The sequence below is a fragment of the Buttiauxella cochleicola genome (assembly GCF_021282405.1).
Taxonomy (GTDB): Bacteria; Pseudomonadota; Gammaproteobacteria; order Enterobacterales; family Enterobacteriaceae; genus Buttiauxella; species Buttiauxella massiliensis.
Genome location: NZ_JAJSOU010000015.1, coordinates 57,672 through 115,342, shown reverse-complemented (window position 1 = coordinate 115,342; position 57,671 = coordinate 57,672). Strand labels below are relative to the sequence as shown.

The 57,671-nt window shown below is 50.8% G+C and carries 54 protein-coding genes (2 of these 54 cut by a window edge); 28 read left to right on the top strand and 26 right to left on the bottom strand.

Annotated features, from left to right (window positions below):
* The 3 genes in view from LVQ79_RS18560 to argC are tightly spaced (at most 30 nt apart) and all read right to left on the bottom strand, a layout consistent with a single transcriptional unit that may run on beyond the window.
* Window positions 1-193: the beginning of an argininosuccinate synthase gene (locus LVQ79_RS18560; protein ID WP_232866032.1), read on the bottom strand. 1,025 nt of this gene lie to the left of the window's left edge; only the first 193 of its 1,218 coding nucleotides appear in the window; the start codon lies at window positions 191-193; its stop codon lies off the left edge, out of view.
* 30 nt (window positions 194-223) lie between these two features.
* A complete protein-coding gene (gene argB, locus LVQ79_RS18555) occupies window positions 224-1,000 on the bottom strand; it encodes an acetylglutamate kinase (protein ID WP_120066756.1) in 777 nt (258 codons plus the stop codon).
* Window positions 1,001-1,015: 15 nt separating this feature from the next.
* Window positions 1,016-2,020 (bottom strand): N-acetyl-gamma-glutamyl-phosphate reductase, encoded by a 1,005-nt coding sequence (gene argC / locus LVQ79_RS18550; protein WP_232866031.1) that lies wholly within the window; start codon window positions 2,018-2,020, stop codon window positions 1,016-1,018.
* 184 nt (window positions 2,021-2,204) lie between these two features.
* On the opposite strand from argC, the gene argE reads away from it, so the two are divergent.
* From argE to LVQ79_RS18535, 3 genes are all read left to right on the top strand, one after another.
* Window positions 2,205-3,356 carry an acetylornithine deacetylase gene (gene argE, locus LVQ79_RS18545; RefSeq protein WP_151995349.1) on the top strand — a complete coding sequence of 384 codons (1,152 nt, stop codon included), beginning with the start codon at window positions 2,205-2,207 and terminating at the stop codon, window positions 3,354-3,356.
* A 241-nt stretch (window positions 3,357-3,597) separates the two neighbouring features.
* Window positions 3,598-6,249 carry a phosphoenolpyruvate carboxylase gene (ppc, locus tag LVQ79_RS18540; RefSeq protein WP_232866030.1) on the top strand — a complete coding sequence of 884 codons (2,652 nt, stop codon included), beginning with the start codon at window positions 3,598-3,600 and terminating at the stop codon, window positions 6,247-6,249.
* Window positions 6,250-6,364: 115 nt separating this feature from the next.
* Window positions 6,365-7,225: a helix-turn-helix transcriptional regulator gene (locus tag LVQ79_RS18535; RefSeq protein ID WP_232866029.1), complete on the top strand. Its 861-nt coding sequence runs from the start codon at window positions 6,365-6,367 to the stop codon at window positions 7,223-7,225.
* Here LVQ79_RS18535 and LVQ79_RS18530 read toward each other — a convergent pair.
* Genes LVQ79_RS18530 through LVQ79_RS18510 form a run of 5 tightly spaced genes read right to left on the bottom strand, consistent with a single transcriptional unit; the run spans window position 7,212 to window position 12,171 of the window.
* Entirely contained in the window at window positions 7,212-7,556 is a 345-nt protein-coding gene (locus LVQ79_RS18530; RefSeq protein WP_232866028.1) for a PTS fructose-like transporter subunit IIB, read from the bottom strand. The two genes, LVQ79_RS18535 and LVQ79_RS18530, sit on opposite strands and share 14 nt — an antisense overlap.
* Window positions 7,557-7,577: 21 nt before the next feature.
* On the bottom strand, window positions 7,578-8,453 hold the full coding sequence (locus LVQ79_RS18525; RefSeq protein ID WP_232866027.1) for a [formate-C-acetyltransferase]-activating enzyme: 876 nt from the start codon (window positions 8,451-8,453) through the stop codon (window positions 7,578-7,580).
* Window positions 8,419-10,716: a formate C-acetyltransferase gene (locus LVQ79_RS18520; RefSeq protein ID WP_232866026.1), complete on the bottom strand. Its 2,298-nt coding sequence runs from the start codon at window positions 10,714-10,716 to the stop codon at window positions 8,419-8,421. Before LVQ79_RS18520 ends, LVQ79_RS18525 begins: the two co-directional genes overlap by 35 nt.
* 29 nt (window positions 10,717-10,745) lie before the next feature.
* The gene (locus LVQ79_RS18515; protein ID WP_034461400.1) at window positions 10,746-11,066 is read right to left on the bottom strand and encodes a PTS fructose-like transporter subunit IIB; all 321 of its coding nucleotides are present in this window, start codon (window positions 11,064-11,066) and stop codon (window positions 10,746-10,748) included.
* 22 nt (window positions 11,067-11,088) lie between these two features.
* Window positions 11,089-12,171 carry a PTS fructose transporter subunit EIIC gene (locus LVQ79_RS18510; RefSeq protein ID WP_232866025.1) on the bottom strand — a complete coding sequence of 361 codons (1,083 nt, stop codon included), beginning with the start codon at window positions 12,169-12,171 and terminating at the stop codon, window positions 11,089-11,091.
* A 308-nt stretch (window positions 12,172-12,479) separates the two neighbouring features.
* On the opposite strand from LVQ79_RS18510, the gene ptsP reads away from it, so the two are divergent.
* Genes ptsP through gldA form a run of 3 tightly spaced genes read left to right on the top strand, consistent with a single transcriptional unit; the run spans window position 12,480 to window position 16,791 of the window.
* On the top strand, window positions 12,480-14,981 hold the full coding sequence (gene ptsP / locus LVQ79_RS18505; RefSeq protein ID WP_232866024.1) for a phosphoenolpyruvate--protein phosphotransferase: 2,502 nt from the start codon (window positions 12,480-12,482) through the stop codon (window positions 14,979-14,981).
* 21 nt (window positions 14,982-15,002) lie between these two features.
* A complete protein-coding gene (gene fsa, locus LVQ79_RS18500) occupies window positions 15,003-15,665 on the top strand; it encodes a fructose-6-phosphate aldolase (protein WP_232866023.1) in 663 nt (220 codons plus the stop codon).
* 22 nt (window positions 15,666-15,687) lie between these two features.
* Window positions 15,688-16,791 carry a bifunctional L-1,2-propanediol dehydrogenase/glycerol dehydrogenase gene (gene gldA, locus LVQ79_RS18495; RefSeq protein WP_232866022.1) on the top strand — a complete coding sequence of 368 codons (1,104 nt, stop codon included), beginning with the start codon at window positions 15,688-15,690 and terminating at the stop codon, window positions 16,789-16,791.
* Window positions 16,792-16,845: 54 nt separating this feature from the next.
* Here gldA and katG read toward each other — a convergent pair whose 3' ends face one another.
* The 4 genes from katG to metB form a co-directional block, all read right to left on the bottom strand.
* Window positions 16,846-19,026, bottom strand: a complete 2,181-nt coding sequence (gene katG, locus LVQ79_RS18490) for a catalase/peroxidase HPI (RefSeq protein WP_232866021.1) — start codon at window positions 19,024-19,026, stop codon at window positions 16,846-16,848.
* A gap of 244 nt (window positions 19,027-19,270) precedes the next feature.
* Window positions 19,271-20,161, bottom strand: a complete 891-nt coding sequence (gene metF / locus LVQ79_RS18485; protein WP_232866020.1) for a methylenetetrahydrofolate reductase — start codon at window positions 20,159-20,161, stop codon at window positions 19,271-19,273.
* A gap of 228 nt (window positions 20,162-20,389) precedes the next feature.
* Entirely contained in the window at window positions 20,390-22,822 is a 2,433-nt protein-coding gene (locus LVQ79_RS18480; protein WP_232866019.1) for a bifunctional aspartate kinase/homoserine dehydrogenase II, read from the bottom strand.
* Between the two features lie 2 nt (window positions 22,823-22,824).
* Window positions 22,825-23,985 (bottom strand): cystathionine gamma-synthase, encoded by a 1,161-nt coding sequence (gene metB, locus LVQ79_RS18475; RefSeq protein WP_134187637.1) that lies wholly within the window; start codon window positions 23,983-23,985, stop codon window positions 22,825-22,827.
* A gap of 263 nt (window positions 23,986-24,248) precedes the next feature.
* Between metB and metJ the strand changes: the two genes are divergently transcribed.
* Window positions 24,249-24,566, top strand: a complete 318-nt coding sequence (gene metJ / locus LVQ79_RS18470; RefSeq protein WP_034461414.1) for a met regulon transcriptional regulator MetJ — start codon at window positions 24,249-24,251, stop codon at window positions 24,564-24,566.
* Window positions 24,567-24,757: 191 nt separating this feature from the next.
* Here the strand turns inward: metJ and rpmE are convergent, their stop codons facing one another.
* Window positions 24,758-24,973: a 50S ribosomal protein L31 gene (gene rpmE / locus LVQ79_RS18465; RefSeq protein WP_124022232.1), complete on the bottom strand. Its 216-nt coding sequence runs from the start codon at window positions 24,971-24,973 to the stop codon at window positions 24,758-24,760.
* Window positions 24,974-25,181: 208 nt separating this feature from the next.
* Between rpmE and priA the strand changes: the two genes are divergently transcribed.
* The 7 genes from priA (at window position 25,182) to rraA (ending at window position 33,323) form a co-directional block, all read left to right on the top strand.
* Entirely contained in the window at window positions 25,182-27,377 is a 2,196-nt protein-coding gene (gene priA, locus LVQ79_RS18460) for a primosomal protein N' (RefSeq protein ID WP_232866018.1), read from the top strand.
* A 165-nt stretch (window positions 27,378-27,542) separates the two neighbouring features.
* Entirely contained in the window at window positions 27,543-28,577 is a 1,035-nt protein-coding gene (gene cytR, locus LVQ79_RS18455) for a DNA-binding transcriptional regulator CytR (RefSeq protein WP_151995363.1), read from the top strand.
* Window positions 28,578-28,666: 89 nt separating this feature from the next.
* A complete protein-coding gene (gene ftsN / locus LVQ79_RS18450; RefSeq protein ID WP_232866017.1) occupies window positions 28,667-29,650 on the top strand; it encodes a cell division protein FtsN in 984 nt (327 codons plus the stop codon).
* Window positions 29,651-29,864: 214 nt separating this feature from the next.
* The gene (gene hslV / locus LVQ79_RS18445) at window positions 29,865-30,395 is read left to right on the top strand and encodes an ATP-dependent protease subunit HslV (protein WP_232866016.1); all 531 of its coding nucleotides are present in this window, start codon (window positions 29,865-29,867) and stop codon (window positions 30,393-30,395) included.
* Window positions 30,396-30,404: 9 nt separating this feature from the next.
* Window positions 30,405-31,739: an ATP-dependent protease ATPase subunit HslU gene (gene hslU / locus LVQ79_RS18440; RefSeq protein WP_151995365.1), complete on the top strand. Its 1,335-nt coding sequence runs from the start codon at window positions 30,405-30,407 to the stop codon at window positions 31,737-31,739.
* 76 nt (window positions 31,740-31,815) lie between these two features.
* Window positions 31,816-32,745 carry a 1,4-dihydroxy-2-naphthoate polyprenyltransferase gene (menA, locus tag LVQ79_RS18435; RefSeq protein ID WP_151995366.1) on the top strand — a complete coding sequence of 310 codons (930 nt, stop codon included), beginning with the start codon at window positions 31,816-31,818 and terminating at the stop codon, window positions 32,743-32,745.
* Window positions 32,746-32,837: 92 nt separating this feature from the next.
* Window positions 32,838-33,323 carry a ribonuclease E activity regulator RraA gene (rraA, locus tag LVQ79_RS18430; RefSeq protein WP_034461422.1) on the top strand — a complete coding sequence of 162 codons (486 nt, stop codon included), beginning with the start codon at window positions 32,838-32,840 and terminating at the stop codon, window positions 33,321-33,323.
* 250 nt (window positions 33,324-33,573) lie between these two features.
* On the opposite strand, the gene zapB is transcribed toward rraA, so the two are convergent.
* On the bottom strand, window positions 33,574-33,813 hold the full coding sequence (zapB, locus tag LVQ79_RS18425) for a septal ring assembly protein ZapB (RefSeq protein WP_034461423.1): 240 nt from the start codon (window positions 33,811-33,813) through the stop codon (window positions 33,574-33,576).
* 444 nt (window positions 33,814-34,257) lie between these two features.
* Between zapB and LVQ79_RS18420 the strand changes: the two genes are divergently transcribed.
* The 4 genes from LVQ79_RS18420 to fpr all read left to right on the top strand — a co-directional run bounded on the left by LVQ79_RS18420 (window position 34,258) and on the right by fpr (window position 38,599).
* The gene (locus LVQ79_RS18420) at window positions 34,258-35,109 is read left to right on the top strand and encodes an MIP/aquaporin family protein (RefSeq protein ID WP_232866015.1); all 852 of its coding nucleotides are present in this window, start codon (window positions 34,258-34,260) and stop codon (window positions 35,107-35,109) included.
* Between the two features lie 21 nt (window positions 35,110-35,130).
* Window positions 35,131-36,645: a glycerol kinase GlpK gene (gene glpK / locus LVQ79_RS18415; RefSeq protein WP_232866014.1), complete on the top strand. Its 1,515-nt coding sequence runs from the start codon at window positions 35,131-35,133 to the stop codon at window positions 36,643-36,645.
* Between the two features lie 95 nt (window positions 36,646-36,740).
* Complete coding sequence (gene glpX / locus LVQ79_RS18410; RefSeq protein WP_064515066.1) at window positions 36,741-37,751, top strand: class II fructose-bisphosphatase; 1,011 nt, start codon at window positions 36,741-36,743, stop codon at window positions 37,749-37,751.
* A gap of 101 nt (window positions 37,752-37,852) precedes the next feature.
* A complete protein-coding gene (gene fpr, locus LVQ79_RS18405; protein WP_154154153.1) occupies window positions 37,853-38,599 on the top strand; it encodes a ferredoxin--NADP(+) reductase in 747 nt (248 codons plus the stop codon).
* A gap of 2 nt (window positions 38,600-38,601) precedes the next feature.
* Here fpr and LVQ79_RS18400 read toward each other — a convergent pair whose 3' ends face one another.
* Window positions 38,602-39,021 (bottom strand): DUF805 domain-containing protein, encoded by a 420-nt coding sequence (locus LVQ79_RS18400; RefSeq protein ID WP_034461428.1) that lies wholly within the window; start codon window positions 39,019-39,021, stop codon window positions 38,602-38,604.
* A 147-nt stretch (window positions 39,022-39,168) separates the two neighbouring features.
* Here LVQ79_RS18400 and LVQ79_RS18395 point away from each other — a divergent pair, with 147 nt between their 5' ends.
* Both LVQ79_RS18395 and tpiA read left to right on the top strand, forming a co-directional pair.
* Window positions 39,169-39,735 carry a DUF1454 family protein gene (locus LVQ79_RS18395; RefSeq protein WP_151995423.1) on the top strand — a complete coding sequence of 189 codons (567 nt, stop codon included), beginning with the start codon at window positions 39,169-39,171 and terminating at the stop codon, window positions 39,733-39,735.
* A 109-nt stretch (window positions 39,736-39,844) separates the two neighbouring features.
* Entirely contained in the window at window positions 39,845-40,612 is a 768-nt protein-coding gene (gene tpiA / locus LVQ79_RS18390; protein ID WP_064515060.1) for a triose-phosphate isomerase, read from the top strand.
* 44 nt (window positions 40,613-40,656) lie between these two features.
* Here tpiA and LVQ79_RS18385 read toward each other — a convergent pair whose 3' ends face one another.
* The 5 genes from LVQ79_RS18385 to cpxP all read right to left on the bottom strand — a co-directional run bounded on the left by LVQ79_RS18385 (window position 40,657) and on the right by cpxP (window position 45,338).
* Window positions 40,657-41,415 (bottom strand): CDP-diacylglycerol diphosphatase, encoded by a 759-nt coding sequence (locus LVQ79_RS18385; protein WP_370639868.1) that lies wholly within the window; start codon window positions 41,413-41,415, stop codon window positions 40,657-40,659.
* Between the two features lie 95 nt (window positions 41,416-41,510).
* The gene (sbp, locus tag LVQ79_RS18380; RefSeq protein ID WP_232866011.1) at window positions 41,511-42,500 is read right to left on the bottom strand and encodes a sulfate/thiosulfate ABC transporter substrate-binding protein Sbp; all 990 of its coding nucleotides are present in this window, start codon (window positions 42,498-42,500) and stop codon (window positions 41,511-41,513) included.
* Between the two features lie 152 nt (window positions 42,501-42,652).
* Window positions 42,653-43,615, bottom strand: coding sequence for a 6-phosphofructokinase (pfkA, locus tag LVQ79_RS18375; protein ID WP_064515054.1), 963 nt, complete (start codon window positions 43,613-43,615; stop codon window positions 42,653-42,655).
* Window positions 43,616-43,798: 183 nt separating this feature from the next.
* Window positions 43,799-44,701 (bottom strand): CDF family cation-efflux transporter FieF, encoded by a 903-nt coding sequence (gene fieF, locus LVQ79_RS18370; protein WP_151995373.1) that lies wholly within the window; start codon window positions 44,699-44,701, stop codon window positions 43,799-43,801.
* A gap of 124 nt (window positions 44,702-44,825) precedes the next feature.
* The gene (gene cpxP / locus LVQ79_RS18365) at window positions 44,826-45,338 is read right to left on the bottom strand and encodes a cell-envelope stress modulator CpxP (RefSeq protein ID WP_232866010.1); all 513 of its coding nucleotides are present in this window, start codon (window positions 45,336-45,338) and stop codon (window positions 44,826-44,828) included.
* Between the two features lie 150 nt (window positions 45,339-45,488).
* On the opposite strand from cpxP, the gene cpxR reads away from it, so the two are divergent.
* From cpxR to trmL, 3 genes are all read left to right on the top strand, one after another.
* Window positions 45,489-46,187 carry an envelope stress response regulator transcription factor CpxR gene (gene cpxR, locus LVQ79_RS18360; protein ID WP_034461436.1) on the top strand — a complete coding sequence of 233 codons (699 nt, stop codon included), beginning with the start codon at window positions 45,489-45,491 and terminating at the stop codon, window positions 46,185-46,187.
* Window positions 46,184-47,554: an envelope stress sensor histidine kinase CpxA gene (gene cpxA, locus LVQ79_RS18355; RefSeq protein WP_151995375.1), complete on the top strand. Its 1,371-nt coding sequence runs from the start codon at window positions 46,184-46,186 to the stop codon at window positions 47,552-47,554. Before cpxR ends, cpxA begins: the two co-directional genes overlap by 4 nt.
* 89 nt (window positions 47,555-47,643) lie before the next feature.
* Window positions 47,644-48,117, top strand: coding sequence for a tRNA (uridine(34)/cytosine(34)/5-carboxymethylaminomethyluridine(34)-2'-O)-methyltransferase TrmL (trmL, locus tag LVQ79_RS18350; protein WP_064515046.1), 474 nt, complete (start codon window positions 47,644-47,646; stop codon window positions 48,115-48,117).
* Here the strand turns inward: trmL and cysE are convergent.
* The 5 genes from cysE to LVQ79_RS18325 form a co-directional block, all read right to left on the bottom strand.
* A complete protein-coding gene (cysE, locus tag LVQ79_RS18345) occupies window positions 48,114-48,935 on the bottom strand; it encodes a serine O-acetyltransferase (RefSeq protein ID WP_151995376.1) in 822 nt (273 codons plus the stop codon). The two genes, trmL and cysE, sit on opposite strands and share 4 nt — an antisense overlap.
* A gap of 95 nt (window positions 48,936-49,030) precedes the next feature.
* The gene (gpsA, locus tag LVQ79_RS18340; RefSeq protein ID WP_232866009.1) at window positions 49,031-50,050 is read right to left on the bottom strand and encodes an NAD(P)H-dependent glycerol-3-phosphate dehydrogenase; all 1,020 of its coding nucleotides are present in this window, start codon (window positions 50,048-50,050) and stop codon (window positions 49,031-49,033) included.
* Complete coding sequence (secB, locus tag LVQ79_RS18335; protein ID WP_034461441.1) at window positions 50,050-50,523, bottom strand: protein-export chaperone SecB; 474 nt, start codon at window positions 50,521-50,523, stop codon at window positions 50,050-50,052. Before secB ends, gpsA begins: the two co-directional genes overlap by 1 nt.
* A 61-nt stretch (window positions 50,524-50,584) precedes the next feature.
* Window positions 50,585-50,836 (bottom strand): glutaredoxin 3, encoded by a 252-nt coding sequence (gene grxC, locus LVQ79_RS18330; RefSeq protein ID WP_064515041.1) that lies wholly within the window; start codon window positions 50,834-50,836, stop codon window positions 50,585-50,587.
* Window positions 50,837-50,860: 24 nt separating this feature from the next.
* Window positions 50,861-51,292, bottom strand: coding sequence for a rhodanese-like domain-containing protein (locus LVQ79_RS18325; RefSeq protein WP_134187649.1), 432 nt, complete (start codon window positions 51,290-51,292; stop codon window positions 50,861-50,863).
* A gap of 245 nt (window positions 51,293-51,537) precedes the next feature.
* Between LVQ79_RS18325 and gpmM the strand changes: the two genes are divergently transcribed.
* The 5 genes from gpmM to LVQ79_RS18300 all read left to right on the top strand — a co-directional run bounded on the left by gpmM (window position 51,538) and on the right by LVQ79_RS18300 (window position 57,560).
* A complete protein-coding gene (gpmM, locus tag LVQ79_RS18320; RefSeq protein ID WP_232866008.1) occupies window positions 51,538-53,085 on the top strand; it encodes a 2,3-bisphosphoglycerate-independent phosphoglycerate mutase in 1,548 nt (515 codons plus the stop codon).
* Between the two features lie 9 nt (window positions 53,086-53,094).
* Window positions 53,095-54,378 carry a murein hydrolase activator EnvC gene (envC, locus tag LVQ79_RS18315; protein WP_232866007.1) on the top strand — a complete coding sequence of 428 codons (1,284 nt, stop codon included), beginning with the start codon at window positions 53,095-53,097 and terminating at the stop codon, window positions 54,376-54,378.
* Window positions 54,379-54,381: 3 nt separating this feature from the next.
* On the top strand, window positions 54,382-55,353 hold the full coding sequence (locus tag LVQ79_RS18310) for a divergent polysaccharide deacetylase family protein (protein ID WP_370639867.1): 972 nt from the start codon (window positions 54,382-54,384) through the stop codon (window positions 55,351-55,353).
* 61 nt (window positions 55,354-55,414) lie between these two features.
* Window positions 55,415-56,647, top strand: coding sequence for a glycosyltransferase (locus LVQ79_RS18305; protein WP_232866006.1), 1,233 nt, complete (start codon window positions 55,415-55,417; stop codon window positions 56,645-56,647).
* On the top strand, window positions 56,640-57,560 hold the full coding sequence (locus LVQ79_RS18300) for a hypothetical protein (RefSeq protein WP_232866005.1): 921 nt from the start codon (window positions 56,640-56,642) through the stop codon (window positions 57,558-57,560). Before LVQ79_RS18305 ends, LVQ79_RS18300 begins: the two co-directional genes overlap by 8 nt.
* Before the next feature lie 51 nt (window positions 57,561-57,611).
* Here LVQ79_RS18300 and tdh read toward each other — a convergent pair whose 3' ends face one another.
* A protein-coding gene (gene tdh, locus LVQ79_RS18295; protein WP_232866004.1) for an L-threonine 3-dehydrogenase crosses the window boundary here: on the bottom strand, window positions 57,612-57,671 show its end. Its footprint extends 966 nt past the window's final position; the window shows 60 of its 1,026 coding nt (coding positions 967-1,026); its start codon lies off the right edge, out of view; it ends in the stop codon at window positions 57,612-57,614.

The window sequence follows — 57,671 nt, the reverse complement described above, 5'->3', positions numbered from 1 at the left end:
AGCACTCTGTTGCACCGGAGCGCAGTGCTTTTTGCTCAACGCCTTTCAGGTCTTCACGGTCCTGGCCGATATCCACCACACATGCGACCACTTCACAGCCGCCGTAGTTTTCCTTCAGCCATGGAATAATGGCTGAAGTATCAAGGCCGCCAGAGTATGCGAGAACGATTTTTTTGATGCCGTGATTTTGCATTGTCTTATCCTTCAAAAACTTATTTTTAAACTAGGCCAGAATACGGGTGCCAATGGCGACGCCGTTGAACAAAGAAGGTAACTGTTCCGCATGGCGCCAGGATGCGATATCCACCGGGCGACCCAGCGTGCGTGCTGCATCCAGCGCCGCGTTAACTTTAACTATCATGCCGTCGGTAATAATGCCCTGAGCGATTAACTGCTCAGCTTTCGCCGCCGTCATTTCTGCAATACGTTGACCTTTGCCATCCAGAATACCGCTAACGTCTGACAGCAGAATCAGGTCTGCACCGAGTGTTGCCGCCAGCGCTGTTGCGGCCTGGTCGGCATTCACGTTCATCAACTCACCTTCAGCAGTGACGCCAATAGAGCTGACAATCGGTAGAAAACCAGAATCTAAAAGCGTGGTAATCAGCTTAGCCGAACCCGGTTTTGCAAGCCCCACATGACCCAGTTCTTCATCCAGTTTGGTGACCGTCACACTGTCGCCATCACCGAGGCAAAGACCCACACCATTGATGCCATGCTTTTTCGCCCACGCCAACAACGTTTTGTTCGCCGTACCCGCCAGCGCACCGGTAATAATGTCAATCTGGTCAGCAGGCGTCACACGCAGACCATTTTTCTTAGTCACCGGCAATGAGAGCTTTTTCATCAACTCATCTACCAGGCAACCGCCACCGTGCACAATCACCAGCGGGCGTTGATGGGATTCGCGGTAATTTACAAGCGCGGTAAACAGACGCTCCAGCGCTTCTTCGCTATCAAGCAGTACGCCGCCTAATTTGATAATTAATGGATTCATCATGTCACCCGGCATCAATTAAATAAGAGACTGCGTTTCGGCAAAGCCAAAACGAATATTCAGGCATTGCACAGCCTGAGCTGATGCGCCTTTCAGAAGATTGTCTTCCGTGGCGACGACAATCAGATGCTCACCCTGTACTGCAAAACCGATATCGCAGAATGGTAACCCAACCACATTTTTCAGTGCCGGCACGCCTTTGTCATACAGGCGCACTAACGGTTTATTCTGGTACGCCTGATTAAAAACATCGGCGATTTGTTGCTGCGTCACACCCGCGTTCAGGCGGCAGGTGATGGTTTCCAGAATCCCACGCGGGAAATTGCCCAGGTGAGGTGTGAAAATCACCGGAGTACCAAGATGCGTCGAAATTTCTGGATGATGGCGATGATTAAAAATGCCATACGGTTGCAAGCTGACTTCGCAGAAACTGTTGGAAATCGCGGCCTTACGCCCTGCTCCACTGACCCCACTGGTTGCGTTAATCACTGGCCACTGCGTCAAATCCAGCAACCCGGCATCAATCAGCGGTTTTAACGCCAGTTGCGCCGCAGTCGGATAGCAGCCAGGGACTGAGATCAAACTGGTTTCTTTCAGTTTGTCGCTCTGCCATTCAGCAAGGCCATACACCGCCTGCTCCAGCAGTTCCGGATGTTGATGGGTAAAACCGTAATAGCGCTGATAGAACTCAGCATCGTTAACGCGGAATGCACCAGAAAGGTCGATAACGACACAGCCTTTCGCCAGGAATTGTGGCGCCAGATCGTGGCTCACTTCATGGGCAGTTGCGAGGAACACCACATCGACACCGTCAGTAAATTCGCTGATATCCGACATCGCCTGTAACGGCATGTCGACAATACCTTTTAATTGCGGATGCAATTCAGATATCAATTTTCCTGCGTCATTACTTTGCGCTGAAACCGTCAATGCGGTTATGTTCATATGAGGATGGCGATTCAAATAGTTCACAAGCTCTGCGCCTGCATAACCGCTGGCACCAACAATCAGCGTATTCAACATCTCGGCTGTACACCTTCTTAGGTTGTGTCTGCTAAAGGTGCCAGCTGGTAAGCCATCACCCAACGTATAATTACGTGGTTAAATCCACCGGAACCTGGGGTTCCCTTACGGCAGTTAATATTGTATTTTTATTCAATATAATTGCATGATTATGTATACCAACCCGAGCTAAGGCCTGTCAACAGTGAAGATGAAATTACCTCCTTTTATCGAGATTTACCGCGCGTTGATCGCGACTCCTTCCATCAGCGCCACCGACAGCGCGTTGGATCAGAGCAATGAGTCTTTAATCAATTTATTGGCTGGATGGTTCCGCGACCTGGGCTTCAATGTAGAAGTACAACCGGTTCCTGGTACGCGCAATAAATTCAATATGCTGGCGAGTACCGGAAACGGTGCTGGTGGCTTACTGCTGGCAGGGCATACCGATACGGTGCCGTTTGATGATGGCCGCTGGACACGCGACCCGTTCACGCTGACTGAGCACGAAAACAAGTTGTACGGTCTCGGCACAGCCGATATGAAAGGGTTCTTTGCCTTTATTCTTGATTCATTGCGTGATGTCGATGTGACGAAGCTTAAAAAGCCACTCTATATTCTGGCGACGGCTGATGAAGAAACGACGATGACGGGCGCTCGCTATTTCTCTGAGACCACCCATATTCGCCCGGACTGCGCCATCATTGGTGAACCAACCTCTTTGCAGCCAGTCCGCGCACATAAAGGCCATATCTCTAATGCGATTCGTATTCTTGGCCAGTCCGGCCACTCCAGCGATCCTGCCCGCGGCGTAAATGCTATCGAGCTGATGCACGATGCAATTGGCCATATCATGTCGCTGAAGAACACCCTGAAAGAGCGTTACCATCACGATGCTTTCACCGTGCCGTATCCAACGCTAAACCTCGGTCATATCAGCGGTGGCGATGCAGCCAACCGTATTTGTGCCTGCTGCGAATTGCATATGGATATTCGCCCGCTGCCAGGACTGACGTTAAATGATTTGAATGGTTTGCTGAACGAAGCGCTGGAACCGGTGAGCCAGAAATGGCCGGGTCGCCTGACGATTTCTGAACTGCACCCGCCAATTCCTGGCTATGAATGCGCCAAAGATCATCAGTTGGTGCAAGTGGTTGAGAAATTACTCGGCGCGCAAACGGAAGTGGTGAACTACTGCACCGAAGCGCCATTTATTCAGACTCTTTGCCCGACATTGGTACTTGGCCCTGGTTCCATCAACCAGGCGCACCAGCCGGATGAATACATCGAAACACGTTTTATCGAGCCAACTCGCAAACTGATTACGCAGGTAGTGCATCATTTTTGCTGGCATTGAAAAATAGCGTGTATGGGGGTTTTGCCCCCTTTTTAAGCTACTTTTTAGCGGATCCTCATAAGAAACGCTTATCTACGAAGTTAGTAATTAAATTTCATGAATTAGCGCAATTTATTCGTTTGCTGAAACGATTTCGTAGCAATTGACGAAATCAGACTTACGTGGCTTTATAAAGACGGTGTTGAACCTTCACGGGTGAAATTAAATTACATATTAGATTGGATAGGGTGTCTGGGGTCATATGAACGAACAGTATTCCGCTTTGCGAAGTAATGTCAGTATGCTCGGCAAGTTGCTCGGGGATACCATCAAGGATGCGTTAGGTGAAAACATTCTTGACCGCGTAGAAACAATCCGCAAATTGTCGAAGTCCTCCCGGGCTGGCAATGAAGCTAATCGTCAGGAGCTGCTAACCACATTGCAGAACCTGTCTAACGATGAACTACTCCCTGTAGCCCGTGCATTCAGCCAATTCTTGAATCTGGCCAACACCGCCGAGCAATATCACAGCATTTCAGCCAATGGCGAAGCCGCCAGCAATCCCGAAGTTATCGCTAAGACTCTCCAAAAATTAAAAAACCAGCCGGACCTTAGTGAATCCGCCATTCGTGATGCTGTTGAGTCTTTGTCACTGGAATTAGTGCTGACCGCACACCCAACCGAAATCACCCGTCGCACCCTGATTCACAAACTGGTTGAAGTAAACAGCTGCCTCAAGCAACTCGACCACAGCGACATCGCCGATTACGAGCGTAACCAGATTATGCGCCGTCTGCGCCAACTGGTCGCTCAGGCGTGGCACACCGATGAAATCCGTAAGCACCGTCCTTCCCCTGTAGATGAAGCAAAATGGGGCTTTGCGGTAGTAGAAAACAGCCTGTGGGAAGGGGTTCCAAACTACCTGCGTGAGCTGAACGAGCAACTTGAAGACAATCTGAATTACAAACTGCCGGTCGATTTTGTTCCGGTACGTTTCACTTCATGGATGGGCGGCGACCGCGACGGCAACCCGAACGTAACTGCTGATATTACCCGTCACGTTCTGCTGCTAAGCCGCTGGAAAGCAACCGACCTGTTCCTGCGCGATATTCAGGTACTGATTTCCGAACTGTCGATGGTGGAATGTACGCCAGAGCTGAGTGAACTGGCAGGCCCAGACGCTGCACAAGAACCGTATCGCTGCATTATGAAAGGCATTCGTCAGCAATTGCTGGCGACACAAGCCTGGCTGGAAGCTCGTCTGAAAGGCCAGCGCCTGCCAAAACCAGAAGGTTTACTGACTCAAAACGAACAGCTTTGGGACCCGCTTTATGCGTGTTACCAGTCGCTGCAAGCGTGCGGAATGGGCATTATCGCCAACGGTCAGTTGCTTGATACCCTGCGCCGTGTGAAAAGCTTCGGCGTACCATTAGTGCGCATTGATGTGCGCCAGGAAAGTACTCGTCATACCGAAGCACTCGGCGAAATGACGCGTTACCTGGGCATTGGCGATTACGAAAGCTGGTCTGAAGCCGACAAACAAGCGTTCCTTATCCGCGAACTGAATTCAAAACGCCCTCTGCTGCCACGCCAGTGGGAGCCGAGCGATGACACCCGCGAAGTGCTGGAAACCTGCAAAGTGGTTGCCGAAGCACCTCGTGGTTCTATCGCCGCGTATGTTATCTCCATGGCGAAAACGCCTTCTGACGTGCTGGCCGTTCATCTGCTACTCAAAGAAGCTGGCTGTACTTTCGCTCTGCCGGTTGCACCACTATTTGAAACCCTCGACGACCTCAACAACGCCGATGACGTCATGACTCAGTTGCTGAACATCGACTGGTATCGCGGCTTTATTCAGGGCAAACAGATGGTCATGATTGGCTATTCTGATTCCGCAAAAGATGCAGGCGTGATGGCAGCTTCCTGGGCGCAATACCAGGCTCAGGACGCACTGATCAAAACCTGCGAGAAAGCCGGAATTACCCTGACGCTGTTCCACGGACGTGGTGGTTCTATCGGCCGTGGCGGTGCACCTGCGCACGCAGCTCTGCTTTCTCAACCGCCGGGCAGCCTGAAAGGTGGCCTGCGTGTGACTGAGCAAGGCGAGATGATTCGCTTTAAATACGGTCTGCCGGAAATCACCATCAGCAGCCTGTCGCTCTACACCAGCGCGATTCTGGAAGCCAACCTGTTGCCGCCGCCAGAGCCGAAAAAAGAGTGGAAACATATCATGGAGGATCTGTCAGTGACCTCCTGTGATATGTACCGTGGATATATCCGCGAAAATGAAGACTTCGTGCCCTACTTCCGTTCGGCAACACCAGAGTTGGAACTGGGTAAACTGCCGCTGGGCTCACGCCCTGCGAAGCGTAAACCTAACGGTGGCGTTGAATCCCTGCGTGCCATTCCGTGGATCTTCGCCTGGACGCAGAACCGCCTGATGTTGCCAGCCTGGCTCGGTGCCGGTGCTGCGCTACAAAAAGTGGTCGAAGATGGCAAACAAGATGTGCTGGAAACGATGTGCCGCGACTGGCCATTCTTCTCCACACGCCTCGGCATGCTGGAAATGGTGTTTGCAAAAGCTGACCTGTGGCTTGCGGAATACTACGATCAGCGCCTGGTGAAACCTGAACTGTGGGGCCTGGGCACACAGTTGCGTGACCAACTGGAAGCCGATATCAAAGTGGTACTGGATATCGCCAACGATTCACACCTGATGGCTGACCTGCCATGGATTGCCGAGTCCATCCAGTTGCGTAACATCTATACCGACCCACTGAACGTCTTGCAGGCCGAATTGCTGCATCGTTCACGTCAGTTGGAAGATAAAGGTGAAGAGCCCAATGCGCAGGTAGAACAAGCATTGATGGTGACGATTGCAGGTGTTGCAGCAGGTATGCGTAACACAGGCTAACGACTTCATTCCTCATTCAAACCTCGCTGCGGCGAGGTTTTTTGTTTTTACGCATACGCACTTATCCGGCGTTATGGCACGATGAACATCCCTGTTTAGCCTGGTGTGAACTGTTATGAACTACGATATTAATCAAATCATTTCCCGGCTACTAAACAACACGCCGGGCATTCAACAGGTTTGGCTGGCCGATAACCAGACCCCGCCGCCATCGCTGGCGTATCAGGTTGATTTTCCACGTATAGAGATAATCCTCGATGGCATAGTGGTAGATACTTGCCATGCAGGGCAAACGGTCTGCATGAAAGAACATGATGTGCTCTATATCCCCGCGAAATGCTGGAACAGCCCGCAGTGGAAAACACCGGTCACCACGTTGAATATTTTATTCGGCAAACAGCAATTGGGTTTCAGCGTGATGCACTGGGATGGCGAGAAATTTCACATGCTCGGCAAGCAAAATGTTGCACGCCGCGGCCCGCGGATTGGCTCATTTTTGCTACAGGCACTTAATGAATTGATGATGCAAGCGTACGACCAACAAACCACACGCTTTATTATCAGCAGCATCCTCAGCCACTGCACAGACCTGCTCGGCAGCCAAATCCAGACATCATCACGCAGCCAGGCCTTATTTGAAGCGATACGTGAATACATAGATACCAAATACCCGGAACCCCTAACCCGTGAATCCGTAGCACAGGCATTCTATATTTCACCGAATTATCTCTCGCACCTTTTCCAGAAAACCGGGGCCGTTGGTTTTAACGAATACCTAAATTACACCCGCCTGGAACATGCCAAAACGCTGCTTAAACGTTACGATCTGAAAGTTAAGGAAGTGGCTCACGCCTGCGGATTCATCGACAGTAACTATTTTTGCCGCCTGTTTAGAAAGAATACGGACAGGTCACCGTCTGAATATCGACGCCAATATCATAGCCAGTTGACCGAAAAATCCATCAACTCAGAATGATGTGCGTGTGTTGCGGAGTACCAAAGATTCGTCGCACTGCGGACATCGTTTTTTGCGGCTCCCGAAGGAATGCATTAATACCGGTTTGTACGCAACGGCAATGATTGAAGCGTGTTGCTCCCGCCAGTTCAATATCAGTAATTAGCAATACAACATCGGCTTGCTCAATATCCATTTGGGTCAGTTCGTTTTCAATTCCCAGCGCTCCCTGAGTCTCTATTTTTACTGACCATTTTTCTTGCTGGCAGAGTTTTTCGAGCCGTTCGGCAGCCATATAGGTGTGAGCGACACCGCTAACACATGCCGTTACTGCAACCAGATGTCGAGTCATCCTCACGCTCCTCCACTAAGGCTAGCCACCCATTGTCACACGGAAACCGGCATTTTCTGCCATCTGTTGCAACGGGGCGATATCTGATACGCCAGGTGGCGCAATACCCTCCATATTCCATGACCGACCCAGTAACTGATATTTCGGCTCACCGTACTGATGGAATGGAAGTAAATGAAGATCGGTAAGTTTTAATGGAGCCAGGAACTGCAGGATCTCCACCATATTACCTCTTTCAAGAGTGTAGCCGGGTATCAGCGGGACCCGTGGAATTACATGAATTCCAGACTCCACCAGCATCTTTAGGTTCTTCAGAACCCTGGGCTGGTTGATGTTCAGCACTGATTTTGCCTTTTCACTGTCCATAATCTTCACATCGAACAACACTTCATCACACTGCTTTGCCAGAGCGAGAAGTTTCTCAGGAGCGGCATCACCGGCCGTCTCAATCGCGGTATGAATACCTAACAATTTTAGACGTTTTAAAAATCGCGTAGCAAAAGCCGCCTGCATCAAAACTTCCCCGCCAGAAAGCGTTACTCCACCACCTGAAGAACGGAAGAAAACGTCGTCTTTAAGCACCTCTTTTTCCAACTGAGCCAGAGAGTAATCGCGACCGATTCTTTCCATGGCGCCAGAAGGGCATTTATCTGCATCATTCAGACAGGCTGAGCAATGCAGACACTTTGACAATCGTCTTACGGTTTCAATTTTCCCGGAAATAGACTCCGGGTTAGCGCACCATGGACAGTAATGTGGGCAACCTTTAAAGAAAACTACTGTACGGATTCCATGACCATCATTTAGAGAGTAGCGCTGAATATTGAAGATCCGTGCTTTTATTGCATCGTCTTCAATAACCTCACAGTTGATGCGCTGTTCGGCGGATAATGTCATCCTGAATCTCCTTCGACAGCTCAACAAAGAAGGCGCTGTATCCCGCAACCCGAACTACCAATCCAGCGAAATCCTGCGGGCGTAGTTGAGCCTCACGAAGGGTTTCGGCATTCACGACGTTGAATTGAATATGCTGCAATTTAAGCTTCGTGAACGCGCCAATGAAATCTGCCAGTTTATGAAGCCCAGCATCACCTTCCAGCGTGCTGGGAGTGAATTTGACGTTCAACAACGTACCGTTGGAGAGTAAATAATTATCCAATTTACTGACCGATTTCAGCACCGCCGTTGGCCCCTGACAGTCCTGGCCCAGCATTGGAGATAAACCACCATCAGCCAATTGCTCACCCGCATAACGCCCGTCAGGAGTGGCACCGACGACTGCCCCCAATGGCACATGGGCTGAAACGGTGTAAGAGCCTGGAGTAAAATATCCACCGCGTGGATTACGATACTTCTCGACCTCTTTACAGTAGAAACGCAGCAGATCAGCACTAATGTTGTCTACTTCATCAATATCGTTGCCGTACTTCTCGAAGCGGTTCATCAACCGTGCGCGTATTTTTTCCCCTTCTGGAGTAGCAAAGTTCTCTTTCAATACCGCCAGAAGCTCATCAAAACTTAAGCGTTTCTGTTCAAATACCATGCCATTTAGGGCATGTAGCGAATCACTCAGATTAGCGATACCTATCCCTTGAACACCAGAGAAGTTATAACGGGCACCACCCTCAGTAATGTCTTTACCATGGGAAAGACAATCATCGATAAACGATGAAAGCAGCGGAACAGGCGCCCAATCGCGGTGGCCGATATCACAAATGTTACTGCCCTCAACCATCAGCTTGATGTAGTGGCGGATTTTGTCACGGATTTGCTGCAACAAATTCTGATAATCCAGTTCGCTGTTCCCTTCGTTCTCCAGCAGCACAATTTCCATGACCTTCAAAAGATTGAACATGGCAATATCATGCAAACCGTAGGTTCTCCCAGGAATTGATAGCTCCACACATCCAACAACGGCGTAATCACGAGCATCCTCAAGCGACACTCCCCGATTAAGGAAAGCAGGCACCACAACTTCGTCATTAAAAATTTGTGGAATCCCAGTTCCCAGCCGCACAGTTTCAGCTGTTTTTAGCAAGAAGGGGCGGTCAATCAGTTCATTCACGCGCACCCCAAGATTCGGCTGCGGCAGTTGAATGCTCTGGTAGGCATCCAGACACAAGAAGGAGAGTACATTTACCGCGCTGCGCCCATTTTCTGTCAGACCACCAAGCAAAATGGTGTATCCCGTTGGGAAGCCGGCGAAATAACGGGCGCTACTGGTGGAACGCAGCAGGACGATGTCATTACATTTCACCCACAGCGATTCCAACAGTTCGCGCAGGAATGCTGGACTTTCGCCGCGATTAAGCGACGCCTGATAAAATGGCAGCATGTACTGATCAAATCGGCCAAGCGATAGCGAACTGGCGTTGGATTCGTACTGCAAAATGATATTCATGTACCAAAACAGCTGACATGCCTGCCAGAAATCTTCTGGTCTGGAAGCTGCGTTATGGCGGGAAATCTCGGCGATTTTCTGTAACTCATCGCGACGACAGGTGTCTGTGCATTCTGCAGCCAACGTCTCAGCCAGCTCGGCATAGCGCAAGATATGTCGCTGTGAAGCTTCCAGTAAAATCAATGCCGCTTGATAGAAGTGATTTCTTGGTGCTTGCTGGCAATGCTCTCGCAATTCCACCACCAACTTACCCAACCCATTTTGCAGCAGCCGCGGGTAATCAATAATGATATGCCCCTGCCCTTTATCGGTCTGGTTGACGCTAAAAATTTGCGTTTTTACTGCCGCTTTGACTTCATCCGTCATCTGACTATTGATGAAATCTTTCATTGAGCGTTTTTCCCAGTAAGGATACAGCTGTTCGCGGTAAAGCTCTTTATCCTGCTCACTGATCTCAAAACGGTCTTGTGGGCGAGTCGAAAACTGCTCCAACTCTTTAAGCAGCCAGTAAGGGTCCATCTCCGGTGACATAATTCCGGCACGCGGTTTCACGGTTCGATTACCCGCGATCAACTCATCATCACGAATCGCTATCTGCACATTATCCAGAATGTACGCTGTTGCCTTAGCGCGACGTAACAACACATGTTCACCTTCTGTTGTACGGTGGCTAGCGGTATACAACATGGCGCGTTCCAGCGAAATTTCTCGCGGCTGGGCAAACAGTGCTAATTTCAGGCGTTCGATACGATGAGTCATGATGTGTTCCTTACTGGTCATTCAAAGGCTCAGGCTGTTTGCGCCAGATGGGCTTCAATTTTGCTCATGATGGCATCAGCACGTTTCACCGCATCGCTAATGTTGACACGCACAATGGTTTTACCGGCAAAGCGCTCTTCCATTTTGATGCCAATATCTTTGGTCAAAATCACCATATCAGCACTGGCAACATCTGCGGCACTCAGTTCATTTTCAAGACCAATAGAACCCTGAGTTTCAACTTTCACTTCCCAGCCTTTTGCTTTGGCTGCACTTTCCAGTGCTTCGGCAGCCATATAAGTATGTGCAACACCTGACGGGCAAGCGGTAACAGCAATAATCTTAGTCATGGTTAATTCCTTTTCGGCTCAATCAGTTAATTTCAAAATCCAGATCCAAATCATCTTCCGCTTTCGCTGGCATATCAGTCTGTTTTTTACGGGCAAAGGTTTTCAACAGGTTCACGCTAACTGCCGTGACGACCGCTCCTACCAATAACGCCACGATAAAACCAAGCTTGCCGTCAACAACCGGTAGCACGATTAATCCACCCCAACCTGCGTAGCATTGTGCTCCCATCAACGCAGCGGTAACCGTTCCGCATACAGAACCCAGCATGATGGAAGGAATAACGCGTAATGGGTCAGCAGCAGCGAATGGAATAGCCCCTTCAGTCACACCAACACAGCCCATAACCACCGCCGCTTTACCCGCTTCACGCTCTTCTCCGGTGAAGTTTTTACGATTCATTAGCGTTGCCAGGCCAAGACCCAGAGGTGGAACAGCAATACCGACAGCAGCAATGGCCACTACGCTATACACACCCTGCGCTACGCAAATCAGCATAAAAGCATAAGCAACTTTGTTAACCGGGCCGCCCATATCAAACGCCAACATCAGCCCCATAATCACCGCCAGAACAACGATGCTGCCTTGCTGCATCCCTTGTAACCAATGGGTTAGATTGCTGGTTAATGTACCGACAGGCTCGCCCAGACCCCACATCATGATGCCCGCAGTAATAAAAGTGCCGATAATAGGAATGACAAAGATAGGCATCACCGAGCGCAGTATTTTTGGTACGGGGATTCTCTTGAGATAGAAGACAACAATGCCACCGATGATCCCCGCAATAATCGCCCCGAAGAAACCAGCGCCGAAACTGTTACCGACCCAGGCACCAATCGCACAAGGCGCCAGCGCCGCGCGTTCTGCAATGGAATAACCGATGTAAGCCGCAAGGAAAGGCACCATCAGCGTTAAACCAGCCACGCCAATATCGAATAGTTTTTTCAGGTTGGGATCGTTGAGCGCATCTGGTACCGCGCCTTTGCCATACAGCATGACGGAAACAGCCAGCAAAATACCGCCTGCAACCACGAATGGAATCATATGCGACACGCCTGTCATTAGATGCTGCCGCGTATTTTTGAGGATCTGGACCAACTCTTTCATAAAGCACTCCTGGCCTAAGCGGCTCATGTCCTAAATATTGGGGACACAATAGGCAATCCCGTCGTTGGCAGACAGTGGACAAAAATGCCATTTACTGGATTTTTGTAATGCTTAAGGAAAAATGAGATCCGTCTCAAAAGTTAGAGTTAATGGCCTCACTATTAACTAAGGCTGGTTTTGTGAGATATCTCGCAAATAAAACCAGACAATACATTTGTCCAGCTTTTGACAGTTTTGTCCCGTGGCGACTCCCGATGCAGGGCTCTTATCCTGTAGCCATTGTTTAGAGTTAGCTCAGGAGAACGTCTATGGCACTGGTTATCAATTTTCGTTGTGACTTACCCAACGGGGTACATGCCCGCCCAGCCAGTCATGTTGAAACACTGTGCAATCAGTTTTCTTCGACTGTTGAATGGATTAACTTGCGCACAGAGCGCCGTGGAAATGCCAAGAGTGCATTGGCACTTATTGGTACGGGGACGTTAAAAGGAGACGACTGCCAGTTACTGATCGCAGGCAGTGATGAAGAAGGAGCCTTCAACAGGCTTTCCGTTTTCATGCAGGACGAATTCCCTCACTGTGATGCTCCTCTACCAGAAACGCACAATAGTGAAGCTGCCCCGATTCCTGAATCCCTTGCACGCCTGAATCCCACGCTGTTTCATGCAAATCCGGTTTGTGGCGGAAGTGCCAGTGGCACACTGATACAACTCGCTTCCCTCGATTTAAACAAACTGGGGGAATTACCTGCGGCAGGAAATATAGATGAAGAGCAGGAGAAACTTGAGAGCGGGCTCGAAAAATTACTGAAAACCATCAACCTCCAGTTACTAGGAAATGACGGCACAGCGAGCGCCATTCTTGAGGCTCACCGTTCTTTGGCAAGCGATGCTTCATTGCGCACACTGCTTCTGGAACATGTCCATAATGGTGCCAGCAGTGCCACTGCTGTGGTAAAAACAGCAGAACACTTTTGTAATCAATTTTCCCAGTCAGGCAGTGCTTATCTGGAAGAGCGTGTGCTTGATGTTCGGGATGTCTGTTTTCAACTACTACAACATATCTATGGGGAACAGCGCTTCCCAGCACCTGGCAAGCTTCAGCAAGCCGCTATCTGTTTAGCTGATGAAATTACGCCAAGCCAGTTTCTTGAGCTGGATAAAACCCTACTCAAAGGTCTCCTGTTACGTAGTGGCGGAACCACCTCTCACACTGTCATTCTTGCTCGATCATTTAATATTCCAACTTTGGTGGGCGTTGATATCGACGCACTCACGCCGTGGTTGCAACAAACAGTGCAGATTGACGGTGATCTTGGTTTGGTCGTGGTAAATCTTAGCGAAGCGGTAAAACGCTATTACCAGCAAGAGGCTTATGTGCAGCAAGTCCTGCGCGATCAGCAAAAAGTCTGGCTCAACCAACCAGGACGTACTGCTGATGGTCTTCGTCTGGAAGTGGCAGCAAACATTGCTCATTGCGTTGAATCAGCTCCGGCATTTAATAACGGAGCAGAGGCTGTGGGCCTGTTTCGGACTGAAATGCTCTACATGGACCGCGCTCATGCCCCTTCCGAAGATGAGCTTTACAACATTTATTGTCAGGCGTTGGAAGGTGCAAACGGGCGCAGCATTATTGTGCGCACAATAGATATCGGCGGCGACAAGCCGGTGGATTACCTGAATATTCCTGCAGAAAACAATCCATTCCTCGGCTATCGCGCCGTACGTATTTATCAGGAATACCTGTCACTTTTCCACATTCAGTTACGCTCAATTTTGCGGGCATCTGCACATGGATCGTTAAAAATCATGATCCCGATGATCTCCTCAATGGAAGAGATCTTGTGGATTAAAGATCAACTCGCGGAAGTGAAGCAGTCACTACGTAGCGAACATATCCCATTTGATGAAAAAATCCCCTTAGGCATCATGCTTGAAGTGCCATCGGTAATGTTCATTATCGACCAATGCTGCGAAGAAATTGATTTCTTTAGTATTGGCAGCAACGACCTGACGCAATATCTACTGGCCGTTGACCGGGACAATGCGAAGGTCACCCGTCATTACAACAGCCTGAACCCTGCTTTCTTACGAGCTCTGGATTACGCCGTGCAGGCAGTGCATCGCCAGGGGAAATGGATTGGGCTATGTGGCGAGCTGGGAGCAAAAGGCTCAGTTCTCCCGCTGCTTGTAGGTCTGGGGCTTGATGAAATCAGCATGAGCGCCCCTTCTATACCGGCAACAAAAGCACGTCTGGCTCAACTCGACAGCCGCGCCTGCCGCCAGCTGCTCAATCAGGCTATGGCTTGCCGTACTTCTCTGGAGGTCGAACACCTGTTGGCGCAATTCCGTATGACTCAGCAGGATGCACCGTTGATCACAACTCAGTGCATCTCCCTTGATAACAACTGGGGCAGCAAAGAAGAGGTCATTAAGGGAATGACCGATAACCTACTTATCGCTGGGCGCTGTCGTTACCCACGCAAACTTGAGGCCGATTTATGGGCGCGGGAAGCCGTTTTTTCGACAGGTTTGGGCTTTAGCTTCGCTATTCCGCACAGTAAATCAGAACATATCGAGCAATCGACGATTAGCGTCGCCCGGCTCCCTGCCCCCGTTCAGTGGGGAGACGATGAGGCACAATTTATCATTATGTTGACGCTAAATAAGCATGCGGCAGGCGACCAGCATATGCGAATTTTCTCCCGCCTTGCGCGCCGAATCATGCATGCAGAATTCCGTGACTCCTTGGTAAATGCCACAAATGGCGAAGCCATCGCGGTTCTGCTAGCCCGTGAACTGGAACTGTAACTCACCCAAGAGGAAAAATTGATGGAGCTTTATCTCGATACAGCAAACGTTGCGGAAGTAGAACGTCTGGCGCGAATCTTCCCATTACAGGGAGTGACAACCAATCCGAGTATTATTGCCGCCAATGGCGAATCTATATGGGACATACTGCCGCGCCTGCAAAATGCAGTGGGTAAAGAAGGCCGTCTGTTTGCACAGGTGATGAGCCGCAGCGCGGATGGAATGGTTGCAGAGGCGCAGAAACTCAGAGAGTGCGTTCCAGGTCTGGTGGTAAAAATTCCCGTTACTTTTGAGGGTCTGGCGGCGATTAAGCAGCTAACTGCTTTGGGCATTCCTACGCTGGGAACAGCTGTTTATAGCGCTGCTCAGGGATTGTTAGCTGCTCTCGCCGGAGCTGAGTACGTTGCTCCATATGTTAACCGCGTTGATGCGCAAGGCGGGGATGGCATTCGCATGGTTCAGGAGCTGCAAGCTTTGCTTGAGCTTCACGCTCCTGACAGCAAAGTTCTGGCAGCCAGTTTTAAAACTCCGCGTCAGGCACTGGATTGTTTACTGGCAGGATGCGAATCCATCACGCTTCCCCTTGATGTCGCCCAGCAATTTTTGGCTGCGCCAGCAGTAGAATCGGCTGTGGTGAAGTTTGAAGAAGACTGGCAGAAAGCGTTTGGTCGCCTGAGCCTGTAACGGACACAAAAGGAGGCAGTGAATGGATCGCATAATACAGTCACCGGGTAAGTATATTCAGGGCGCTGAGGTTATTTCCCGCCTCGGCAACTATCTCAAACCACTGGCTGAGCGCTGGTTAGTAGTCGGAGACAAATTTGTCTTAGGGTTTGCCGAGTCCACACTAGAAAAAAGCTTCAAAGATGCCGGACTGGGATTCGAAATCGCACCTTTTGGCGGCGAATGCTCGCAAAATGAGATCGACCGTCTACGTAGCGTAGCTGAGAAAGCACGATGCAGCGCCGTGCTCGGTATCGGCGGCGGTAAAACGCTGGATACCGCCAAAGCACTGGCCCACTTTATGGGCGTGCCGGTTGCCGTAGCGCCTACGATTGCTTCTACTGATGCACCTTGCAGCGCATTGTCCGTGATTTATACCGATGAAGGTGAGTTTGACCGCTACCTGATGCTACCGAACAACCCGAATATGGTGATTGTAGATACTCAAATCGTGGCGAATGCACCGGCACGCCTGTTAGCCGCAGGCATCGGCGATGCGCTGGCCACCTGGTTTGAGGCTCGCGCCTGCTCTCGCAGCGGTGCCACCACCATGGCGGGTGGTAAGTGTACTCAGGCAGCACTTGCGCTGGCTGAGCTTTGCTACAACACGCTGATTGAAGAAGGTGAAAAAGCGATGTTGGCCGCCGAACTGCATGTCGTGACCCCTGCCCTTGAACGCGTGATTGAAGCCAACACATATCTGAGTGGCGTCGGCTTTGAAAGTGGTGGCCTGGCCGCAGCCCATGCGGTGCATAACGGTCTGACGGCAATCCCAGATGCACACCATTACTATCACGGTGAAAAAGTCGCATTTGGTACACTGACACAACTGATGCTGGAAAACGCGCCGGTAGAAGAGATTGAAACGGTCGCAGCACTTTGCCACTCCGTTGGCTTACCGATAACGCTGGCGCAACTGGATATCAAACAGGATGTTCAGGAAAAAATGCGCATCGTGGCAAAGGTGTCTTGTGCGGAAGGTGAAACTATTCACAACATGCCAGGCGGTGTCACTTCCGATCAGATTTACGCAGCACTGCTGGTCGCCGACCAGTACGGGCAACGTTTCTTGCAAGAGTGGGAATAATACCGATAAAAAAATCCCCGCTTTTTTGCGGGGATTTTCACGATTAAAGCAAGCTTACTTCAGATCGAAGCGATCCAGATTCATCACTTTCACCCATGCCGCCACGAAGTCTTTCACAAACTTCTCTTTAGCATCACCGCAGGCATAAACTTCCGCCAGTGCACGCAGCACAGAGTTGGAACCGAAGACCAGATCCGCGCGTGTCGCTGTCTGCTTCACTTCGCCAGTTTGACGGCAGCGGCCTTCAAACAGTTCTGAAGAGTCATCAGTCGCCTTCCATTCCGTGCCCATATCCAGCAGATTGACAAAGAAATCGTTACTGAGCACACCTAAACGCTCGGTGAATACACCATGCTTGCCGCCATCAAAATTCGCACCCAGTACACGCATACCACCAACCAACACGGTGAGTTCCGGTGCGGTCAGCGTTAGTTGCTGTGCTTTATCAATCAGCAGGGATTCTGTTGTCGCCGCATCCACACGAGCACGGTAGTTACGGAACCCATCGGCTGCAGGCTCCATCAGGTTGAACATCTCGATATCGGTCTGATCCTGGCTGGCATCAACACGCCCAGGAATAAACGGCACGCGAACGCTGATACCAGCCGCTTCCGCCGCCTGTTCAACACCCACAACACCCGCCAGCACGATGATATCGGCCAGCGACGCTTTACTAGACGCTTTCTGAATGGCTTCCAGCGCAGGCAATGCACGAACCGCTAAAGCATTCACATCCCAGTTGCGCTGAGGTGCCAGTGCCAGGCGCGCACCATTGGCTCCGCCACGTTTATCGCCGCCACGGAAAGTCGACGCCGACGCCCAGGCTACAGAAATCAATTCACTGACAGAAAGGCCAGAATGGGCAATTTCTGCTTTCAGGTGATCAATATCAGCAGGCGTTGGGCTGAATGTCGCTTTCGGCAACGGGTCCTGCCAAATCAGTTCTTCTTTTGGCACTTCCGGGCCGATGTAACGCGCAATTGGCCCCATATCGCGGTGGGTCAATTTGAACCATGCGCGAGCAAAAGCTTCATTGAAAGCTTGTGGATCATTGAGGAAGCGACGGGAAATTTTCTCGAATTCCGGATCGAAACGCAGCGTCAGGTCGGTGACCAACATTGTCGGTTTACGTTTTTTCGATGGATCAAACGGATCGGGAATAATTTCAGGTGCATCGACCGCTTCAAACTGAATTGCACCAGCAGGGCTGCGTGTCTGTACCCATTCAAATTTGAACAAGTTCTCGAAGAAGTAATTACTCCACTGGGTTGGCGTTTGTGACCAGACAACTTCCAGGCCAGATGTAATTGCATCAGCACCTGCACCACTGCCGTAGCTGCTCGTCCAGCCTAAGCCTTGGGCTTCAATCGGTGCAGCTTCTGGATCAACACCCACATGGGTTGCCTCCGCCGCACCATGGGTTTTGCCCAACGTATGACCGCCAGCGATAAGCGCTACAGTCTCTTCGTCGTTCATCCCCATATTGCCGAAAGTAGCACGAATGGCAGCAGCGGCAGAGAGTGGTTCACCGCTGGCGTTTGGCCCTTCAGGGTTAACATAAATCAGCCCCATCTCGGTCGCGGCCAATGGACGTTTAGCAAGTGCCTCCGGGTCGCGATGTTCCAACCAGGCTTTTTCATTACCCCAGTTCACATCCAGATCTGGCTCCCAAACATCTTCACGTCCGGCACCAAAACCAAAGGTGCGGAAGCCGGAGTTTTCCAGCGCTACGTTCCCCGCCAGTATAAACAGGTCAGCCCAGGATATTTTCTGGCCGTATTTCTGTTTGATAGGCCATAGCAGGCGGCGAGCTTTATCAAGGCTTACGTTATCTGGCCAGGAGTTAAGTGGAGCAAAGCGTTGCTGACCACGACCTGCGCCACCACGTCCGTCCAGGGAACGGTAAGTGCCGGCACCATGCCAGGCCATACGAATAAATAGCCCGGCGTAGCTGCCCCAATCGGCAGGCCACCATGGCTGGGAATCAGTTAGTAATGCTTTTAGGTCGCCTTTCAGCGCGGAATAATCGAGTTTGCTGAATTCTTTGCGGTAATCAAAATCTTCGCCGAGGGGGTTAGAGCGGTTTGAATGCTGATTGAGGAGATCAACACGGAGTTGTTTCGGCCACCAGTCCCGCGTGCTTGTTCCGGCTCCTGCACTCACATCATGACTGCCCTGATGAAACGGGCACTTCCCTGCGGACAACGTATTATGATCGTTTTCGTTTGTGCTCATCTTCCTGCTCCCTTCACTATTTTAATACCAGGATATACAGCTCTGCAGATAAGTTATAGATGAAAAAAACTACAGATTTGATAGTTATTTCCTGCTGGCTAATGAGCAACATAGCAAAAGTCTTCCGAAGAAACGTCGACAGCAACATAAACTTTCAAAACTTAACATTAGAAATGAAAGGGGTATTTGGAGGAGGAGTGGAACCAGGAAGGGATGTAACGGCCCTTGCGGGCCATTGATTGCATTAAACTAACGGGCGAACACCCAGCGTGTGGCAAATTGCGTAGCTCATTTCAGCACGATTAAGCGTATAGAAATGGAAGTCTTTCACGCCTTCGCGGCTGAGGATTTTCACCATATCCATCGCAATATTGGCACCGACCATTTTGCGAGTTTCTGCGTCGTTATCCAGCCCTTCAAACATTTGTGCCATCCAGTGCGGAACACGCACGTTGGTCATGGTCGCGAACTTATGCGCCTGTTTGTAGTTACTCACTGGCAAAATGCCTGGCACGATTTCGACATCGATACCCGCAGCGGCGCAACGGTCACGGAAGCGCAGGTAACTTTCCACATCGAAGAAGAACTGTGTGATTGCGCGGTTTGCACCAGCATCAATCTTGCGCTTCAGGTTAATCAAATCAGCCTGTGCACTTTTCGCTTCCGGGTGAACTTCCGGGTAAGCAGCAACGGAAATATCAAAGTCACCGACATCTTTAAGCAGTGTGACCAGATCAGAAGCATACATATCTGGCTTGCCACCACCTGGAGGTAAGTCACCGCGCAGAGCGACGATATGACGGATACCGCTATTCCAGTAATCCTGCGCAATAGTACGTAACTCATCGGGAGTGGCATCAATACAAGTCAGATGCGGCGCAGCTTCCAGACCTGTACGGTCTTTAATACCTTTGATGATGCTATGGGTACGGTCACGCTCACCGGAGTTTGCGCCGTAAGTTACGGAGACAAATTTAGGTTTCAGGCTACTCAGTCGATCAATTGAGCTCCACAGGGTCTGTTCCATTTCACTGGTGCGCGGCGGGAAAAACTCAAAGGAAACGTTAATTTGCCCGGCGACTTCGGCCAGACTCTGATTTAGTGCTTCCCGCTGGTTGGCGTGAAAAAAGCTCATACCCTTACCTCATTAATCGCATTTTATTATGTGATGTTGTGTTTTGTTGCTATCCAGACGTTTAGACGTCCAGATAGCAAGATGAAGGAAAAGCATGATTCCGTCAACTGAAAATTCAACACAATAAATGAGGAATTCTCACCAAAATTGAATTTTCCTCATGTTCGATTAAAAAGAATAAAAAAAGGCCAGCAATAGCTGGCCTCGATATTTTTGTGTTTCAGCGAGTTATAGCAATTGCGCCAGGCGATTGAGATCCGACTGGATAGCGCCAGCTGTTACGTCACGACCAGCACCTGGCCCACGGATAACCAGCGGGTTATCGCGATACCAACGGCTTTCGATAGCGAACACGTTGTCGCACGGTAGCAGCGAAGCCAGTGGATGCTCGGTGCGCACAGCTTCCACACCGACACGCGCTTTACCATTCGCATCGAAACGCGCGACATAACGCAGAACCAGACCCATTTCCTGAGCCGCTTCAAAACGCTGAAGCATTTGGTCATTCAACTCATCACCATTTTCAAAGAAATGATCAATTGAGCCCGTTTCACTACCGTTAGTAACCAGCGACTCAACACGAACCTGGTCCGGCTCGATGTCGTAACCCGCTTCGCGAGCAAGGATCACCAGTTTGCGCATCACGTCTTTCCCGGAGAGATCGACGCGTGGATCGGGTTCCGTTAGCCCTTGCTGCCAGGCCTGGTCCACCAGCTCGGTAAATGGCACGGTGCCATCGAATTGCAGGAACAGCCATGAAAGCGTACCGGAGAAAATACCGCTGATAGCCAGAATGGAGTCGCCGCTCTCGCGTAGATCACGAACGGTATGGTTTACCGGCAAGCCAGCGCCCACGGTGGCGTTATACAGCCAGTGGCGACCTGTTTTGGTAAAAGCATTACGAATTTCACGGTACTTCTGGCCATTACTGGCGCCCGCAAGTTTATTGGCGCTGATAACGTGGAAACCGTGGCTGGCAAAATCGAGGTATTGATCGGCCAGTTGTTCACTCGCAGTCACATCCAGAACCACCAAATCATCATAAGGATGCGCGCGCATCCATTGGAATAGTGATTCTTCATCTTGCTCGACGGCTTCGTCGTTAAAGAAAGCGAGAGCACGGCTGGCATCCAGACCTTCATAATTCAACAAGCTGCGGCTGCTATCTACAACACCTGAAAGCACGAATTCAAAACCGGTTCGTGCAGAGATAGTTTCTTGCTCGCGGGCAAACAGCTCCAGCCAGCGTGAACCAATGTTCCCTTTGCCGAACAGAACCAGACCAATACGTTTTTCAGCACGGAACAGTGACTTATGCAGACCCTTAATCAGGTTTTCTGTCGGACCAACACGCAGTACCGCAACCAGGCTGATACCATCTTCGGACTGCCAGATAAACTCAACAGGCTGATCTTTCAGTTGCTGCCAGAAACGATGGCTGTGTAGTGGGTTTCGGCAAACGCCCGCACCAACCATTGCCACCAGCGCTAAGCCTTCACGCAGACGTAATTCGCCCGGAAGAGCGGCTTCCTGAAGAGTTTGTAGTGCGCTGCCAGCAACTTCTGAGGTGTAGCAAAGCTGAAGCAGGTTACGGTCAGGATGAACGCCAATCGACAACGGGCGGATCTGGGCGCGGTTTAACAGGGTATCCAGCTCTTTGTGAGCCAGCTTGAAATCTTGCTGTGGAGCAACCTGAAGTTCGATCAGGCAAACATCATCGTGGCTGGTAACGATTCGTGCACCAGTACCAGAAGCCAACACACGTTCGATACGAGTTGACCCTTGTTCTGGTGAATAGCTACAACGCAGTTGCAGATCGATATCGCTACCGGAAACAGGCTGCAAAGTACGAGCGTGCAGCACTGGGGCGGCAAGACGGGCCAGTTCGCTGGCTTCATCCAGACGCAGCAGCGGCAGCAAGCAAGCATCTTTCACTTTACGTGGGTCAGCGCTGTAAACCCCGGCAACGTCACTCCAGATCGTCACGCGGGAAACCCCAGCCAGTGCACCAATTTGTGTTGCGGAATAGTCAGAACCGTTGCGGCCCAGCAGAACCGTTTCGCCCGCGTCGTTACGGCAGATAAAACCGGTAACAACGAGGCGTTTGTTCGGGTGCTGCGCCATCAGCTCTTGCAGCAGCGGCCAGGATAAACCTTCATTAACTTGTGGCTGGGCTGCACGTTCTGCACGCATAAATTCGCGTGCATCCAACCATGCAGCCGGGTGACCTAACTGATTCAGCACCGCAGACATCAGGCGCGCAGACCAAATTTCACCATGGCCTACAACTTCGGAATATACTGCGTCGGTCATTTTGCCATCCAGCAAACCCGCCAGACGCTCAAGATCGTGAATAAATTGACCGATTAAAGCATCAGCAACATCAGGCGTAACCAGGCCACTAATCAACTCGCTCTGATAACGGCGCAGTGCTTGCTGAACCTGATGGGCAGAAAGGCGATCGCTTTGGCTTAATTTTAACCAGTTAATCAACTGGTTAGTTGTGCTACCCGCAGCGGAAACAACCATCATGTCGCCAGGTTTTGAATACTCGGCCATGATCCCCGCAACGCGCAGATAGCACTTCACATCTGCCAGACTACTGCCACCAAATTTATGCAGCTGACGACCCGACGCCCCTGCTGGTGCTGAAACACTCATGCTTACCCCTCGGCTGCAACCCGGAACGCATTTTCCAGGTCAGCAATTAAATCTTCGCTATCTTCAATGCCAGTCGAAATACGCAACAAGGTTTCAGAGATCCCCGCTGCAGCACGCGCTTCTGGCGCCATGCCCGCGTGGGTCATCGTCGCCGCGTGTGAAATCAAACTTTCTACTCCACCCAGCGATTCTGCCAGTGTGAAGAGAGTCAGGCTACTCAGGAAACGACGCAGCGTTTGCTCGTCGCCATTAAATTCAAAACTTAGCATCGCGCCAAAACCTTTTTGCTGACGAGCAGCAATTTCATGGCCCTGGTTTTCAGGCAGCGAAGGATGATACAGCTTTTTCACCAGCGGCTGAGTTTGCAGGAAATCAACAATCGCCTGTGCATTGCGTTGTGCCACTTCCATACGTGGTGAAAGCGTGCGCAAACCGCGCAATAGCAAATAACTATCAAAAGCACCGCCAGTCACGCCAATGTTATTTGCCCACCAGGCAAGCTCAGTGACAGTTTCGGCATCTTTCGCAATCACGACACCCGCAACAACATCTGAGTGACCATTCAGGTATTTAGTACATGAGTGCAGAACTAAATCCGCACCCAATGCCAGCGGGTTTTGCAAAGCCGGGCTCAAGAAGGTGTTATCCACCACACTAATTGCCCCTACTTCACGCGCGGCGGCGCAGATTTTCGCAATATCTACCACTCGTAACAAGGGATTACTTGGGCTTTCGACCAGCACGAGTTTTGGTTTTTCGTTAAGTGCCGCAGTTAAAGCCGCTTCATCTCCTTGATCGACAAACAAAACGCGATATGCGCCGCGCTTTGCCAGGCTATCAAACAAACGGTAGCTACCGCCGTAACAGTCATGCGGAGCCACTAACAGGTCTCCAGGCTTAAGGTAAACGGTGGTTACCAGATGGATTGCCGACATACCGGTATTCGTCAGCACTGCGCCCGCTCCGCCTTCCAGCTCTGCCAGTGCGCGCTGAACAACATCACGCGTAGGATTGCCACGACGCGAATAGTCATGCGCGCGCGGTTCGTTAAACCCGGTGAAATTATAAGTACTGGAGAGATGGATTGGCGGTACAACGCAGCCGTATTGCTCGTCATCGTTCAAACCGCTACGTACTGCGATAGTTGCCTGTTTGCGCGTCATGGCTCTCGAATCCTTGCTGGTCGAATAAAGGTCAGGTACCAGAGTAAACACTGCCGAGTTAGACGTCAATACATCTGGACATCTAAACTTCTTTGCGTATAGATTGAGCAAACACGCAATAGCCGTTAAAATTATACGCTTTAGGGTGATAGCGTCGCAGACCGCGAATCAATAAACGCTTACACTACGACCAGATAATCGCTTCTGCCGCGCATATTACCGGTGGAGGCCTAAATACATTGATTAAGAGGATTAAGTATCTCATGGCTGAATGGAGCGGCGAATATATCAGCCCTTACGCTGAGCACGGGAAGAAGAGTGAGCAAGTAAAAAAAATTACGGTGTCCATTCCTCTGAAGGTGTTAAAAATCCTCACCGATGAGCGTACCCGTCGCCAGGTGAATAACCTGCGTCACGCAACAAACAGTGAGCTCCTGTGTGAAGCATTCCTACATGCGTTTACCGGCCAGCCACTGCCAAATGATGCAGATCTGCGCAAAGAGCGTAGTGATGAAATTCCTGAAGCGGCGAAAGTGATTATGCGCGAGCTGGGGATCGATCCAGAGACGTGGGAATACTAATTACAGGAATTATCCTTATTCCCTATAGCATTCGAGTCGTAGGTAGGCGGCAAGGGAGCAAATCCCCGGGAGCTTACTGAAATAAGTGACTGGGGTGAGTGAGTGCAGCCAACACCCCTACGGCTTGAATGATGACGGGAATAACAAAAAAGGCGCCGTTAGGCGCCTTTCTCTTACTACCGTGCAGCGAATTACTTCTTCGCGCCTGGAACGCTGAAACGCTTGTTGAAGCGGTCAACGCGGCCACCGGTAGCAACATCACGCTGCTTGCCAGTGTAGAACGGGTGGCATTCGCCACAAACGTCCAGGTTCAGATCATGACCCACGGTAGAGCGAATCTTGATAGAATTACCGCAAGAGCAGTTTGCAGTAACTTCTGCGTAGTTCGGGTGAATATTCTTTTTCATGGAAAACCTCAGTATAAGGCCGCGTCGCTCTTCCAGCCCTAACGCCAGACACCACGCGAAGTTGATAGATTAGGTTTTTTGATACCAAAAACTGCGCATCAAAGGCGGCGAATCATACAGAACCCCGCCAGCGTATGCAAACTGATCCGCATTTTCTGGAACACACAGTGTACACTATCTCGTCATTTTTATCAGTTCGGAAATATTAATGCCTGTCGCCCACGTTGCTTTACCGGTTCCCCTTGCCCGTACTTTTGACTATCTCATTCCCGCTGGAATGCAGGTGGCATTAGGCTGTCGCGTCACGGTGCCGTTTGGTAAACGCCAGGCTGTCGGGATCGTTGTCTCGGTTAGCGAGCACAGCGAATTGCCGCTAAAAGATCTAAAACCGGTGGCAGACGTTCTGGATGGCGCTTCGTTGTTTCCAGATTCGCTATGGCGCGTTCTGCTGTGGGCGGCCGAGTATTATCATCATCCCATCGGCGATGTGCTTTTCCATGCGCTGCCTGGTTTGCTGCGCGAAGGAAAACCCGCGCACCACGCGCCGTTGTGGTACTGGTTTGCCACCGAAGAAGGCAAAGCGGTTGATCTCAACAGCCTGAAACGCGCCCCTAAACAACAACAAGCGCTGGCAGCGGTACGGCAAAATATCATCTGGCGTCACCAGGTGAGCGAAATGGAAATCAGCGAGCCTGGGTTACAAGCGCTGCGGGCCAAAGGTTTATGTGACCTGAAAAGTGCCGCCCCTGCGACGACGGACTGGCGCGATAGCTATTCCGTTGAAGGCGAGCGTTTACGCCTGAACACCGAGCAGGCCACCGCCATTGGGGCCATTCATAGTTCTGTCGACAATTTCGCCGTCTGGCTGCTGGCGGGGATTACCGGCTCGGGCAAAACGGAAGTTTATCTTAGCGTGTTGGAAAACGTGCTGGCACAAGGCAAACAAGCGCTGGTTCTGGTACCTGAAATTGGCCTGACGCCGCAAACCATCGCCCGTTTCCGTGAGCGTTTTAACGCGCCGGTCGAAGTGCTGCACTCCGGACTTAATGACAGTGAACGTCTTGCTGTGTGGTTAAAAGCCCGCAGCGGCGAAGCCGCGATTGTGATTGGCACCCGCTCGTCTCTGTTCACACCGTTTTGCCGACTTGGCGTCATTGTTATAGATGAAGAGCACGACAGCTCTTACAAGCAGCATGAAGGCTGGCGTTATCACGCTCGTGATTTAGCCGTGTACCGCGCACATGCGGAAGATATTCCCATCATCCTCGGCTCAGCAACCCCCGCCCTTGAAACATTGCACAATGTTCAACTGGGGAAATATCGCCAGCTACGCCTGACAAAACGCGCCGGTAATGCGCGCCCGGCAACACAGCAAGTGGTGGACTTAAAAGGCCAGCCACTGAAATCCGGCCTGGCGCCTGCGCTTATCAAAAAAATTGGCCAGCATCTTAAAGCTGACAACCAGGTGATCCTGTTTCTTAACCGCCGCGGGTTTGCTCCCGCTCTGCTGTGCCATGAATGCGGCTGGATAGCGGAGTGCCCGCGCTGCGACCACTACTACACCTATCATCAGGGCCAGCGTCATTTACGTTGCCACCATTGCGACAGCCAAAGAGCGATTCCCCAGCAATGTCCGCATTGTGGTTCCACCAACCTGGTTCCGGTTGGTATGGGAACAGAGCAGCTTGAGCACAGCCTTGAGCCTGAATTTCCGGGTGTGCCGATTTCGCGTATTGACCGCGACACCACCAGCCGTAAAGGCGCGCTTGAGCAGCAACTGGCGGAAGTCCATCGCGGCGGTGCTCGGATTCTGATTGGTACGCAGATGCTCGCAAAAGGGCATCACTTCCCGGATGTGACTCTGGTGGCTTTGCTGGATGTTGATGGCGCACTATTTTCTGCCGATTTCCGTGCAGCGGAGCGTTTTGCACAGCTTTATGTCCAGGTGTCTGGCCGCGCAGGGCGCGCCGGTAAACAAGGCGAAGTTATGCTGCAAACTCACCATCCTGACCATCCTTTATTACAAACGCTGCTCACCAAAGGTTATGACGACTTCGCAAGCCAGGCACTGAAAGAGCGCCAGACGGTGTTCTTACCACCGTTTACCAGCCACATCATGTTCCGTGCAGAAGACCAAAATAACCATCAGGCGCCGCTCTTCTTGCAGCAGTTACGAAACCTGCTTGAGTCCAGCCCGTTACGAGATGATCAGCTCTGGGTTATGGGTCCGGTGCCATGCTTACAGCCTAAACGCGGTGGGCGTTTCCGTTGGCAAATTCTGCTGCAACACCCTTCGCGCGCACGCCTGCAACGACTGGTCAGTCATTCGTTGAAGCTGGTCAATACTTTACCGGAATCACGCAAAGTGAAGTGGACGCTGGATGTTGATCCAATTGACGGCTAGCACAAAGTCCTGTGGTTATGCGAAGCGGATCGAAAATTTCAACAACCATCACACTTTTAATGAAATAACTGTAACCAACGAACATCAATTTCTGCTAAGAATGTGGACATGGTCAGACACCACGGACGTTGTCAGCACCTGTACAGTGCACGCGAGGAGAAGAAGTTGAAGCCGAAGAATCAGGTTGCCAATGCAACCATGAAAGATGTTGCCGTTCAAGCGAAAGTCTCAACTGCAACGGTGTCCAGGGCATTAATGAACCCGGACAAAGTATCGCAAAGTACTCGTAATCGTGTGGAACAAGCGGCAATAGCCGTAGGTTATTTACCCCACTCCCTGGGGCGAAATTTAAAGCGTAATGAATCACGCACCATTCTGGTTATTGTCCCGGATATCTGCGACCCCTTCTTTAGCGAAATCATCCGCGGTATCGAAGTGACGGCTGCGGACCAGGGCTACCTGGTGCTGATTGGCGATTGCGCCCACCAAAATCAGCAGGAAAAAACCTTCATTAATCTGATTATCACCAAGCAGATTGATGGCATGTTGTTGCTAGGCTCACGCCTTCCCTTTGATGCCAGTATTGAAGAACAACGCAATTTGCCGCCGATGGTAATGGCAAACGAATTTGCTCCTGAGCTGGAATTGCCTACGGTTCATATCGATAACCTGACTGCAGCGTTTAACGCCGTTTATTATTTACAGCAGCTCGGCCATCAAAAAATTGCCTGTATTGCTGGCCCGGAAGAGATGCCGCTTTGTCACTATCGCTTGCAGGGGTATGTCCAGGCATTACGTCGTACGGGGGCAGTAATCGATCCGCACTACATTGCGCGTGGTAACTTCACTTATGAAGCCGGTGCCGCTGCATTGTCGCAGCTGATGGCACTACCCAATCCGCCGACTGCGGTGTTCTGCCATAGCGATGTGATGGCGCTGGGCGCACTGTCTCAGGCCAAGCGAAATGGCTTACGAGTGCCGGAAGACTTATCGATTATGGGCTTTGATGACATCGCACTTTCACAGTTCTGTGACCCACCGCTCACCACCGTAGCGCAACCCCGTTTTGATATCGGGAGGGAAGCTATGCTGTTGTTATTGGATCAACTTAACGGGCACACCGTGAGTAGTGGTTCGCGTTTGCTGGACTGTGAACTCATTGAACGAGGCTCCACCAGCGCACCTGGCAGTAGAAAATGACCCGCTTTAGGACACTGGATTCTGGTCAAAGGGATATCCATTAAGTAACATGGCGGGCTGATAAACGAATAAAATATAGCGAATCAATAGTGGCACAACGAGATTATGTACGCCGCGGGCAATCGGCAGGTACGCGGCGTAAGAAAAGTAACACCCGCAGCAAGCAACGCAGCCTACCATCTGTCTCGCCGACAATGGTCGCAATTGCGGCCGCCGTTCTGGTGACCTTTATTGGTGCTCTCTACTTCATTACTCATCATAAAAAAGATGAAAGCGAAACCCTGCCTGGCCACAAAGTCACAGGAAATGGTCTGCCACCTAAACCGGAAGAGCGCTGGCGTTATATCAAAGAACTGGAAAATCGCCAGACGGGTGTGCGTGCCCCAACCGAACCTTCTGCCGGTGGTGAAGTGCAGAATAAAGATCAGCTCACCAGCGAACAGCGCCAGTTACTGGAACAGATGCAGGCCGATATGCGCCAGCAACCTACTCAGTTGAACGAAGTACCGTGGAATGAGCAAACGCCAGAACAGCGTCAGAGCACCTTACAGCGCCAAAAAATTATTCAGCAGCAAACGCAACAGCAGCAGTTCACCGCTCAACAAGTTGCCCCACAACCGCGTGCCGTTCAGCAGCAGTCGCAGCCTGTAACACAGCCACGTACCGTGCAGCAGCAACCGCGTACAACGACATCAAACGCGCAGCCTTATCAGGATTTGTTGCAAACGCCGCCGCATAATACTCAGCAGCGTGCAGCACAGCCTGAGACGCAGCCGAAAGCAGCGCCGATTACCCGTGAAGAAGTAGTCAAACAGGCTCCGGCACCTCAGGATAAGCCAAAGGATGAGAAACGCTGGATGGTACAGTGTGGCTCCTTCAAGGGTGCCGAACAGGCAGAAACTGTCCGTGCACAGCTTGCTTTCGAAGGTTTTGATTCACGCATCACGACCAACAATGGCTGGAACCGAGTCGTCATTGGCCCAATCAAGGGCAAAGAGAAAGCTGACGGTACGATCAATCAGCTGAAGATGGCAGGCCACTCTAACTGTATCCGTCTTGGCGCTGGGGGTTGAAACCCCCAAAATCCCCCCCATCTATAATTGCATTCAGCCCCAAATAGGTTTGGGGCACATATTTGTACCCGAAATAATTCAGATTGCAGGTAGGCGGCAAGGGAGCAAATTCCCAGGAGCTTACTTGAGTAAGTGACTGGGGTTTGTGAGTACAGCCAACACCCCTGCAATTTGAAGAATGAAGGGTATAGCTGATGCAATAAGGGGTCTGCTCGTGACAACAATAGTAAGTGTGCGCCGTAACGGCCATGTCGTAATCGGTGGTGATGGTCAGGCCACGCTCGGCAACACCGTAATGAAAGGCAACGTCAAAAAAGTACGTCGTTTGTATAACGATAAAGTGATTGCTGGTTTTGCTGGCGGTACTGCGGATGCCTTTACCCTTTTCGAACTGTTTGAGCGCAAGCTAGAAATGCACCAGGGCCACCTGGTGAAAGCTGCGGTTGAACTGGCAAAAGACTGGCGTACCGATCGTATGCTGCGCAAACTCGAAGCGCTGCTTGCCGTCGCCGATGAAAATTCATCTCTTATCATCACCGGTAATGGTGACGTTATTCAGCCAGAAGATGACCTGATTGCAATTGGTTCCGGTGGCCCGTATGCCCAGGCAGCGGCACGTGCCCTTCTTGAAAATACCGAACTGGGTGCTCGTGACATCGTAGAGAAATCGCTGGGGATTGCCGGTGATATCTGCATCTACACCAACCATTTCCACACTATTGAAGAATTAGCGTCTAAGGCGTAAGGAATCCCCATGTCTGAAATGACTCCACGCGAAATTGTCAGCGAACTGAACAAACACATCATTGGCCAGGACAATGCCAAGCGTTCCGTGGCGATTGCGCTGCGTAACCGCTGGCGCCGTATGCAGCTTGATGAAGAGCTGCGTCATGAAGTTACGCCAAAAAACATTCTGATGATCGGCCCAACTGGCGTGGGTAAAACCGAAATCGCCCGTCGTCTGGCAAAACTGGCCAACGCACCGTTCATCAAAGTCGAAGCCACCAAATTCACCGAAGTGGGTTATGTTGGTAAAGAAGTTGATTCTATCATCCGCGATTTGACCGATTCTGCGATGAAAATGGTTCGCCTGCAATCCATCGAGAAAAACCGCTACCGTGCCGAAGAAATGGCCGAAGAGCGCATTCTTGATGTGCTGATCCCTCCTGCTAAGAACAACTGGGGTCAAAACGAAACGGCACCTGAGCCATCTACAGCGCGTCAGTCTTTCCGTAAAAAATTGCGTGAAGGCCAGTTAGACGATAAAGAAATTGAAATCGATCTGGCTGCGGCACCGATGGGCGTTGAGATCATGGCTCCTCCTGGCATGGAAGAAATGACCAGCCAGTTGCAGTCTATGTTCCAGAACCTGGGCGGCCAGAAGCAAAAACCACGCAAGCTGAAAATCAAAGAGGCGATGAAACTTCTGATTGAAGAAGAAGCCGCGAAGCTTGTGAACCCGGAAGAGCTGAAGCAAGACGCCATTGATGCTGTCGAGCAACACGGCATCGTGTTTATTGATGAGATCGACAAAATCTGTAAGCGTGGTGGCAACAGTTCCGGCCCGGACGTTTCCCGTGAAGGCGTTCAGCGTGACTTACTGCCGCTGGTTGAAGGCTGCACCGTTTCGACTAAACACGGTATGGTCAAAACTGACCACATCCTGTTTATCGCATCTGGCGCATTCCAGGTCGCAAGTCCGTCAGACCTGATCCCAGAATTGCAGGGTCGTCTGCCAATTCGTGTGGAACTTCAGGCACTGACTGTTGAAGATTTCGAGCGCATTCTGACTGAGCCAAACGCGTCTATCACCGTGCAGTACAAAGCGCTGCTAGGCACCGAAGGCGTGAATATCGACTTTACCGAAGACGGTATTCGCCGCATTGCTCAGGCCGCATGGCAAGTGAACGAGTCCACCGAAAACATCGGGGCGCGTCGTCTGCACACTGTGTTAGAACGCCTGGTTGAAGATATCTCTTACGATGCCAGCGAAATGAACGGCCAATCCATCCTGATTGACGGCGAATATGTCAGCAAACATCTGGATGAGTTGGTAGCAGATGAAGACTTGAGCCGTTTTATCCTATAATCCCGCTCAACGTATTTTCTTCATTTGAAATGGAGGGCTTATGCCCTCCATTTTTTTATATCTAACAGAGAGAACTATGAGCGAATCGCACTCTGTAAGCACGACTCAAGCCTGGCTTGAAAGCTTGCGCCCACGCACATTACCACTGGCATTTGCCTCTATCGTCTGTGGATCCGCGCTGGCTTTCTGGCAAGGCGTGTTCAACCCCGCTATTGCATTGCTGGCACTGCTGACTGCCGGGTTACTACAAATCCTCTCAAACCTGGCGAATGACTACGGTGATGCGGTAAAAGGCAGCGACAAAGAAGACAGAATCGGGCCATTGCGCGGCATGCAAAAAGGCGTGATTACCCAGGCGCAGATGAAAAAGGCGCTGATTATCACAGTGGTATTAATCTGCGTTTCTGGCCTGGCGCTGGTCGCGGTTGCTTGCCGTACGCTGGCAGATTTTCTCGGTTTCCTGGTGCTCGGTTTGCTGGCTATCATCGCGGCTATTACTTACACCGTCGGAACTCGTCCGTATGGTTACATGGGGCTTGGGGACATTTCAGTACTGGTCTTCTTTGGTTGGTTAAGTGTGGCTGGTACCTGGTATCTGCAGGCTCACGCTCTAGCACCGTTAGTGTTTTTACCCGCGACAGCTTGCGGATTACTGGCAACAGCTGTGCTGAACATCAATAACTTGCGCGATATCGACAGCGACCGTGAGAACGGTAAAAACACGCTGGCTGTGCGCCTGGGCCCAGTGCTTGCCCGTCGCTATCATGCTTGCCTGTTAATGGGGGCGCTGGCGTGCCTGGCGGTATTTAACCTGGTGTGGCTGCAAAGCCTCTGGGGATGGCTGTTTGTGCTTGCAGCACCACTACTGATTAAGCAGGCTCGTTTCGTACTGCGTGAGATGGAACCGGTCGCCATGCGCCCAATGCTCGAACGAACTGTTAAAGCTGCATTGCTGACTAACTTGTTGTTTGCGGTAGGAGTTGTGCTCAGTACGGTGTCGTTTTAGCTGACAAATATCAATTAACAATTGATGATTTTGCCAACAGTTGGGATTAAGCGATATACTGACAACTCATGCAGCAACAGAACCTTAATCCTATGAAATATGATACTTCCGAGCTTTGCGACATCTATCAGGAAGATGTCAACGTCGTTGAACCGCTGTTTTCCAACTTCGGTGGGCGGTCGTCCTTTGGCGGGCAAATCATCACGGTGAAATGTTTCGAGGACAACGGATTGTTGTATGATCTGCTCGAACAAAATGGCCGTGGCCGAGTGCTGGTAATCGATGGTGGCGGCTCTGTTCGCCGTGCTTTGATTGATGCAGAACTTGCCCGTCTGGCGACTCAAAATGAGTGGGAAGGCATCGTCGTATACGGTGCTGTACGCCAGGTCGATGACCTGGAAGAACTGGATATTGGTATTCAGGCAATTGCCGCCATTCCGGTAGGTTCAGCAGGAGTTGGCATTGGCGAAAGTGATGTGCGCGTTAACTTTGGTGGCGTGACCTTCTTCTCCGGTGACCATCTTTATGCAGATAACACCGGCATCATCCTTTCCGAAGATCCCCTCGATATTGAATAACCCAATCGAATAACAAAACGGGCGCCCTAAGGCGCCCGTTCTTTTTCTGGTCGAATAAATCGATACCCTAAATAATTCAAGTTGCAGGACAAAAGGCTTCAGCCTTTTGAACAGCGCTTGCGCTGGCCCCACCGGGGCGAGGCTCTGCCGAGTAACGCGGCAATTGAGTGAATTCCCAGGAGCTTACTAAAGTAAGTAACTGGGGTGAACGAAAGCAGCCAACGCCCCTGCAGCTTGAGTAGGACGGGTATTACACTTCTTCCATCTTACCCAGCAGGGCATGCAGACGATCCTGCCAAACGTGCTGCTGTTCTTTCAGAGAATTGTTTTCGCGCACTAGTTCTTCATGGTTGCTCTGAGACTGCTGAACTTGCTGAGACAAATTATTGTTGGTCTCTTTCAGCTCTTCAATTTCCATTTGCAGCAGGGTAATGGTATCAATCGCCTGCTGTACTTTTGCTTCCAGTTTCTCAAACACTTCAAATGACATTTCTGAACCTCTTCTGAATTGCAAGGCGTTGATGGATTTCTAAATCCCCGTCCCGGATGTTCCCCGATGACACCTTATGAATATATGCGCTCCACGCAGCGTGTCTCGATTGTAAGTAGCGTGAGTAGCCGTGTCCAGCGAGTTCAAGCGCTCTTTGCATAACATAACGTTTTTCAGCATATGCCGAATGACCATGAGCGCTAAAATCACTATTTGTTAACCCATTGATTACTTCCATGAGCGTTTGCGTTGTCTTTTCTGGGTGATAATGCGCACACTTCAGCGCGAAATCGCTCATTTTTATGACGAACAACACAAATTTAAAGTTCGATATTTCTCGTTTATGTTCGTTAACGATAAATTAACACTATGCCTACATGGCACCTGCGCGGCAGGGAAGCCCGAACAAACAATAATCATTAATTTTGCCTTCAGGACCCTACTATGAGTCAGACAGCTCCATCAACCTTGAAAGGTCAGTGCATCGCCGAGTTCATGGGTACCGCGTTGTTGATTTTCTTTGGTGTCGGATGTGTCGCCGCCTTAAAAGTCGCGGGCGCAAGCTTCGGGCAGTGGGAAATCAGTATCATCTGGGGTTTGGGAGTAGCGATGGCTATCTACCTGACTGCAGGAGTTTCCGGTGCACATCTTAACCCGGCGGTGACTATCGCACTTTGCCTGTTCGCCTGCTTCGATAAACGTAAAGTGGTGCCGTTTATTCTTTCGCAAGTTGCAGGTGCGTTCTGTGCCGCAGCTTTGGTCTATGGCCTGTATTACAATTTATTCCTGGATTACGAGCAGACGCACCACATGGTACGCGGCAGTGTGGAAAGCCTGGATTTGGCAGGTATCTTCTCAACCTACCCTAACCCACACATCAATCTGGTGCAGGCGTTTGCCGTAGAGATGGTGATCACAGCCATTCTGATGGGCGTTATTCTGGCGCTGACTGACGATGGCAATGGCATCCCGCGTGGCCCATTAGCACCATTGCTGATTGGCTTACTGATTGCGGTAATCGGTGCTTCAATGGGGCCGTTGACCGGATTTGCGATGAATCCAGCACGTGACTTTGGCCCGAAACTTTTCGCCTGGTTAGCTGGCTGGGGCGACGTCGCCTTCACCGGTGGCCGCGATATTCCTTACTTCCTGGTGCCAGTATTTGGCCCGATTGTAGGCGCGGCGTTAGGTGCCTTTGGTTACCGTAAACTGATTGGCCACCATTTACCTTGTGATGTTTGTGTTGAAGATGAAGAAAAATCTAGCGCATCCACACAACAAAATGCTTCTTTGTAAGACTGACTTCAGGACAAAATTATGACCCACGAAAAAAAATATATTGTCGCACTCGATCAGGGTACAACCAGCTCCCGCGCCGTCGTCCTGGATCATGATGCCAACGTTGTTAGCGTTGCACAGCGCGAGTTTCAGCAAATCTATCCAAAAGCAGGATGGGTTGAACATGACCCAATGGAGATCTGGGCAACACAAAGCTCCACACTTGTAGAAGTGCTGGCTAAAGCCGATATTAACTCAGACCAAATCGCCGCAATTGGTATCACTAACCAGCGTGAAACCGCGATTGTCTGGGAAAAAGAGACCGGCAAACCAATTTATAACGCCATCGTGTGGCAGTGCCGTCGTACCGCTGAAATCTGCGAGAAACTTAAACGTGACGGCCTGGAAGAGTACATCAAATCCAACACAGGCCTGGTTGTTGACCCGTACTTCTCCGGCACCAAAGTGAAGTGGATTCTTGACCATGTTGAAGGTTCACGTGAGCGTGCTCGCCGTGGTGAACTGCTGTTCGGTACTGTCGATACCTGGCTTATCTGGAAAATGACACAAGGGCGCGTGCACGTTACTGACTACACCAACGCCTCCCGTACCATGTTGTTTAACATCCACGATCTCACCTGGGATGACCGCATGCTCGAAGCGCTGGATATCCCACGTGAGATGCTGCCAGAAGTGCGTAAATCCTCCGAAGTTTACGGTCAGACTAACATCGGTGGTAAAGGCGGTACGCGTATTCCTATCGCTGGGATCGCCGGTGACCAGCAGGCGGCACTCTTCGGCCAGCTGTGTGTAAAAGAAGGGATGGCGAAAAACACCTACGGCACCGGCTGCTTTATGTTGATGAACACCGGTACTCAGGCGGTTAAATCTACTCATGGCTTGCTGACCACTATTGCTTGCGGCCCACGCGGTGAAGTGAACTATGCGCTGGAAGGTGCGGTATTCATGGGCGGCGCCTCTATCCAGTGGCTACGCGATGAGATGAAACTGATTAGCGACGCGACTGATTCCGAGTACTTCGCAACGAAAGTGAAAGACACCAACGGAGTATATGTCGTCCCTGCGTTTACCGGTCTGGGCGCTCCTTACTGGGACCCGTATGCCCGTGGCGCAATCTTCGGTCTGACTCGTGGCGTCAATGCAAACCATATTATCCGCGCAACACTTGAATCCATCGCTTACCAAACGCGTGATGTGCTGGAAGCGATGCAGGCTGACGCTGATATTCGCCTGCACGCTCTGCGCGTAGACGGCGGAGCTGTCGCAAATAACTTCCTGATGCAATTCCAGGCGGATATTTTAGGCACCCGCGTTGAGCGCCCGGAAGTGCGTGAAGTCACAGCGTTAGGTGCTGCTTATCTTGCAGGCCTGGCCGTTGGTTTCTGGCAGAATCTGGATGAAGTAAGCGAGAAAGCAGTTATCGAGAAAGAGTTCCGTCCGGGTATCGAAACAACCGAACGTAACGTCCGTTACGCTGGCTGGAAAAAAGCCGTTAAGCGTGCACTTGCGTGGGAAGACCACGACGAAAGTTAATTGCCTCCCCCTTCCCCTCTCCATGCCGAGAGGGGATCCCCCCTCCCCGCCTGTGCTAAACTCGGTCGCAATTCTGCTTCTTAAATGAGTGTGTGATGAGACGAGAACTTGCGATTGAATTTTCCCGCGTAACCGAAGCTGCAGCACTGGCTGGTTATAAATGGTTGGGCCGTGGCGATAAAAATACGGCGGATGGCGCAGCCGTTCACGCCATGCGTATCATGCTTAATCAGGTCAATATTGACGGCCAGATTGTGATTGGTGAAGGGGAAATCGACGAAGCACCGATGCTCTACATTGGCGAAAAAGTCGGGACCGGACAGGGCGACGCTGTAGATATCGCCGTTGACCCGATTGAAGGCACTCGCATGACGGCAATGGGCCAGGCCAACGCGCTGGCCGTTTTAGCAGTTGGCGATAAAGGCAGTTTCCTGAACGCACCTGACATGTACATGGAAAAACTGATTGTTGGCCCTGGTGCTAAAGGCATTATCGACCTCAATCTGCCGTTGGCTGAAAACCTCTATAACATTGCTGTTGCACTCAACAAACCACTGAGTGAACTCACTGTGACCATTCTCGCCAAACCGCGCCACGACGCCACCATTGCTGAACTGCAAAAACTTGGCGTGCGTGTTTTCGCCATCCCTGATGGTGATGTTGCGGCATCCATTCTGACCTGCATGCCAGATAGCGAAGTCGATGTGATGTACGGTATCGGCGGCGCACCTGAGGGCGTGATTTCCGCAGCAGTTATTCGCGCGTTGGATGGCGACATGCAAGGCCGCCTGTTGGCCCGTCACCACGTCAAAGGCGATAGCGAAGAAAACCGTGTAATGGGTGAGAAAGAGCTTGAGCGCTGCAAAGCGATGGGCATTGAAGCGGGTGTGGTATTGAAACTCGACGATATGGCGCGTAACGACAACGTGATTTTCTCCGCGACCGGTATCACCAAAGGTGATTTGCTGGACGGCATTACCCGTAAAGGGAATATGGCGACCACTGAAACACTGCTGATTCGTGGTAAATCGCGCACCATTCGCCGCATCAAATCTATTCACTATCTCGACCGCAAAGATCCAGACGTACAAACACATATTCTGTAAGACTGCCGTTTGTCTGAATGAGCTTTCCAGCTTTAACCGGCTGGAAATCTCACAGTTTTCTGGTGAAGATAGGGCAATAGACACAGAGGGGAATGAACATCATGGCGGAATGGGTCAAAGGTAAAGTCATCCAGATTGAAAACTGGACGGACGCTCTATTTAGTCTCACTGTGCATGCGCCTGTCGCCCCTTTCACCGCCGGGCAATTCACCAAGCTTGGGATGGAAATTGATGGCGAACGCGTGCAGCGCGCCTATTCCTACGTCAACGCGCCGAGCGACCCTAATCTTGAGTTTTATCTAGTCACGGTGCCTGAGGGCAAACTCAGCCCACGCCTGCATGCTCTGCAACCCGGTGACGAAATTATGCTGGTGAGCGAAGCCGCGGGGTTCTTTGTCCTGGATGAAGTCCCGGACTGTCAGACTTTATGGATGTTGGCGACAGGTACCGCATTAGGCCCCTATCTTTCGATTTTGCAGGAAGGCAAAGACCTGGATCGTTTCGAGAATATCGTTTTGCTGCATGCCGTGCGTTATGCGCAGGATTTGAGTTATTTGCCATTGATGCAAAAACTTCAGCAGCAATACGAAGGGAAATTGCGGATTCAGACCGTGGTGAGCCGGGAATCAATTCCGGGTTCATTGACCGGACGCGTGCCTGCACTTATCGAGAGCGGTGAACTGGAAGCGGCTGTAGGTCTGCCGATGAATACCGAAACTAGCCATGTGATGTTGTGCGGCAACCCGCAGATGGTACGTGATACGCAGCAGCTGCTGAAAGATACCCGGCAGATGACCAAACATTTGCGCCGCCGACCGGGCCATATGACAGCTGAACACTACTGGTAGTGTTAGCGGTACTTCACTTCGCTTGTATCTTTACCAAAGCGATTCTCACCCTGGGTGCCAACAAATGCACCCAGGTCCATAATGACCATCACCAGAATCAAGGTTGGGATAAAACGCCCAAGTCCCCACTGCGCTAATGTGCCGAATGTTTCCCAATTTCCGGCAAGCAACAGCCATGCCGGAATAAACAGTAGCGCCCACCAGCCTTTCTTATTGCGATCGTGCAGACGTTTCACAATCACAGCGGCAGTCGGAATCAAAGAACCCGATAAGAAGAAACCGGCGGTGGAATAAGGCATAATTTCAGCACCCGCGAGGGTGAAGAGAATGATCAGCGCGACTAACCAAACGCCAATCCAAATCCAGAAGTCACGGCGTCCAATACGTCCGTTAAAAGAGAACAGCCATTGCTGTATGGTCATGGTAAGGTCCATTTTATTGTTTAGCGCCGTAGTGTACCCTGGCTATGCCGGGTTTTGACAAGCCAACGGAATGCCGATTTAATCGGGAAGCAGAATTCACAGGAGAATTTGTCAATGAGACATCTGTTTGCAGCTCTGGCTTTACTGATGCTACCCGCTGCGGTGGTTTGGGCCGACCCGCCTTCAGATTCCGCCTCACCACTGCAAGCCGCTCCATATTTACTGGCGGGTGCACCAACATTTGATATGAACATTACGCAGTTTCGGGAAAAATTCACCGCAGAAAACCCGTCTTTGCCGATCAATGAATTCCGCGCTATCGACTCCAGCGCCGATGAAGTAAACCTGATGCGTGCTGCCAGCAAAATAAACGAAAATCTCTACGCATCTACGGCACTTGAGCGCGGTACGTTGAAAATAAAGTCGATGCAGATAACGTGGTTGCCGATTCAGGGCCCGGAGCAAAAAGCGGCGCGAGCGAAAGCTTCTGAATACATGTCAGCGCTGATTCGCACTTTTACCCCGTCGCTTTCAAAACCGCAAAGCGTGGCAAAACTCACCAAATTACTCAGCGATGGAAAGAACAAACGTTATTACGCGCAAACTGATGGCGCTATTCGCTATGTTGTTGCGGATAACGGTGAAAAGGGGCTTACCTTCGCAGTTGAACCGATTAAGCTGACGCTATCTGAGACACTGAACAACGGCGAATAAATGACAAAAAGCAAAGCCTTTCGCTTGTTGAGTCTCTATACTGTTTCACAGACCATGCTGCCTGAACGGCAGCGATTCTTTTATTAGTTTGACCTTGTGGAGAATTAAGATGCGACATCCTTTGGTGATGGGTAACTGGAAACTGAACGGCAGCAAGCACATGGTACACGAGCTGATTGCTGGCTTACGCAAAGAACTGGCTGGCGTTGCTGGCTGTGGCGTTGCTATCGCTCCTCCAACAATGTACCTGGATCTGGCTAAACACGCCGCTTCTGGCAGCCACATCATTCTTGGTGCTCAGAACGTTGACCTGAACCTGTCTGGTGCATTCACTGGCGAAGTTTCCGCAGAAATGCTGAAAGATGTTGGTGCTAAATACATCATCATCGGTCACTCAGAGCGTCGTACTTACCACGCAGAGTCTGACGAACTGATCGCTAAAAAATTCGCTATCCTGAAAGAAGTTGGCCTGATCCCAGTACTGTGCATCGGTGAAACTGAAGCAGAAAACGAAGCGGGCAAAACTGAAGAAGTTTGCGCACGTCAAATTGACGCAGTTCTGAAAACTCAGGGTGCTGCGGCATTCGAAGGCGTTGTAATCGCTTACGAACCAGTATGGGCAATCGGTACTGGCAAATCTGCAACTCCAGCGCAGGCTCAGGCAGTTCACAAATTCATTCGTGACCACATTGCTAAAGCTGATGCGAAAGTTGCTGAACAAGTGATCATCCAGTACGGCGGTTCCGTAAACGACAAAAATGCTGCAGAGCTGTTTGCTCAGCCGGACATCGATGGTGCCCTGGTTGGCGGCGCATCTCTGAAAGCTGACGCTTTCGCCGTTATCGTTAAAGCTGCTGCAAAAGCGAAACAAGCGTAAGTATTCTCGCTTAGAAATATTAAGGCTCTGCTCCGGCAGGGCCTTTATTTTTTCAGCAATCCGCAATCGTGATCTTGTATTTGCTCCGCAGATGCGAGGTTCAAACGCAGTAAGTTCCGCTCTGTCGCCAAAACGACCCAATCCCCGTCAGCCAGTTTCGCCATCGCCAGACTGTAACGCCCCATATGTTCGCGAGTCTGGGGAACCTGGTTTGCCAGCATGATGAACGGGCCACGTTGCGAAAACTCCGCCGCACTCACTTTTCTGGCGATGTACTGGTTTCCCGCCAGTGATTCCGGAAACGCCTGCCATTGGTTGCTCAGCGTATTTGCATACTGATTCAACTGCCCACGCACATCTGCCCGCAGACAAGAAATATGAATATGAAGCTGGTTTTGAGTTCGCCCGCTTGTGGAATTAATCGTGAGCGAAATTACATCATCAGGCACATGCGACCCCCGGCGAACACTCATCATTTCGCGCTGCTGCCACGCCAGCCAGAAGAAATTGGGGGTTTGCGCCTGCAATAGTTCAGGGCTTTCCATCCCTTTCATTTTCGCGGTAGGCATCAGCAAATATTGAAGCGGGCCATGAATATCTTTCAGCAACACGTATCCAGAAGTTAATTCCACTTTGGCGCAGGGTTCAGGGTTTTGGTTTTTTTGCTGATTGGGAACGCATTGCTGGCTGACGATACGCCAGAGCGCATCAGGGTGATGCAGATATTGCCGCAGACTAAACCAGGCGATAGCGGCAACAATCAACAGGAATATAGTGACAACTACCGTGCGTCGACACCGCAGCATTGAAACCTCAGGGGCTGGAGAGAGTTGCTCAGCGTAACGCAAACGGCGGGAACTCAAAAGCAAAACGGCCCCAAACGGGGCCGTCTTTAAACTTAACGCTGACTAATCTGATCGAAGGTTCCACCGTTTGAGAAGTGTTCTTTCTGCGCTTTGGTCCAGCCACCAAACTCTTCATCAATAGTGAACAATTTAAGTTTCGGGAAGGCATTCTCATACTTCTTCGCGACTTCAGGATTGCGTGGGCGATAGTAATTTTTCGCGGCAATTTCCTGGCCTTCTGATGAGTAGAGATACTTCAGGTAAGCTGCAGCAACTTCCTGCGTTCCTTTCTTCGCCACCACTTTATCGACTACTGATACGGTGGGCTCGGCAAGAATAGACTCACTCGGAGTGACAATTTCAAACTTGTCTTTACCCAACTCATTGGTCGCCAGCAATGCTTCGTTTTCCCAGGCAATCAACACATCACCAATATTACGCTCAACGAAGGTATTGGTTGAACCACGCGCGCCAGAATCCAGCACTTCAACGTTCTTATACAGTGCCTTCACGAAATCCTGAGCTTTGGCCTGGTCGTTGTTGTTGTGATGCAGGGCATATCCCCATGCAGCAAGATAGTTCCAACGTGCACCACCGGAGCTTTTCGGGTTCGGGGTAATAACTGAAACGCCCTGTTTAATCAGATCGTTCCAGTCATGAATTTGTTTCGGGTTACCTTTGCGCACCAGGAAAACGATGGTTGAAGTGTAAGGCGCGGAGTTATCCGGCAGGCGCTTGATCCAGTTTTTATCGATACGGCCACGCTCAGCAATTGCATCAACATCATATGCCAGCGCCAAGGTTACGACATCGGCTTCAATACCATTGATTACCGATGTGGCTTGTTTACCGGAACCACCATGAGACTGGCGGATAACGACGTTATCGCCGGTTTGTTGTTTCCAGTGTGCACTGAATGCCTTGTTGTACTCGTCATAAAGTTCGCGAGTGGGATCGTATGAAACGTTAAGTAACTGAATATCTTTTGCCAGTACGCTGGTTGACGCCAACAGCAATGTAAGTCCAACTCCCCACTTATTCATCGTTCGCTCTCTTTAATCAGATTTGATGAAAGCAGCGTGCCAGATTTTTAACCATTCATTAAAGAATAAAAAAAGATTGGCTATAACTATCGAGCATATAACAAACGATAAAAAGCCGGGTTTCCCCGGCTTCAATTTTCACTGTTAGTGAATTAGTAGAGTTTCTTCGCGCAATCCAACCAGTCACCTTTGAACGGACGCTTCATACTTTCGATAGCGTCGATGATGTCGTGGTGAACCAGTTTCTCATTCTGAATGCCTACGCAACGGCCGCCGTGGCCTTGCAGCAGCAGTTCGATGGAGTAAGCGCCCATGCGGGAAGCCAGAATACGGTCGTAAGCAACCGGTGAACCGCCGCGCTGAATGTGGCCCAGAACGGTGGCGCGAGTTTCGCGTTTGGTTTCTGTCTCGATATATTGAGCCAGCTCGTCGATATCGCAGATGTGCTCGGTAATCGCCACGATAGCGTGTTTTTTACCTTTCGCGATGCCCGCTTTGATTTCTTCAACCAGGTCTTCGCGATTGAACTCAACTTCTGGCAGGACAACAAACTCACAACCACCCGCAATTGACGCAGCTAAGGTCAGGTCGCCACAGTAACGGCCCATCACTTCCACGATAGAAATACGCTGGTGTGAAGAAGAGGTGTCACGCAGACGGTCGATTGCTTCTACAACTGTTTCCAGCGCGGTGAAGAAACCGATAGTGTAATCGGTACCTTTAATGTCGTTATCAATGGTGCCTGGCAGACCAATGCATGGGAAGCCCATTTCGGTCAGGCGCATTGCACCCATATAGGAGCCATCACCACCGATAACAACCAGTGCATCGATACCGCGTTTTTTCAAATTCTCGATAGCCACTTCACGGATTTTCTCATCACGAAACTCCGGGAAACGAGCGGAACCCAGGAAGGTACCACCGCGGTTAATCATATCGGACACGCTATAACGGTCCAGATTCACCATGCGGTCTTCATACAGACCCAGATAGCCGTCATAAACACCTACGACTTCCAGACCTTCCGACAATGCTGCACGAACAACACCACGAATCGCGGCGTTCATACCCGGCGCATCACCGCCACTCGTCAACACACCAATTTTTTTGATCATGACTACCTCTGAACTTTTGAATGCAAATTAATCCTGTTGCCGGAAACGGCCTGCGGCATGCCGAGGCGTCGACTCTGCTACAAATAGTATAACAACCGCTTCTTGCTGAATTGATTCAGGTCAGGCCATATGCCGGTATCTTAACCACAAAACGTCGGTTCAGCCTGACCTTACAACGAAAAATTAAAGCTCAAAATGCCCTTGTTGCTGCGTCGGAACAACCGAGCAGGGGTCCTGGTGAATAATCACATCTGACCCAGGGAAGCGACGCAATATCGCTTGCTCCACTTGTTCGGCGATAACATGCGCCTGAACCAGTGGTAGATTGTCTTCCATTTCAATATGGACTTGAATAAAGCGGGTCGGCCCTGACTGCCGCGTACGTAAGTCATGCGCCCCTTTGACCCCTGGCCATGCATTGATGATATCAATAATTGCCTGACGTTCATCATCCGGTAAAGCACGGTCCAAAAGAGATTGTACGGCTTCATGCCCCATTCGAATCGCGTTATATAAAATATAGACGCCAATACCTAAAGCAAAGATCGAATCCGCACGGTGCCAGCCATACCAGGACAACGCCAATGCAACGAGAATTGCTCCGTTCATCATAACATCAGACTGATAATGAAGCATATCTGCCCGAACGGCCTGACTTTGCGTCTTTCTCACAACCCAGCGCTGGAAGGTCACAAGTATTAACGTGCTGAATAATGCAATGACCGTGACTACGACGCCAACTAAAGGTTGTTTCATCTGTGACGGTTCAGCTAAATGTTGGATCCCCGTCAAAAAAAGGAATAGTGCAGAACCTGAAATAAACATACTTTGCGCGAGTGCTGCCAGCGATTCCGCTTTGCCATGGCCAAAGGTATGCTCTTCATCCGCCGGTTGCAGTGAGTAACGTACGACAAGAAGGTTAGTCAGCGACGCAGCAATGTCCACCAGCGAATCCACCAATGCCGCCAGAATACTGACCGAACCGGTATACCACCAGGCGAAAATCTTGATCAAAAGTAACAATGATGCCATTACCGTTGCGGCGATTGCTGCACGGCTGACCAGTTTCCCATATTGTTGATTCATAGGGGCTCCAGCAAATGATTGCTGGCTAGTATAGCGGATTCATCTGAACCTTCAGGCAAAAAAAACCCGCCTGTTAAGGCGGGGAAGACAGGGATGGTGTCTATGGCAAGGAAAACAGGGTTTGTTACTGGTTACTATGCTTACTGCTACTACTCAGTGCCTGCATCGAAGACATCTGTTGCAGGTCCGCCAGTTCACGGAATTGATCCATGCGCTGTTGGTGTTTGTCATTTAAAACGGCCTGTTGCTCAGGGCTTAACAAGCGGTACATTTGGTTGCGTACTTTCGCCATTTCAACCTGGCGAGTCACTTGTTCTTGTGCCATTTTTTCAGCCTGGACACGCACTGCCGTTTCATCAAAATTGTCTGCGGTGACCAGATTATGCATGGTCTCCATTTCGCTTACATTCACGGGTGGGCTATCATGCCGTGCCCGTTGCATAAGATCGCGCATTTGTTGGCGCTGTTGTTCGGTAAGGTTTATCCCATCGAACATATGGCTCTGGAGGTGATTACGCTTTACTAAACCTTCACCGCCCTGGTACCAGTTATCGCTGGCCGGTAACTCTTTGGCTTGGCTCGCCAGGGTTATCAGAGTCAATGTAGAGGCCATGACGGCAGCGGTAACATTGCGCATCACTTGCTCCTGAAATCATCTGTGCTGCGATTCAACGAGATTCAGTCTACGATTCCCGCTGCAAACTAGCGTCAGGGGGTGTAAAACAACGTAAAGTCATAGATTAGCGCGCCTTGATGACGTAATTTCTGCCTCGGAGGTAATTTAACAATGAATAAAATTCTGCTAGTTGATGATGACCGAGAGCTTACTTCCCTGTTAAAGGAACTGCTCGACATGGAAGGTTTTAACGTAATTGTTGCCCACGACGGCGAACAAGCGTTGGAACTTCTTGATGACACCATTGACCTTTTATTGCTCGACGTGATGATGCCAAAGAAAAATGGCATTGATACTTTGAAAGAGTTGCGCCAGTCACACCAGACCCCAGTCATTATGCTAACAGCGCGAGGAAGTGAGCTGGATCGCGTTCTCGGCCTCGAGCTGGGTGCCGATGACTATCTGCCTAAACCATTCAACGATCGTGAGCTGGTGGCTCGTATACGCGCTATTTTGCGTCGTTCACACTGGAGTGAGCAGCAACAAAACAGTGACAGTGGCTCACCGACTGTCGAAGTTGACGGTTTAAGCCTTAACCCAGGCCGCCAGGAAGCCAGCTTTGATGGACAAGCGCTGGATTTGACCGGTACTGAATTCACCCTGCTCTATTTGCTGGCACAGCATCTGGGCCAGGTGGTTTCGCGCGAACATTTAAGCCAGGAAGTTCTGGGTAAACGCCTGACACCTTTCGACCGTGCAATCGACATGCATATTTCCAATTTGCGTCGTAAATTGCCGGATCGCAAAGATGGTCATCCGTGGTTTAAAACATTACGTGGCCGCGGCTACCTGATGGTGTCTGCTTCATGATAAGTAGCCTTACCGCGCGTATTTTTGCCATCTTCTGGTTGACGCTGGCCTTAGTGCTGATGCTAGTGCTGATGCTGCCGAAGCTGGATTCGCGTCAAATGACCGAATTGATGGAGAATGAGCAACGTCAAGGCATCATGATTGAACAGCATGTCGAAGCGGAACTTGAAAACGACCCACCAAACGACTTGATGTGGTGGCGTCGCTTGTTCCGGGCCATTGATAAATGGGCACCGCCGGGCCAGCGTTTGTTACTCGTGACCAGCGAAGGGCGAGTTATTGGCGCCCAGCGCAATGAAATGCAGATCATTCGTAACTTTATCGGCCAGTCTGATAACGCCGATCATCCGCAAAAGAAAAAATACGGCCGCGTAGAATTGGTGGGGCCATTCGCTGTACGTGATGGTGAGGATAACTACCAGCTCTACCTGATTCGCCCTGCAAGTAATTCCCAGTCTGATTTTATTAACCTGCTGTTTGATAGACCTTTACTGTTACTCATTGTCACGATGCTGGTCAGTTCACCGCTGCTGTTATGGCTGGCGTGGAGCCTGGCAAAACCGGCACGTAAGTTGAAAAACGCGGCGGATGAAGTGGCTCAGGGGAATTTGCGTCAGCATCCTGAACTTGAATCCGGGCCGCAAGAGTTTCTCGCCGCCGGAGCCAGTTTTAACCAGATGATTACCGCACTGGAAAGGATGATGACAAGCCAACAAAGGTTGTTGTCTGATATCTCTCACGAACTGCGTACCCCGTTAACCCGTTTGCAATTAGGCACAGCTTTGTTGCGCCGCAAAACGGGTGAAAGCAAGGAGCTGGAGCGCATCGAAACGGAAGCTCAGCGTCTTGATGGCATGATCAACGACTTGTTAGTGATGTCCCGCAACCAGCAGAAAAACGCGCTGGCGAGCGAGACGATGAAAGCCAATCAAATTTGGTCCGAAGTGCTGGATAACGCCGCCTTTGAAGCCGAACAGATGGGCAAATCGCTGGAAGTGACTTATCCGCCAGGCCCGTGGTTGATGTACGGTAACCCTAACGCACTGGAAAGCGCGTTAGAAAATATCGTCCGCAACGCATTACGTTATTCGCACACGAAAATTGCAGTCAACTTCTCCGTTGATAATAAAGGGATTACTGTCACGGTGGATGATGATGGCCCAGGCGTCAGCCCGGAAGATCGTGAACAAATATTCCGTCCGTTCTATCGCACAGACGAAGCGCGCGATCGCGAATCTGGTGGAACTGGGTTGGGGCTTGCGATTGTAGAAACTGCCGTTCAGCAACATCGTGGTTGGGTGAAAGCCGATGACAGCCCGTTGGGCGGATTGCGGTTAGTGCTTTGGCTGCCGCTGTATCATCGTTAATTTTTAGCCATAAAGAACAGGTCCTTCGGGGCCTGTTTTCCTTCCTGCCATAAATTGATATTCTGCGCGCCAGGTCTTATGGGGGCAGTATGCTAAATATCGTTTTGTTTGAACCAGAAATCCCACCCAATACCGGGAATATTATTCGTCTATGCGCCAATACCGGCTTCCGGTTGCATATCATCGAGCCGACAGGCTTTGGCTGGGACGATAAGCGTCTACGCCGCGCAGGGCTGGATTATCATGAGTTTGCAGCCGTTAATCGCCATCACAACTATGACGCATTTTTAGCGGCGGAAAACCCACAACGAATTTTTGCATTAACCACAAAGGGTACGCCTGCGCACAGCGCAGTAAGCTATCAGGATGGGGATTATTTGGTGTTTGGCCCGGAAACGCGCGGCCTGCCAGCAACGATTCTTGATGCTTTGCCTGCTGAGCAAAAAATCCGTATTCCGATGATGCCGGATAGCCGCAGCATGAATTTGTCGAACGCAGTATCGGTGGTGGTGTATGAAGCGTGGCGCCAGCTTGGGTATCCCGGCGCCGTTCTGAGAAGTTAGATTCCGTCGCCGTACTCGAAGCCGTTGTTGGCTCCGTTGAAATGCTGATCCATATCGATGGCAGGCATATCACTTTCAGGCTTGCCAACAATTCGCGCAGGAACGCCAGCCGCCGTAGTATGAGGCGGCACTGGTTGTAACACCACAGAACCCGCACCAATTTTCGCCCCGCGCCCAATTTCAATGTTGCCGAGGATTTTTGCCCCGGCACCAATCATCACGCCTTCACGAATTTTCGGGTGTCGATCACCGCTGGTTTTGCCGGTACCGCCCAGCGTTACCGACTGCAAAATAGACACGTCGTTTTCGACGATGGCCGTTTCACCGATCACAATGCCGGTGGCGTGATCGAGCATGATCCCACAGCCAATTTTCGCCGCTGGGTGAATATCTACCTGAAATGAAACCGAAACCTGATTTTGCAGGAATATCGCCAAAGCCCTGCGCCCCTCCTTCCACAGCCAATGGCCGATACGGTAGGACTGCAAAGCATGAAAACCTTTCAGGTATAACAGCGGGGTAGAATATTTATCGACTGCCGGGTCACGGGTGCGCACGGCCTGAATGTCACAGGCAGCGGAGGCAATCATCTGAGGTTCTGCCGCATAGGCTTCTTCGACAACTTCACGAATCGCAATGGCTGGCATAATCGGGGAGGCGAGCTTGTTGGCGAGCATGTAGCTCAGCGCACTGCCCAGGTTTTCGTGCTTGAGGAGAGTTGCGTGGTAAAAACTGGCCAACATCGGTTCACAATCGGCAAGCGCTCGCGCTTCGGCTTTAATGTTGCTCCACACCAGATCCAGTTCTTCAGACGACATTGCTCTCTCCAGACAGAAAAACAGCGCCCGGCACAAAGTACCGGAACGCTTCAGTTATTGCGGTTGTGTTGTTCCATCAAGTCGTAGCTATTTTTTTAGCCTGAGTTCCGTTCATCCTTGCGCGTTCGACCCAGCAACGTCAATGCTGCCTCGCGAGCGTTTTTTCCGCAATACAATACCTGATAAATTTCCTCGGTTATTGGCATTTCAACGCCAAAACGCGCCGCCAACTCCCGCACTTCTTTGGTGTTGCGATAACCTTCAACTACCTGGCCGATTTTCTGCTGTGCCGAATCCACATCCGCACCCTGCCCCAGCGCCATGCCAAAGCGACGGTTACGTGACTGGTTATCGGTACACGTCAGGACCAAATCGCCCAAACCAGCCATTCCCATAAATGTTTCCGGGTCGGCACCTAAAGCACTACCAAGACGTGTCATTTCCGCAAGACCGCGAGTGATTAGCGCCGTACGAGCATTCGCACCGAAGCCAATACCGTCAGACATGCCCGCGCCAATCGCAATCACGTTCTTCACCGCACCGCCCAACTGCACGCCGATGAAATCCGGGTTGCTGTAAACACGGAAGCTTTTGCCGCAGTGCAGCAATTGCTGGAGATCCTGAGCGAAGGTTTCGTCGGTTGCTGCCAGCGCAATTGCCGTTGGTAAACCAGCGGCCAGCTCTTTGGCAAACGTAGGGCCGGAGATCACCGCCAGAGGAATATCATCCCCTAACGCTTCACGCGCCACGTCTTGCAACAGACGACCGGTTTCCGCTTCCAGACCTTTAGTCGCCCAGACTATACGAGCATCAGCACGCATCAGCGGTTTAATTTGACGCAGCACTTCGCCAAATACATGGCTCGGCACCACTACCAGAATATTACGGCTGGCCGCCAAAGCTTTCGCTAAGTCGCTTTCAAGGTGAAGAGTGTCAGGGAAAGGTACGTCAGGAAGAAACGCGGCATTACAGCGGTCGGCCTGCAATACAGCAAGGTGTTTAGGGTCATGGCCCCACAGAACAACGTGGTGACCATTACGCGCCAGTGTGATGGCAAGAGCGGTGCCGTACGAGCCGGCACCGATCACAGTCATTGAAGCATTAAGGCTGTTCATCAGGCATCCTGATGGTTTTCAGCACCTTCGCCTTCGCCAGATTGCTGCTGCAGATAGCTCATGAACAGCGCATCGAAGTTAACCGGTGCAAGGTTCAGCTGCGGGAAGGTGCCACGAGAAACCAGGCTAGTGATTGCTTCACGTGCATAAGGGAACAGAATGTTCGGGCAGTACGCACCCAGGCAATGGGCCATCTGCGGACCTTCGATCCCACCGATGGAGAAGATACCAGCCTGCTGAACTTCACACAGGAACGCAGTGTCTTCACCCAGTGTTGCGGTCACGGTTACACGCAACACAACTTCATAAACGTCGTCTGCCAGTTGGCTTGAAGCAGTATCGAGATCCAGCTTCACTTCAGGCTGCCAGTCTTTCTGGAATACGTGTGGTGCATTTGGTGCTTCGAAAGAGATGTCCTTGGTGTAGACACGCTGAATCTGGAAAGCCATTTCTGTGTTGTTTTGTTCTGACATTGTTAAACCCTTAAAAAATTAATACGTCCTTTAAACAGCAGTAAGCGACAAAGGAACTGCACTAGCGCAGCAGGGGATCGAGTCCACCACGAGCGTCGAGTGCATACAAGTCATCGCAACCACCAATGTGCTGTGCATCAATAAAAATCTGCGGCACTGTGGTGCGCCCACTGCGTTTAATCATCTCTTCACGCTTAACAGCATCGCCATCAATCGCTAATTCCTGAAACTTGACCCCTTTGCTTTGCAGCAGGTCTTTTGCACGGTGGCAAAATGGACAGGTTGCTTTAGTGTAGATTTCAATATTCGCCATGGTTTTACCTCAGTGTGCGTAGCATTATTTACCGCGAACTAATGGCAGGTTTTCCCCGCTCCAGCCAGCAATACCTTCTTTCAGCAAAGTCACCTTTTCAAAACCAGCTTTCGTCAATAACGCCGCTGATTCCTGAGAGGAAATACCATTACCACAAACGACGATCACAGGCTGCGCTTTATGTTTTTCCAGCTCACCGAAGTTGCCACTTTTAATATCAGTGGTCAGTACATTCAATGAGTTAGCGATATGACCTTTACGGTAATCATCACGCGAACGCACGTCGACAACAACGGCATCTTCTTTGTTGATAAGGCGTGTTGCTTCACCACGGGTGATGACCTTAACTTTAGAGGTTAAACCTTTAAAGGTCATGAAAAGTACGGCGGCCAGTAAGCCAACCCACGCCAGACTAAGTATGGGATGGCGACTAACGAATTGCATAATTTCTTGCATGGGGGGGTGTAACTCCCGACTAAGTAATATGAAAAAACCAGGTGAGGAGTATACATTTGCGTTGTGCCAAATACAGCCAGTCTGCGCCAGGTAATGTAGATTCTGCGGACTGTTACGAAAAAAATTACCGCAACGACGTAAAACCGATCACAATCCAGCCTCTTTCTTTGATCTTCTGCGGCTATTTACCCCGCAGCCTGTAGTAAAATTACGCAAATTTTGTCTTTGACTTAGAGGTTGTCGCAATGTCAGTTACTAAAAAACCTATGGTTCTGGTGATTCTGGATGGTTATGGTCACCGCGAAGAGCAGCAGGATAACGCTATTCTGAATGCTAAAACCCCGGTTATGGATAGCCTGTGGGCCCAGCGTCCGCATACTTTGATCAACGCATCTGGCCTGGAAGTCGGTCTGCCAGAAGGCCAAATGGGTAACTCCGAAGTTGGCCACGTAAACCTCGGCGCAGGCCGCATTGTTTACCAGGACTTGACTCGTCTGGATGTTGAAATTAAAGAACGTACTTTCTTTGCCAACCCAACGCTGACTGCAGCTGTAGACAAAGCCGTTGCCGCTGGCAAAGCGGTTCACATCATGGGCCTGGCATCAGCCGGTGGCGTTCACAGCCACGAAGAACATATTCTGGCGATGATTGAACTGGCAGCAGAACGAGGTGCTGAAGCAATCTACCTGCACGCATTCCTGGATGGTCGCGATACCCCGCCACGCAGCGCTGAATCCTCTCTGAAGAAGTTTGCCGACAAGTTTGCCGCGCTGGGCAAAGGCCGCGTTGCGTCCCTGATTGGCCGTTACTACGCTATGGACCGCGACAACCGTTGGGATCGCGTTGAACTGGCTTACGACCTGCTGACTCTGGCTCAAGGCGAATACCAGGCAGAAACCGCTGTTGCGGGTCTGGAAGCAGCTTACGCTCGCGATGAGAACGATGAATTCGTTAAACCGACTGTGATTCGTGCAGAAGGCGAAGCTGACGCTGCAATGAACGACGGCGACGCGCTGATCTTCATGAACTTCCGCGCCGACCGTGCACGTCAAATTACCCGCACTTTCGTTAACGCTGACTTCGACGGTTTCGCTCGTAAGAAAGTGGTTAACTTCGGCGATTTCGTGATGCTGACCGAATATGCAGCAGACATCAAAGCCGCTTGCGCTTATCCACCAGCTTCACTGACCAATACCTTTGGCGAGTGGATGGCGAAGCACGATAAAACTCAGTTGCGCATCTCCGAAACTGAAAAATATGCTCACGTTACCTTCTTCTATAACGGTGGCGTTGAAGAGCCATTCGCTGGCGAAGACCGCATTCTGATTAACTCTCCGAAAGTTGCGACTTATGACATGCAACCGGAAATGAGTTCCGCAGAACTGACCGAAAAACTGCTGGCAGCGATTAACAGCGGCAAGTACGACACCATCATTTGTAACTATCCAAATGGCGATATGGTGGGTCACACCGGTGTTTACGAAGCGGCGATTGCAGCCATTGAAGCGCTGGATAACTGTATCGCGCAGGTTGTTACTGCGGTTGAAAACGTCGGTGGGCAATTGCTGATCACCGCTGACCACGGTAACGCAGAGCAGATGGCTGACCCGGCAACTGGCCAGGCGCACACCGCGCACACCAGCCTGCCTGTTCCATTGATTTATGTGGGTGACCGTAGTGTGAAAGCGGTAGAAGGCGGCAAGCTTTCTGATATCGCACCAACTATGTTGAGCCTGATGGGTATGGAAATCCCGCAAGAGATGACTGGCAAGCCGCTGTTCATCGTGGAATAATCCCTCCCCATGAGGGGAAAGGCGATTTTTTCAATAACATGGGCCGTGAAAACGAAGCTGTTTTCAGTCAGGCCTATGATGTACGCCAGCGTGTTAAGCGCTGGCGTATTGTTATGCCCCATGATCAGCCACGCCGACGATCGCGCCGAGTTAAAATCTATCCAGCAGGATATTGCTACTCAAGAACGTGCGGTACGCCAGCAACAGCAACAACGCTCTACATTACTCGCTCAACTCCAGGCACAAGAAAAAGCTATCGCCGAAGCCAGCCGCAAGCTGCGCGATACGCAAAACACGCTTGCCGAACTCAACCGCCAAATCGACACCATGAATGCTTCCCTCGCGAAACTGCAAAAGCAGCAGGCCTCGCAGGAACGCAATCTGGCCGCACAACTCGACGCTTCTTTCCGTCAGGGTCAACACACCGGCATTCAGCTGATTTTAAGCGGTGAAGAAAGCCAGCGCGGGCAACGCTTGCAGGCCTATTTTGGTTACCTGAACGCAGCGCGTCAGGAAACTATCGAGAACCTTAAGCAAACCAAAGCGGAAGTTGACGAGCAAAAAGCGAGTCTTGAGTCGAAGCAAACCGAACAACAGACATTGCTCTACGAACAGCAAGCCCAGCAAACCAGGCTGGAAAGTGCCCGTAACGAGCGCAAAAAGACGCTATCCACTCTCGAATCTTCTTTGCAGCAAGATCAGCAAAAGCTGAGCGAAATGCGCCAGAACCAATCCCGCTTGCAGGGGCAAATTGCCCGTGCAGAAGCCGCAGCTAAGGCTCGAGCAGAAAAAGAAGCTCGCGAAGCTGAACAGGTTCGCGATCGCCAAAAAGAAGCGAGCAGCAAAGGCAGTACTTACAAACCGACCGAAAGTGAACGCTCGCTGATTTCACGTACAGGTGGTTTGGGTGCCGCTCGTGGGCAAGCTTTCTGGCCGGTCCGCGGTTCAATCCTTCATCGTTATGGCGAACAGCTCCAGGGTGAACTACGTTGGAAAGGGATTGTTATCGCCGCCGGTGAAGGCACTGAAGTTAAAGCCATTGCCGATGGACGCGTAATTCTTGCCGACTGGTTGCAGGGTTACGGCCTCGTTGTCGTGGTTGAACACGGCAAAGGCGATATGAGTTTGTACGGTTACAACCAAAGCGCGTTGGTTAATGTTGGAACACAAGTTCGCGCCGGCCAGGCTATTGCTCTGGTGGGTAACAGTGGTGGTCAGGGCCGCCCGTCACTTTATTTCGAAATTCGCCGCCAGGGCCAGGCAGTCAATCCACAACCGTGGTTGGGAAGATAAGTTTTGCTTCAATTCCGTCGTGTGTTTTTCTCTCTCGTCAGCACACTCATGCTGACAACCCCTGTTTACGCCGGAAAGCTGGCAATCGTTATAGATGACTTCGGTTATCGCCCCGCGCAAGAAAATCAGGTTATCGCACTCCCCTCTAATATTTCCGTGGCTGTTTTACCCAACGCTCCTCACGCCCGCGAAATGGCGACCAAAGCACATAATGCCGGGCATGAAGTGCTAATCCATTTACCGATGGCTCCGCTCAGCAAACAGCCGCTGGAAAAAGATACTTTGCGCCCGGATATGAGCAGCGGTGAAATCGAACGCATTATTCGCGAAGCGGTTAATGATGTTCCATATGCTGTGGGGTTGAATAACCACATGGGTAGCGCGATGACATCCAGCCTGTTTGGCATGCAAAAAGTGATGCAGGCGCTGGGGCAATATAATCTCTATTTCCTCGACAGCATGACGATTGGCAATAGCCAGTCAATGCGGGCGGCAGCGGGAACTAACGTCAAGGTTATCAAACGCAAAGTCTTCCTCGACGATACGCAAAATGAAGCCGATATCCGTTTCCAGTTTAATCGTGCAGTAGAGTTAGCACGCCGAAATGGCTCTGCGATAGCCATCGGCCACCCGCATCCAACAACCGTGCGCGTATTGCAACAGATGGTGTACAACTTGCCTTCAGATATTACGTTGGTCCGCCCGAGCAGCTTGTTGAACGAACCGCAGGTTGATACCTCGAAACCAAACAATACTCGCCCTGTAGTGCCCGGCAAACCGACGGAGCAACCGCGTAATCCATTTAAAGGCATTAGTTTGTGCAAACCGAAACAACCTTTGCAACCTGTCTATGCCACTACGTTCTTTACTGTGTTGAGTGAAAGCATCAGCCAGAGCCAATTAATGCAATATATGCAGCATCAGTGGCAGGGCTGGGGAAAAAGCACATCCACAGTTGGAAATGTCGCGGGATAGTTATCACGGTTGATAGCCCTTATAATGCCGCGTTGAATAAAGCTACAGGAGTCGGTCTACGATGACGCAACAGCGGCATAAAATTCTCTTGCTGGATAACGGTAAAGAGTGGGGCGGCGGTACCAACAGTATGTTGGAACTGCTCAAACGTATTGACCGCCAACGGTTTGATATCACGTGCTGCTTTTACTACAACTATGCGCGCGGTGAAGGTGAAACCATTGAGAAAGTGCTGAAGAGCATTCAGATTCCTGTCATTTTTATTCCACAACGCAAGCAACCTGGCTGGGCAAAAATCTGCAAGGAAGTTGCTCGCTCATTTTTGTTTTTCAGCAAGTCAGGGCGCAAAAAAGTCACCGCATATATTGATGAGCAATGGCGCATCAAACCTAACGCGATGGCATTGCGTGAGCGGTTGCAGAAAGATGGCTACGAAATTCTCTATATGAATAACCAGCCTGGCTCTAACCTGGAAGGATATCTGGCCGCCGAGCCGCTCAATGTTGCTGTAGTACAGCACTGCCGTATCGAACCGGTAATGAGTCAGGCGATTACAAAAATCGTCAACCGCACAGGCGACGCTATAATCGCCGTCTCTCATGGCGTGGAAAGCGTGCTGCTTAACCACGGCGTGAAAAGATCTCTCTGCACGACTGTTCCTAACGCCATTGATATTCACCAGCCCTTACCTTCTGGCGAGGCGGTACGCCGCTCGTTGGGCATTGGCGACGATACATTTTTGTTTGGTAGTATCGGGTCACTTATCCCAAGAAAATCCTGCCACCATACGTTGGAAGCTTTGCACCATTTTCAGCAGCAACATCCCGACGCAAAATGGAAATTTGTTCTGGTAGGCGAAGGGGCCGATCGCGAAAAACTACAGCGCCAGGCCGCTGATTACGGATTTGCCGATCGGGTTATCTTTACCGGCTTTCGTAACAACCCCCTGGATTATCTGGCCGCATTTGATGTCTTTATTCTGGCATCGAAAAGCGAAGGGTTACCGCGTGTGGTGCTCGAATCCATGCTGCTTAAAACCGTGGTGATCGGTTCAAATGTGACGGGGACGGCAGAGTTAATCGACTCCGGACGTACCGGTCTGCTTTATCCTTATGGCGATACCGTTATGCTCGCTTCGCATCTTCAGCAAGTATGGCAAGATAGCGCATTACGTGATGCCCTCACACAAGCCGCCTACCAACGCGTGATTGATAACTATGCGATCGAACACTATGTTGCCGGTGTCGAAGCCGTACTTGGCGCAGTAAAACCAACCCGGAATGAATATGTTTAAATTTCTGAACCCAAAATATCGCCATATTACGGCGCGACATAATATCCCTTATCAGGAACCTGCGGCCGGAAGTGTGGCAGTGCCAGTGACATCGATTGTCATTCCTTGCGCAGGTGCGGATTACATCGAAGAAGGCTTACTTTCTGCACAATTCGCGGCACGTTTCGCCCCGGATGTGGAGGAAATTGTGATTGTTTCCGATCGCCCGGCGCACGAATTTGGTGAGCTTCCACCGAAAACCCGTATCGCGACTCTTGAGCTCCCACAGCGCGAGGAAGGGTACCGTTACAAGCAAATTTATCTCAGCCGTTTAATCAAACTGAATGCGCCGTTGCAGGCACGCACAGACGGTATTTTGATGATCGATTCCGATCTCAACTTGCTGCAAATGCCGCGCTTTAAAATTGAAGAGCACCACATTTACTCCAGTTTCCGTCAGGGCAAAATGATCGCCAAACTGGACAAAGCACCGGTTGATAAAGTCCCGGCATATTATAAAGACACCGTGCGCCCGTATATTGTGGATCACGTTAACGGGGCATTCCTGGCGGCAACGCGTAAAACCTGGCGTCGAATTTGCCCGTTATGGCTCACGCTATTCCAGGACACCTGGGAGTTGATGGACGATAGCCAGCCACCAACCGATCAGCTGCCACTAGCCGCTTTGCTGGATATGCTCGATATCAAAACCGTGAATTTAGGTGACTGGATGAACTGGCCGGTATCCAAGAAAATTGGCGGCACACCATCGGTGATTCCAAAACAAGTTGTGGGTGCGCATGGCGGTTTCCCACTTTCTGAATGGCAAAAATATCTGGTTTCGCCGGATAGTGAATTGCTGTTTAAAGGGCAGGATTACACGCGCAAAGTACGTTATCTGACGGATGCTGAAAAGCAGACGGCAAGCGAGTAAAGATGTTAAAAAGGCCGGTTTCCCGGCCCTTTTTAATCAACTCAGCAAGAATTAATCCCAGCTAAGAATGACTTTACCAGACTGCCCGGAACGCATGGCATCAAAACCTTT

Bases quoted from the DNA above. Each gene is read 5' to 3' on its own strand.
- argB (WP_120066756.1), bottom strand. From the start codon at position 1,000: ATGATGAATCCATTAATTATCAAATTAGGCGGCGTACTGCTTGATAGC.
- argC (WP_232866031.1), bottom strand. From the start codon at position 2,020: ATGTTGAATACGCTGATTGTTGGTGCCAGCGGTTATGCAGGCGCAGAG.
- ppc (WP_232866030.1), top strand. From the start codon at position 3,598: ATGAACGAACAGTATTCCGCTTTGCGAAGTAATGTCAGTATGCTCGGC.
- LVQ79_RS18535 (WP_232866029.1), top strand. From the start codon at position 6,365: ATGAACTACGATATTAATCAAATCATTTCCCGGCTACTAAACAACACG.
- LVQ79_RS18530 (WP_232866028.1), bottom strand. From the start codon at position 7,556: ATGACTCGACATCTGGTTGCAGTAACGGCATGTGTTAGCGGTGTCGCT.
- LVQ79_RS18525 (WP_232866027.1), bottom strand. From the start codon at position 8,453: ATGACATTATCCGCCGAACAGCGCATCAACTGTGAGGTTATTGAAGAC.
- LVQ79_RS18520 (WP_232866026.1), bottom strand. From the start codon at position 10,716: ATGACTCATCGTATCGAACGCCTGAAATTAGCACTGTTTGCCCAGCCG.
- LVQ79_RS18515 (WP_034461400.1), bottom strand. From the start codon at position 11,066: ATGACTAAGATTATTGCTGTTACCGCTTGCCCGTCAGGTGTTGCACAT.
- LVQ79_RS18510 (WP_232866025.1), bottom strand. From the start codon at position 12,171: ATGAAAGAGTTGGTCCAGATCCTCAAAAATACGCGGCAGCATCTAATG.
- ptsP (WP_232866024.1), top strand. From the start codon at position 12,480: ATGGCACTGGTTATCAATTTTCGTTGTGACTTACCCAACGGGGTACAT.
- fsa (WP_232866023.1), top strand. From the start codon at position 15,003: ATGGAGCTTTATCTCGATACAGCAAACGTTGCGGAAGTAGAACGTCTG.
- gldA (WP_232866022.1), top strand. From the start codon at position 15,688: ATGGATCGCATAATACAGTCACCGGGTAAGTATATTCAGGGCGCTGAG.
- katG (WP_232866021.1), bottom strand. From the start codon at position 19,026: ATGAGCACAAACGAAAACGATCATAATACGTTGTCCGCAGGGAAGTGC.
- metF (WP_232866020.1), bottom strand. From the start codon at position 20,161: ATGAGCTTTTTTCACGCCAACCAGCGGGAAGCACTAAATCAGAGTCTG.
- LVQ79_RS18480 (WP_232866019.1), bottom strand. From the start codon at position 22,822: ATGAGTGTTTCAGCACCAGCAGGGGCGTCGGGTCGTCAGCTGCATAAA.
- metB (WP_134187637.1), bottom strand. From the start codon at position 23,985: ATGACGCGCAAACAGGCAACTATCGCAGTACGTAGCGGTTTGAACGAT.
- metJ (WP_034461414.1), top strand. From the start codon at position 24,249: ATGGCTGAATGGAGCGGCGAATATATCAGCCCTTACGCTGAGCACGGG.
- rpmE (WP_124022232.1), bottom strand. From the start codon at position 24,973: ATGAAAAAGAATATTCACCCGAACTACGCAGAAGTTACTGCAAACTGC.
- priA (WP_232866018.1), top strand. From the start codon at position 25,182: ATGCCTGTCGCCCACGTTGCTTTACCGGTTCCCCTTGCCCGTACTTTT.
- hslU (WP_151995365.1), top strand. From the start codon at position 30,405: ATGTCTGAAATGACTCCACGCGAAATTGTCAGCGAACTGAACAAACAC.
- menA (WP_151995366.1), top strand. From the start codon at position 31,816: ATGAGCGAATCGCACTCTGTAAGCACGACTCAAGCCTGGCTTGAAAGC.
- rraA (WP_034461422.1), top strand. From the start codon at position 32,838: ATGAAATATGATACTTCCGAGCTTTGCGACATCTATCAGGAAGATGTC.
- zapB (WP_034461423.1), bottom strand. From the start codon at position 33,813: ATGTCATTTGAAGTGTTTGAGAAACTGGAAGCAAAAGTACAGCAGGCG.
- LVQ79_RS18420 (WP_232866015.1), top strand. From the start codon at position 34,258: ATGAGTCAGACAGCTCCATCAACCTTGAAAGGTCAGTGCATCGCCGAG.
- glpK (WP_232866014.1), top strand. From the start codon at position 35,131: ATGACCCACGAAAAAAAATATATTGTCGCACTCGATCAGGGTACAACC.
- glpX (WP_064515066.1), top strand. From the start codon at position 36,741: ATGAGACGAGAACTTGCGATTGAATTTTCCCGCGTAACCGAAGCTGCA.
- fpr (WP_154154153.1), top strand. From the start codon at position 37,853: ATGGCGGAATGGGTCAAAGGTAAAGTCATCCAGATTGAAAACTGGACG.
- LVQ79_RS18400 (WP_034461428.1), bottom strand. From the start codon at position 39,021: ATGACCATACAGCAATGGCTGTTCTCTTTTAACGGACGTATTGGACGC.
- LVQ79_RS18395 (WP_151995423.1), top strand. From the start codon at position 39,169: ATGCTACCCGCTGCGGTGGTTTGGGCCGACCCGCCTTCAGATTCCGCC.
- tpiA (WP_064515060.1), top strand. From the start codon at position 39,845: ATGCGACATCCTTTGGTGATGGGTAACTGGAAACTGAACGGCAGCAAG.
- sbp (WP_232866011.1), bottom strand. From the start codon at position 42,500: ATGAATAAGTGGGGAGTTGGACTTACATTGCTGTTGGCGTCAACCAGC.
- pfkA (WP_064515054.1), bottom strand. From the start codon at position 43,615: ATGATCAAAAAAATTGGTGTGTTGACGAGTGGCGGTGATGCGCCGGGT.
- fieF (WP_151995373.1), bottom strand. From the start codon at position 44,701: ATGAATCAACAATATGGGAAACTGGTCAGCCGTGCAGCAATCGCCGCA.
- cpxP (WP_232866010.1), bottom strand. From the start codon at position 45,338: ATGCGCAATGTTACCGCTGCCGTCATGGCCTCTACATTGACTCTGATA.
- cpxR (WP_034461436.1), top strand. From the start codon at position 45,489: ATGAATAAAATTCTGCTAGTTGATGATGACCGAGAGCTTACTTCCCTG.
- cpxA (WP_151995375.1), top strand. From the start codon at position 46,184: ATGATAAGTAGCCTTACCGCGCGTATTTTTGCCATCTTCTGGTTGACG.
- trmL (WP_064515046.1), top strand. From the start codon at position 47,644: ATGCTAAATATCGTTTTGTTTGAACCAGAAATCCCACCCAATACCGGG.
- cysE (WP_151995376.1), bottom strand. From the start codon at position 48,935: ATGTCGTCTGAAGAACTGGATCTGGTGTGGAGCAACATTAAAGCCGAA.
- gpsA (WP_232866009.1), bottom strand. From the start codon at position 50,050: ATGAACAGCCTTAATGCTTCAATGACTGTGATCGGTGCCGGCTCGTAC.
- secB (WP_034461441.1), bottom strand. From the start codon at position 50,523: ATGTCAGAACAAAACAACACAGAAATGGCTTTCCAGATTCAGCGTGTC.
- grxC (WP_064515041.1), bottom strand. From the start codon at position 50,836: ATGGCGAATATTGAAATCTACACTAAAGCAACCTGTCCATTTTGCCAC.
- LVQ79_RS18325 (WP_134187649.1), bottom strand. From the start codon at position 51,292: ATGCAAGAAATTATGCAATTCGTTAGTCGCCATCCCATACTTAGTCTG.
- gpmM (WP_232866008.1), top strand. From the start codon at position 51,538: ATGTCAGTTACTAAAAAACCTATGGTTCTGGTGATTCTGGATGGTTAT.
- envC (WP_232866007.1), top strand. From the start codon at position 53,095: ATGAGGGGAAAGGCGATTTTTTCAATAACATGGGCCGTGAAAACGAAG.
- LVQ79_RS18305 (WP_232866006.1), top strand. From the start codon at position 55,415: ATGACGCAACAGCGGCATAAAATTCTCTTGCTGGATAACGGTAAAGAG.
- LVQ79_RS18300 (WP_232866005.1), top strand. From the start codon at position 56,640: ATGTTTAAATTTCTGAACCCAAAATATCGCCATATTACGGCGCGACAT.